General features: G+C 59.2%; 41 protein-coding genes (1 of these 41 running past the window's edge). 21 read left to right on the forward strand and 20 right to left on the reverse strand.

Features of this window, described 5'->3' with window-relative positions:
• The 6 genes from JK232_RS18825 to JK232_RS18850 all read left to right on the forward strand — a co-directional run.
• A protein-coding gene (locus JK232_RS18825) for a benzoate/H(+) symporter BenE family transporter (protein WP_072929741.1) crosses the window boundary here: on the forward strand, window positions 1-463 show its end. Its footprint begins 725 nt before the window's first position; the window shows 463 of its 1,188 coding nt (coding positions 726-1,188); the start codon falls outside the window, past its left edge; its stop codon occupies window positions 461-463.
• A 210-nt stretch (window positions 464-673) separates the two neighbouring features.
• Window positions 674-3,646: a formate dehydrogenase subunit alpha gene (fdhF, locus tag JK232_RS18830; protein ID WP_101857703.1), complete on the forward strand. Its 2,973-nt coding sequence runs from the start codon at window positions 674-676 to the stop codon at window positions 3,644-3,646.
• The gene (locus tag JK232_RS18835) at window positions 3,646-4,131 is read left to right on the forward strand and encodes a helical membrane plugin domain-containing protein (RefSeq protein ID WP_072929737.1); all 486 of its coding nucleotides are present in this window, start codon (window positions 3,646-3,648) and stop codon (window positions 4,129-4,131) included. The genes fdhF and JK232_RS18835 overlap by 1 nt, the downstream gene beginning before the upstream one ends.
• Window positions 4,132-4,808: 677 nt before the next feature.
• Window positions 4,809-5,462, forward strand: a complete 654-nt coding sequence (locus JK232_RS18840; RefSeq protein ID WP_212589573.1) for a hypothetical protein — start codon at window positions 4,809-4,811, stop codon at window positions 5,460-5,462.
• Window positions 5,463-5,675: 213 nt separating this feature from the next.
• Window positions 5,676-5,888, forward strand: coding sequence for a hypothetical protein (locus JK232_RS18845; protein ID WP_212589574.1), 213 nt, complete (start codon window positions 5,676-5,678; stop codon window positions 5,886-5,888).
• Between the two features lie 44 nt (window positions 5,889-5,932).
• Entirely contained in the window at window positions 5,933-6,412 is a 480-nt protein-coding gene (locus JK232_RS18850) for an Hcp family type VI secretion system effector (protein ID WP_212589575.1), read from the forward strand.
• Window positions 6,413-6,544: 132 nt separating this feature from the next.
• Here the strand turns inward: JK232_RS18850 and JK232_RS18855 are convergent, their stop codons facing one another.
• On the reverse strand, window positions 6,545-7,144 hold the full coding sequence (locus tag JK232_RS18855) for a hypothetical protein (RefSeq protein WP_212589576.1): 600 nt from the start codon (window positions 7,142-7,144) through the stop codon (window positions 6,545-6,547).
• A gap of 1,066 nt (window positions 7,145-8,210) precedes the next feature.
• Between JK232_RS18855 and mrdA the strand changes: the two genes are divergently transcribed.
• The 3 genes from mrdA (at window position 8,211) to JK232_RS18870 (ending at window position 12,676) form a co-directional block, all read left to right on the forward strand.
• A complete protein-coding gene (mrdA, locus tag JK232_RS18860) occupies window positions 8,211-10,124 on the forward strand; it encodes a penicillin-binding protein 2 (protein ID WP_212589577.1) in 1,914 nt (637 codons plus the stop codon).
• Between the two features lie 168 nt (window positions 10,125-10,292).
• On the forward strand, window positions 10,293-12,053 hold the full coding sequence (locus JK232_RS18865) for a penicillin-binding transpeptidase domain-containing protein (protein ID WP_079205268.1): 1,761 nt from the start codon (window positions 10,293-10,295) through the stop codon (window positions 12,051-12,053).
• Window positions 12,054-12,148: 95 nt separating this feature from the next.
• Complete coding sequence (locus JK232_RS18870; protein WP_206602317.1) at window positions 12,149-12,676, forward strand: O-acetyl-ADP-ribose deacetylase; 528 nt, start codon at window positions 12,149-12,151, stop codon at window positions 12,674-12,676.
• A 21-nt stretch (window positions 12,677-12,697) separates the two neighbouring features.
• Here the strand turns inward: JK232_RS18870 and JK232_RS18875 are convergent, their stop codons facing one another.
• Window positions 12,698-13,414: a GntR family transcriptional regulator gene (locus JK232_RS18875; protein ID WP_072929729.1), complete on the reverse strand. Its 717-nt coding sequence runs from the start codon at window positions 13,412-13,414 to the stop codon at window positions 12,698-12,700.
• Between the two features lie 254 nt (window positions 13,415-13,668).
• On the opposite strand from JK232_RS18875, the gene mngA reads away from it, so the two are divergent.
• The 3 genes from mngA (at window position 13,669) to idi (ending at window position 19,191) form a co-directional block, all read left to right on the forward strand.
• Complete coding sequence (gene mngA / locus JK232_RS18880) at window positions 13,669-15,621, forward strand: PTS 2-O-a-mannosyl-D-glycerate transporter subunit IIABC (protein ID WP_212589578.1); 1,953 nt, start codon at window positions 13,669-13,671, stop codon at window positions 15,619-15,621.
• Window positions 15,622-15,650: 29 nt separating this feature from the next.
• Window positions 15,651-18,329: a mannosylglycerate hydrolase gene (gene mngB, locus JK232_RS18885; RefSeq protein ID WP_212589579.1), complete on the forward strand. Its 2,679-nt coding sequence runs from the start codon at window positions 15,651-15,653 to the stop codon at window positions 18,327-18,329.
• A gap of 295 nt (window positions 18,330-18,624) precedes the next feature.
• On the forward strand, window positions 18,625-19,191 hold the full coding sequence (gene idi / locus JK232_RS18890) for an isopentenyl-diphosphate Delta-isomerase (RefSeq protein WP_101834093.1): 567 nt from the start codon (window positions 18,625-18,627) through the stop codon (window positions 19,189-19,191).
• 105 nt (window positions 19,192-19,296) lie between these two features.
• Here idi and JK232_RS18895 read toward each other — a convergent pair whose 3' ends face one another.
• The gene (locus JK232_RS18895) at window positions 19,297-19,443 is read right to left on the reverse strand and encodes a hypothetical protein (RefSeq protein WP_165698439.1); all 147 of its coding nucleotides are present in this window, start codon (window positions 19,441-19,443) and stop codon (window positions 19,297-19,299) included.
• Between the two features lie 754 nt (window positions 19,444-20,197).
• On the opposite strand from JK232_RS18895, the gene JK232_RS18900 reads away from it, so the two are divergent.
• Together JK232_RS18900 and JK232_RS18905 are read left to right on the forward strand one after the other, a co-directional pair.
• The gene (locus JK232_RS18900) at window positions 20,198-20,650 is read left to right on the forward strand and encodes a DUF2231 domain-containing protein (RefSeq protein ID WP_072929718.1); all 453 of its coding nucleotides are present in this window, start codon (window positions 20,198-20,200) and stop codon (window positions 20,648-20,650) included.
• Window positions 20,647-21,954, forward strand: a complete 1,308-nt coding sequence (locus tag JK232_RS18905) for a PQQ-dependent sugar dehydrogenase (RefSeq protein ID WP_072929716.1) — start codon at window positions 20,647-20,649, stop codon at window positions 21,952-21,954. The genes JK232_RS18900 and JK232_RS18905 overlap by 4 nt, the downstream gene beginning before the upstream one ends.
• A gap of 357 nt (window positions 21,955-22,311) precedes the next feature.
• On the opposite strand, the gene JK232_RS18910 is transcribed toward JK232_RS18905, so the two are convergent.
• The 7 genes from JK232_RS18910 to JK232_RS18940 form a co-directional block, all read right to left on the reverse strand.
• Window positions 22,312-23,322, reverse strand: a complete 1,011-nt coding sequence (locus JK232_RS18910; protein WP_212589580.1) for an SIS domain-containing protein — start codon at window positions 23,320-23,322, stop codon at window positions 22,312-22,314.
• Window positions 23,323-23,346: 24 nt separating this feature from the next.
• Window positions 23,347-24,429 carry an SIS domain-containing protein gene (locus JK232_RS18915; protein WP_241522941.1) on the reverse strand — a complete coding sequence of 361 codons (1,083 nt, stop codon included), beginning with the start codon at window positions 24,427-24,429 and terminating at the stop codon, window positions 23,347-23,349.
• 10 nt (window positions 24,430-24,439) lie between these two features.
• Entirely contained in the window at window positions 24,440-25,291 is an 852-nt protein-coding gene (locus tag JK232_RS18920; protein ID WP_072929710.1) for a PTS system mannose/fructose/sorbose family transporter subunit IID, read from the reverse strand.
• A complete protein-coding gene (locus tag JK232_RS18925) occupies window positions 25,269-26,045 on the reverse strand; it encodes a PTS mannose/fructose/sorbose/N-acetylgalactosamine transporter subunit IIC (RefSeq protein ID WP_101829242.1) in 777 nt (258 codons plus the stop codon). The genes JK232_RS18920 and JK232_RS18925 overlap by 23 nt, the downstream gene beginning before the upstream one ends.
• A 15-nt stretch (window positions 26,046-26,060) precedes the next feature.
• Window positions 26,061-26,531 (reverse strand): PTS sugar transporter subunit IIB, encoded by a 471-nt coding sequence (locus JK232_RS18930; protein ID WP_072929706.1) that lies wholly within the window; start codon window positions 26,529-26,531, stop codon window positions 26,061-26,063.
• 13 nt (window positions 26,532-26,544) lie between these two features.
• The gene (locus JK232_RS18935; RefSeq protein WP_072930050.1) at window positions 26,545-26,964 is read right to left on the reverse strand and encodes a PTS sugar transporter subunit IIA; all 420 of its coding nucleotides are present in this window, start codon (window positions 26,962-26,964) and stop codon (window positions 26,545-26,547) included.
• 91 nt (window positions 26,965-27,055) lie between these two features.
• Window positions 27,056-29,830 carry a sigma-54-dependent transcriptional regulator gene (locus tag JK232_RS18940; protein ID WP_212589581.1) on the reverse strand — a complete coding sequence of 925 codons (2,775 nt, stop codon included), beginning with the start codon at window positions 29,828-29,830 and terminating at the stop codon, window positions 27,056-27,058.
• A 1,165-nt stretch (window positions 29,831-30,995) separates the two neighbouring features.
• Between JK232_RS18940 and JK232_RS18945 the strand changes: the two genes are divergently transcribed.
• Complete coding sequence (locus JK232_RS18945; RefSeq protein ID WP_212589582.1) at window positions 30,996-31,379, forward strand: hypothetical protein; 384 nt, start codon at window positions 30,996-30,998, stop codon at window positions 31,377-31,379.
• Here the strand turns inward: JK232_RS18945 and JK232_RS18950 are convergent.
• From JK232_RS18950 to bcsR, 7 genes are all read right to left on the reverse strand, one after another.
• Window positions 31,376-32,323, reverse strand: a complete 948-nt coding sequence (locus JK232_RS18950; protein ID WP_212589583.1) for a DUF6402 family protein — start codon at window positions 32,321-32,323, stop codon at window positions 31,376-31,378. The two genes, JK232_RS18945 and JK232_RS18950, sit on opposite strands and share 4 nt — an antisense overlap.
• A 9-nt stretch (window positions 32,324-32,332) precedes the next feature.
• Complete coding sequence (locus JK232_RS18955) at window positions 32,333-32,881, reverse strand: PAAR domain-containing protein (RefSeq protein ID WP_212589584.1); 549 nt, start codon at window positions 32,879-32,881, stop codon at window positions 32,333-32,335.
• Between the two features lie 379 nt (window positions 32,882-33,260).
• Window positions 33,261-36,764 carry a cellulose synthase complex outer membrane protein BcsC gene (gene bcsC / locus JK232_RS18960; RefSeq protein ID WP_212589585.1) on the reverse strand — a complete coding sequence of 1,168 codons (3,504 nt, stop codon included), beginning with the start codon at window positions 36,762-36,764 and terminating at the stop codon, window positions 33,261-33,263.
• Between the two features lie 2 nt (window positions 36,765-36,766).
• Window positions 36,767-39,022, reverse strand: coding sequence for a cellulose biosynthesis cyclic di-GMP-binding regulatory protein BcsB (gene bcsB, locus JK232_RS18965; RefSeq protein ID WP_072929700.1), 2,256 nt, complete (start codon window positions 39,020-39,022; stop codon window positions 36,767-36,769).
• An 8-nt stretch (window positions 39,023-39,030) separates the two neighbouring features.
• On the reverse strand, window positions 39,031-41,655 hold the full coding sequence (gene bcsA / locus JK232_RS18970; RefSeq protein ID WP_072929698.1) for a UDP-forming cellulose synthase catalytic subunit: 2,625 nt from the start codon (window positions 41,653-41,655) through the stop codon (window positions 39,031-39,033).
• Window positions 41,652-42,374, reverse strand: a complete 723-nt coding sequence (gene bcsQ, locus JK232_RS18975) for a cellulose biosynthesis protein BcsQ (protein ID WP_101858336.1) — start codon at window positions 42,372-42,374, stop codon at window positions 41,652-41,654. Before bcsQ ends, bcsA begins: the two co-directional genes overlap by 4 nt.
• 1 nt (window position 42,375) lies before the next feature.
• A complete protein-coding gene (gene bcsR / locus JK232_RS18980) occupies window positions 42,376-42,597 on the reverse strand; it encodes a cellulose biosynthesis protein BcsR (RefSeq protein WP_072929694.1) in 222 nt (73 codons plus the stop codon).
• A gap of 186 nt (window positions 42,598-42,783) precedes the next feature.
• Here bcsR and bcsE point away from each other — a divergent pair, with 186 nt between their 5' ends.
• From bcsE to bcsG, 3 genes are read left to right on the forward strand one after another with little or no spacing between them, the layout of a single operon-like run.
• Window positions 42,784-44,346: a cellulose biosynthesis protein BcsE gene (gene bcsE / locus JK232_RS18985; protein WP_212589586.1), complete on the forward strand. Its 1,563-nt coding sequence runs from the start codon at window positions 42,784-42,786 to the stop codon at window positions 44,344-44,346.
• Complete coding sequence (bcsF, locus tag JK232_RS18990) at window positions 44,343-44,540, forward strand: cellulose biosynthesis protein BcsF (RefSeq protein ID WP_072929690.1); 198 nt, start codon at window positions 44,343-44,345, stop codon at window positions 44,538-44,540. Before bcsE ends, bcsF begins: the two co-directional genes overlap by 4 nt.
• Window positions 44,533-46,212, forward strand: a complete 1,680-nt coding sequence (gene bcsG, locus JK232_RS18995) for a cellulose biosynthesis protein BcsG (protein WP_101829237.1) — start codon at window positions 44,533-44,535, stop codon at window positions 46,210-46,212. Before bcsF ends, bcsG begins: the two co-directional genes overlap by 8 nt.
• A gap of 271 nt (window positions 46,213-46,483) precedes the next feature.
• Here bcsG and JK232_RS19000 read toward each other — a convergent pair whose 3' ends face one another.
• Entirely contained in the window at window positions 46,484-47,572 is a 1,089-nt protein-coding gene (locus JK232_RS19000; RefSeq protein ID WP_212589587.1) for an iron-containing alcohol dehydrogenase family protein, read from the reverse strand.
• A 235-nt stretch (window positions 47,573-47,807) separates the two neighbouring features.
• Between JK232_RS19000 and JK232_RS19005 the strand changes: the two genes are divergently transcribed.
• Window positions 47,808-48,164 carry a hypothetical protein gene (locus tag JK232_RS19005; protein ID WP_246538715.1) on the forward strand — a complete coding sequence of 119 codons (357 nt, stop codon included), beginning with the start codon at window positions 47,808-47,810 and terminating at the stop codon, window positions 48,162-48,164.
• Between the two features lie 50 nt (window positions 48,165-48,214).
• On the opposite strand, the gene JK232_RS19010 is transcribed toward JK232_RS19005, so the two are convergent.
• Window positions 48,215-48,814 carry a nitroreductase family protein gene (locus JK232_RS19010; RefSeq protein ID WP_101834068.1) on the reverse strand — a complete coding sequence of 200 codons (600 nt, stop codon included), beginning with the start codon at window positions 48,812-48,814 and terminating at the stop codon, window positions 48,215-48,217.
• Between the two features lie 367 nt (window positions 48,815-49,181).
• On the opposite strand from JK232_RS19010, the gene JK232_RS19015 reads away from it, so the two are divergent.
• Window positions 49,182-49,961 carry an NlpC/P60 family protein gene (locus tag JK232_RS19015; protein ID WP_072929681.1) on the forward strand — a complete coding sequence of 260 codons (780 nt, stop codon included), beginning with the start codon at window positions 49,182-49,184 and terminating at the stop codon, window positions 49,959-49,961.
• Between the two features lie 40 nt (window positions 49,962-50,001).
• Here JK232_RS19015 and JK232_RS19020 read toward each other — a convergent pair whose 3' ends face one another.
• Window positions 50,002-51,288, reverse strand: a complete 1,287-nt coding sequence (locus JK232_RS19020; RefSeq protein WP_425606940.1) for an MFS transporter — start codon at window positions 51,286-51,288, stop codon at window positions 50,002-50,004.
• Window positions 51,289-51,669: 381 nt separating this feature from the next.
• On the opposite strand from JK232_RS19020, the gene JK232_RS19025 reads away from it, so the two are divergent.
• A complete protein-coding gene (locus JK232_RS19025; RefSeq protein ID WP_206602418.1) occupies window positions 51,670-52,563 on the forward strand; it encodes a LysR family transcriptional regulator in 894 nt (297 codons plus the stop codon).
• Window positions 52,564-52,723 lie beyond the last annotated feature (160 nt).

The raw sequence follows: 52,723 nt of genomic DNA on the forward strand, positions 1-52,723 counted from the left end.
CACGCTCCAGGCGGCCGGCTACCGGGTGCCGGTGTCTGTGCTGATTAGCGTGACCGCATTGCTGGCGCTGCTGCTGTCACCGTTTGGCGGCTTTTCCGTCTGCATCGCGGCGATCACGGCCGCCATCTGCATGGGGCCGGACGTCCACCCCGACCCGGCGCGCCGCTATATGGCGGCCGTGGCAGCGGGCGGCTTTTACCTGCTGGCCGGGCTGTTCGGCGGGGCAATCGGCCAGCTGTTCAGCGCGCTGCCCCCGGCGCTGATCCACACCATCGCCGGGCTGGCACTGCTCGGCACGCTCTCCGGCAGTTTGTTCCGCGCCTTGCAGGAAGAGAAAGAACGCGATGCGGCGATCGTCACCTTTCTGATCACCGCCTCCGGGCTGACGCTGTTCGGCGTCGGCGCCGCGTTCTGGGGGCTGGTGGGCGGCGTGCTGGTCTGGCTGCTGCTCAGCCGCCGCTGATCCTGCCGGGCGGTGGCCGCCGCCCGGTTTCCCCTGAACCACGCCTGCCCTGAAACGTTCGGTAACGGTTCTCCGCGTCCTGCCCGTGGCAGATAGCCTGCCGTCCTCTACGCTTATAAACAAACCCGTTAATCAGGCAGTTAGCCTGAGCGTTTGTTTTTTTCAGCCCTTAGTTGGCATTCCCGATACCCGTGACAGGAGCAGTGTTGAATGAGCGAGGCACTCTGTACCATTACCTATGACGGCATGAAGCTCACCGGCAAAGCTGACCAGCCGCTGATCGATTTCCTGCAAGAGCAAGGCGTTACCTTGCCGCATGTCTGTTACCACCGGGCGCTGACCCCGCTGCAAACCTGTGACGTCTGCTGGGTGGAGGTGGATGATGAGCTGGTGCGCGGCTGCACCCTGCGCACCCGCGACGGCCTGGCCATCAAGGCGAAAACACCGGAGGCCCATGCGGCGCAGCATGAGGGGATGGACCGCATCCTCGCCAAGCATGAGCTCTATTGCACGGTGTGTGAGCACAACACCGGCGACTGCACACTGCATAACACCATGGTGGATATGCACATCCCGATCCAGCGCTACGAATACAAGCGCAAACCTTACGTCAAAGATCACTCCAACCCGTTCTACACCTACGACCCGGACCAGTGCATTTTGTGCGGTCGCTGCGTGGAGGCGTGCCAGAACGTTGAGGTCAACGAGACGCTGAGCATCGACTACAGCATGGCGCACCCGCGGGTATTGTGGGACGGCGGCACCACCATCGCCGGGTCGAGCTGTGTCAGTTGCGGCCACTGCGTTACCGTCTGCCCCTGTAATGCGTTGCTGGAAACCAGTATGCAGCCGGACGCCGGGCCGCTGACCAACATGGACCAGCCGCTGAAGCGCAACCTGATTGACGCGGTAAAAGCGATTGAGAACACCACCGGCGCGGAGATCATCAGCGGCATTTCAGTGATTGACGCACACTGGCGGCAGCCGGAGATCAAACGCACCAAAACCGTCTGCACCTATTGCGGCGTCGGGTGCAGCTTCGAGATGTGGACGCGCGATCGCGAAATTTTAAAAGTGCAGCCGGTGGCCGAAGCCCCGGCCAACGGCATCTCCACCTGCGTGAAGGGCAAATTCTCCTGGGATTTCGTCAACAGCAAAGAGCGCCTGACCATGCCGCTGATCCGTGAGAACGGCAAGTTCCGCGAGGCGAGCTGGGACGAGGCGCTGGACAAGGTGGCGCAGAAGCTGCTGGAGATCCGCAATATCCACGGGCCGGACAGCATCGGCTTTATCGGCTCCAGCAAGGGCAGTAATGAGGAAGCCTACCTGACGCAGAAGATCGCCCGGCTGATCATCGGCACCAACAGCGTGGACAACTCATCGCGTTACTGCCAGAACCCGGCCACGGAAGGGCTGTTTCGCACCGTGGGCTACGGCGGTGACGCAGGCAGCATCAGCGATCTTGAGCAGGCGGAACTGATCGTGATCGTCGGCAGCAACACCGCCGAGAACCACCCGGTGATCGCCGCCAAAATCAAGGCGGCGCGCAAGCACCACGGCCATAAGCTGCTGGTGGTAGACCCGCGCAAACATGAGATGGCCGAGCGGGCCGATCTCTACCTGCGCCCTACGCCGGGCACCGATCTGGTGTGGGCCAGCGCGCTCAGCCGCTATATGTTTGACCACCAGCTGGCGGATGACGCCTTCCTGGCGCAGCAGGTCAATGGGGTGGAAGACTACCGCCGATCGCTGGCGCCGTTTACCCTGGACTACGCCGCAGAGATGACCGGCATTGCGCAGGCCGACCTGGTGGCCGCCGCCGAGATGATTGGCCGGGCGAAATCGGTGTGCATCCTGTGGGCGATGGGCATCACCCAGCACAGCCACGGCGCGGACACCAGCACCGCGCTCTCCAACCTGTTGCTGGTCACCGGCAACTATGGCCGCCCCGGCACCGGCGGCTACCCGATGCGCGGCCACAATAATGTGCAGGGCGCCAGTGATTTCGGCTGCCTTGCCAACCAGTACCCCGGCTATGAGAAAGTCACCGACCCCGAAGTGCGCGCCAAATGGGCGAAAGCGTGGGGCGTGGCCCCGGAGGCGCTCTCCGGCCAGGTGGGCGAGGACAATTTCAAAATGGTGCAGGCGGCCCATCAGGGCAAACTCCGGGCGATGTACATCACCGGCGAAGAGACGGCGTTTGCGGATGCGGACGCCGCCAACGTGCATGACGGTTTCAGCAAGCTCGATTTCATGGTGGTGCAGGACATCTTCTTCAGCCGCACCGCCCAGTTTGCCGACGTGGTGCTGCCGGGCTGCCCGAGCGTGGAGAAAGAGGGCACCTACGTCAACACCGAGCGGCGCATCCAGCGCTTTTATGAGGTGATGCCGCCGCTGGGCGACAGCCGCCCGGACTGGTGGATCTTCACCGAGCTGGCGAAACGCATGGGGCATGACTGGGGCTACACCCATCCGTCGCAGATTATGGACGAGGTGGCCTCGATTGCCGGGATCTTTGCCGGAGTGAACTACGCGCGGCTCGAGGGCTGGGCCTCGCTGCAATGGCCGGTGGCGGCGGACGGCACCGACACACCGCTGCTTTATACCCAGGGGTTCCACACCGATGACGGCAAAGCCAGGCTCTACCCACTCACCTTCAAGGCCCCGGCGGAACAGCCGGACGCCGACTATCCTTATACGCTGAATAACGGGCGGTTACTGGAGATGTTCCAGGGCAATAACCAGACCGGACGGGTCGCGGGCATCCGCTGGCTGGTGCCGCACTGGTTTGTCGAGGTCAGCCCGGAACTGGCTGCCCGGCTCGGCATCACGTCCGGCCAGTGGCTGAAAGTCACCTCGCGGCGGGATTCGCTTGAGGTGCCGGCGCTGGTCACAGACCGGGTGCAGGGCAACAGCCTGTTCCTGCCGATCCACCAGGGCAAAGACGGGGTGAACAAGCTCACCGGCGAGCACCATGACCCGGACGTCAACACCCCGGCGTATAAAGAGGTGGCGGTGCAGCTGGAGGTGCTGGCGCGCCCGGCTGCCTCGGTGCCGCTGCCCGACCACAATTTCCGTTATGGCCACCGCACGCCGCTCAGCCACGTGCCGGTGGAGCAGAAGTGGGCGCAGGACGACTACGTCGCGATCCCGCTGAAATCCCCCAACCCGGAGAGATTCTGATGGCCGAACCGATTGACCATGATGTCACCCCACCCAAAATCGGGCTGGATGCGTTTGAGGAGTTACACAAGCTGGTGCACACGCTGCATCACCACGGCGTGCTGCGGTTCGCCAATGATGTGGTGGCCGCCAATAACCAGATTGCCGGCGTGCTGGCGCAGGGGCTGAACAAGCCCGGCACACTGAACGCGGTGCAAAACCTGTCAGTGCTGATGATGGCGCTGTCGAGCATTCCGCCGGAAACCTTCTATAAAGTGGTGTTTGCCTTAAAAGACGGGCTGGAGGCGGTCGGGCGGCCGCAGCCGGAAGAGGGCAGTAAAAAAGAGGCGCCGGGGATCACGGGGGTTTACCACTTACTGAACGATGAGAGCCTGTGGCGGGCGGTAACGCCGCTGCTGAACGGCCTGCGGGCGTTTGCAGCGGGGATGGAGAGGGAGGTGGATAAGCCGATTTCGTCGTTCAGTGGGAAGGAGAGTGATGCTTGATGGTTAGCCGCCGCACTCACGGGCATTATGCCCGTTGTATTGGTTTTTAAAGGGTAGAGTGGCATGTTTCGGTTGCTCATGGGCACGCGCATAGTGTTACGTTTTGATGAGTGACGTGGCATGTTTCGGTTGTTCATGTGTCGTTATCTGCCTGGCTTTCTGAGCCTCAACCGAGCAGGGCCTGCCGGCGCGCCGGCCCTGCACCCGCGCACTTTCGGTGTTTTGGCTGAATCATTGCCCGCTACCGCGGGTGACCCTCATTTCACCTCCGGGCTGATCGGGCCGCCGCAGACACGCTCCCGGCGTGGCTGCGACTCTCGCACACATCCTTGTGTGCTCGCCCGGCCCTGCGGCTCCACTCGGCAATGATTTTTACGCCCCCACCAGACTGCAAATTTTTTAGTATGTAAGGAAAGAGTAGGGGGGCTTTTGGATTTTTATATTATTTGGCGGCTCTTAATTTTAATGTTATTAATTCAAAGGCTTTGCTTTATAAGAAATAATAAAGAAATTCTTTTTTTTTCGATTTTCAAATAATTGATCGCTATCAACATTTACTTATAAGGTGATTGCAAGTGATGCGCGTCAGGCATAGCATAAATTGCACCTCTGGTTTCAAATAAAAAAGAATCTTATAAGAATAATTTCTGAAGTGATGACGTGCAGAAGGAATGCCGATGAGTGATTACAGGGAAATAGCTGAACGCATTGTTAAGATAATTATCTCACCTGATACCGTTATCGGGTTTATGGATGGGGTGATGTCCGTGCCGATTGACCTCGGCTATATGGTGTATGGCTATTTTGATACGGAGTCACATTACGCTCATGATCGCGGAAGAATGAGAATTGCGCAGGCCATACATAAAGGAATTCTTAGTCATGATCGTATTTCTGACGCGATACAGATCATTTTTACCGAGTTTGATAAACAGGTCACAGAAAGTGACCAGAACAAAATATATAGCCGCGTAGTATCTTCAGTAGCTGGACGAATATTAACTAATTCTAAGATTTCAGCAAGAATTGCAGCGGTTATAGCCGGGGGAACATTTCTCCACACTAAAATAGGAGGGGGAGTTATTGGCAGTGTTTTCCTTCTGGGAGGAATGACTGAACGTTGTATCAGGGCATCAGAAAAACTCAGCATAGAAGAGCCGGAGGCCTACCAATTACTGCGACCGATGGATTATGACCTGCTCTACTTTTTACTTGAACCAGCACTTAAACCCTTTATTGATGCGCTATCGGTAAAACGGCATCAGGGTACCTATGCTTTTAATAAAATCCTGATGTTAGTTGAAGAAGAGTTGGTTAATTATCATGGGTAAAAAATGTATGGATTGCCTTACAGATGTAGTTGGAGGGCTTATCGGTACTGCAACCTTTGGTGTATCGATTTTCTTATTATGCTATATCGATTACTGGCCTCTAAAATTAATTGCATTTATCGCGACGTATTTCTGCGCCTATTTCATTGGCCTTTTTCTGGATAAAATCCTCAAAATTAAAAGCGATGGGCGATAACCAAAAAAAGGAGGGTGATGATGAGCAAACTCGCATGGGTTAAGAAAAAGTCAAAAGGATGTGCATGGGAAATCCTGGAAGCAATTACCCACACAATCTGGTTCTGTTTGACTATTTACTGGTTCTTCCACTTCGAAACCTGGTCAGAGAGGCTGATTGCTATTGTCGCCACCTTTGCCTGTTATTGTGTTATCGGTACGTTGATCGATAAATTTTCTTCAGAAGAGTAAACCCCGTATTACCCTCATTCACACTTCATTAATAAGGATCGACTATGTCAAACCCAGGCTATCTTTGGTTAACAGATGAAAATGGTTCCCCGATTATCGGCGGGTGTAGGGTATCGGGCCGGGAAGGGGCGATTGAATTACGGGAGGTGGCGCATGATATGTTTATCCCGTCTGACGGGCATACCGGCCGCCTGACGTCCACGCGGGTGCATACGCCGTTTATTTTTCAAAAAGAGTTCGACCGGACAACGCCTATTTTATGCCGGGCGCTGTGCTATAACCTTATCCTGAAATCGGCCACCCTGAAAATGTACCGCATTACCGAATCCGGGCTTGAGAAAGAATATTTCAATATCCTGCTGGAGAACGTCAAAATCACCCGGATTACGCCCACCCTCTATCCCAGTGCGCAGACCGGCACGCATATGGAAACCGTCTATCTCCATTATGAATCCATCACCTGGAAACATTGCGAGGGGAATATCATCTGCAAAGATAGCTGGAATAACCGGGCCATAGCGTAACCGTTATCCGGGTATCCTTGCCCGTTCGACCGGCCCTGCGGCTCCACTCGGCAATGATTTTTACGCCCCCACCAGACTGCAAATTTTTTAGTATGTAAGGAAAGAGTAGGGGGGATTCATTTTGAGCATAGGCTAGTTCGTGGTGACCTGGCTGAACATCATGCCGACGGCGTGGTCGTGCACAAACCGATAAGAGACGCTGTTTAGCACGGTGAACTGTCCTGCCTCACGGCTGTGAAAAAGGGAGGCACAGGTTGAGCCGGGCTTTATGGCTGCCTGGAAATGATGATTGATAACGGTGAGATTTGCGCCGGGTGCGGGGAGTGTAACGCCGGTGACATGCAGCGGTTTGCCCGGCTGTCCGCACATGTTGTGGTCAGCGAGTGGCGTGATCGCCAGCGATGAGACCCGGCCTTGTTGCATCGGTAAATAAGAGATAAACCAATAGGCCCGGTTCTCGTGCTTATCCTGATAACAAACCCAGCGGCGTTGGCCGCTCTCCTGAACGGTGCCGCCAAACAGGCGCTGAATATCGTCAAGGGTTGTCTCTTCCAGCACCACCTGGGTACCGCCTGCGGTAAAAATGCCGGGCAACGGCTGCCTGGTCTCCAGCTGGCCATTGTCCCCGGCACACTCCTCTTCAAGCCAGGCATTAGCACCGGTTAACGTTGCCGATTGCGCAAAACAGCACCCTAATGCAGTCAATCCAATAAATTTGAGCCTCTGTTTCATCACCTGACCACCAGCTCCCTGTCACCACTGTCCCAGATATCTTTGCGTACAGAAAAGACGGCAATGATACCTCCTTGCGAGGCCCCTCCAGGATTGCGGGCACTTTCGCCATGTATTTTGAATGCAAAACGTCCGCACATAGCGTTACTGCTGTGGGGCGTCAGATCTAACGTATATTTCCCTGTTTTTTCAGTGTAATAAGGTGCGCCGATAGGCGCGAGATGTAAAACCCTGCACATACAAAAAACGTGGTTAAGTCACAAATTACATTATTTGTTTATCAACACATAAAAGAGAAAGTAAGAGGCATAAAATCATTGCCGAATAGAGCCGCAGAATGCGGGTACATGCACATTCCGTGAAAAGACCCACCCCTACTTTTTCCTTACATACCTAATGATTTGCAGTCTGGTAGGGGCGTAAAAATCATTGCCGAGTTGAGACGCAGTGCGAAAAGATATATGCATTCTGCGAAGAAATCGCCGCCTACTTTTTCCTTACATACCTAATGATTTGCAGAAGTGATGGGGGCATTAAAATTATTGCCGACGAGGACGCAGGGCCGGGTGAGCACACAGGGACGTGTGCGAAAGGGCCAGCCACGCTGGGAGCGTGTCTGGCCCGGCCCGATCAGCCTGGAGGCCGAAGGAGGGGACCCGCAGCGCGGGCAATAATTCTGCCGTAACACTGAAAGCGCGCGGGTGCAGGGCCGGCGCGCCGGCAGGCCCTGCTCGGTTGAGGCTTAGAAAGCCGGGTAGGCAAATACACATAAGCAACCGAAACCATCCAACTAACCCTATGACGGCAGCGGAGCCGCAGAAAGACTTCACACGCAAGCCAACGCAACAAACCTCGATCCCAAGGGAAAAGAGAAAAAGGAACCCCGGCGTTTCCCCACGCCCCCCCATTTACATTTAAACACCCTGAAACACTCCCCCCATATAATTAGCAACCTTTTCATATCCATCGCGCGCCCCGCCCGTTATGCTTGCCCGCTTTTGAAAACATCCGCCCGCCGCGCCCGGCGGCAGATGCCGTCCCAAAGCAGACAGGTAATCACCCCGGCATGGCCCTATTTGAGCAACATCAGCACCCTTTCCGTGACTACTCCGCGGAAGCCCGCCTCTTTATCCGTCGTGCGCTGGTGGCCTTTGGGGTGGTGCTGTTGCTCTCCGGGGTGCTGGTGGCGAACCTTTACCGCCTTCAGGTCAAACAACACGCCTTCTACCAGACCCGCTCCAACCAGAACGACATCAAAATGCTGCCGATCGCCCCAAGCCGCGGGCTGATCTACGACCGGAACGGCATTCCGCTGGTGCATAACCTCACGCTGTACCAGATCCAGGTGATCCCCGGCAAAGTGGAGGATATGGAGGCAACGTTGAAGGCGCTGACGCCGATGGTGGACCTGACGCCGCAGGAGATCGCCGACTTCCGCGATGCCGTGCACCACACCAGCCGCTATAAGCCGGTAACGCTGAAAATGGAACTGAATGACAGTGAAGTGGCGCGCTTTGCGGTAAACCAGTTCAAATTCACCGGCGTCACCATCGACACCTACCAGCAGCGCGAATACCCCTACGGTGCCCAGCTGGCACACGTGGTGGGCTATGTCTCGAAAATCAACGACCGCGACGAACAACGGCTGGCGAAAGCGGGCATCGCCGAGAACTATGCCGCCGACCACAACATCGGCAAGCAGGGCATCGAGGGCTACTACGAAAATGTGCTGCACGGCAAAACCGGCTATCAGGAAGTGGAAGTGGATAACCACGGCCGGGTGGTGCGCCTGCTGAAAGAGCAGCCGCCGCAGGCCGGTAAAGATATCTACCTCTCGCTGAACCTGCCGCTGCAACAATATATTGAATCAGTGCTGAAGGGGCAGCGCGCCGCCGTGGTGGTGGAAGACCCGCGCGACGGCGGCATTCTGGCGATGGTCTCCAGCCCAAGTTACGACCCGAACCCCTTCGTGAAAGGCATCAGCTATACACAGTACAAAAGCCTGCTCAGCAACCCCGATTTGCCGCTGATTAACCGGGTGACGCAGGGGCTCTATCCGCCGGCGTCAACGGTGAAACCCTATATGTCGATCTCCGCGCTGTTCGCCGGGGTGATCACCCCCGGTACCACTTTCTTCGGCGCGCCGAGCTGGGTGCTGCCCGGCTCCAAACGCCACTACCGCGACTGGCTGAAAAGCGGCCACGGGATGCTGAACGTCACCAAGGCGATTGAGGAGTCTGCCGACACCTTCTTCTATCAGGTGGCGTATGAGATGGGCATTGACCGCATCCACGAGTGGATGAGCAAATTTGGTTACGGCAGGCCCACCGGCATTGACCTCAACGAAGAGTACCAGGGCGTGTTGCCGAGCCGGGCGTGGAAACAGCGCGTGCATAAAAAGCCCTGGTACCAGGGCGACACCATCCCGGTCGGCATCGGCCAGGGCTACTGGATCGCTACGCCGATCCAGATGGTCAAAGCGCTCACCACCCTTATCAACAACGGCAGCGTCAAACCGCCGCACCTGCTTTACTCGGTGAAAGGGGGGAACCATGTGGAACGCTATACGCCGCCGCCGGAGAGCGCAGAGCAAATTGGCGATCCGCATTCGCCCTATTGGGGCATCGTCAAAGCGGCGATGTTCGGCATGGCCAACGCGCCGAACGGCACCGGCTATAAGCTGTTCCACACCGCGCCTTACGGCATTGCCGCCAAGTCCGGCACCTCGCAGGTGTTCAGCCTGAAAGAGAACCAGACCTACAACGCCAGGATGGTGCCGGTGCGGCTGCGCGACCACATCTTCTACACGCTGTTTGCGCCCTATAAAAACCCGAAAGTGGCGATGGCGCTGATCCTGGAGAACGGCGGCGGTGACGGCGTGGTGGCCGGGCCGACGGCGCGCGCCATCCTCGACCACATTTTCGACCCGGCACACGCGGACGTGGCCGCCGGCCAGCAGATTGCCGACCCGGCCCGCTGAGGGCCGCCTGGCGATTATTCCCGCAGTAAAAACCTTTCTTGCCGCTTTCTTACATTCAGCAACGGATTAGCGCCTGCGGGCGCTGTAATCCGCTGTAATTAAATAATAATCTGTCACCCGCTGCGCGGTTGCGCGAGCAGGACGCCCCGATTGACTGCTGAGAACCCCATGAAAAAGAAACGCCCGGCGACGCCCGGTAAGAAAGCGGCGGCTTCGGCCAAAAGCCCGGCCTCCGCCAAGAACTATTCTTCCGCCCGCTTTGTCTGGATTTGCGCCGGGATCCTGGTCTGCTTCGTGCTGCTGGTGGCGCGTGTCGGGGATTTACAGCTGCTCAATGACAAACAACTGACCGACCAGGCTGACCAGCGGTCGATCCGCACCCAGGTGGTGCCGACCAACCGCGGCATGATCACCGACCGCAACGGCGAGGCGCTGGCGGTGAGCGTCGCCTCGCGTGACATCATCCTCGACCCGAAACATATCCTGGAGGCGGACACCCAGCTGAATAATGAACGCTGGCAGAGTTTCGCCAGCGTGCTGAAGATGCCGCTCAGCGAGTTGCAGCAGATGATCCTGTCCAACCCGCATAAACGCTTCCTGTTCGCCGCCCATAAAGTCGATACCGAGGTGGCGGAGTATGTCACCAAGCTGCACCTGACCGGCGTCAGCACCCAACAGGATTTCAGCCGCTTCTACCCGATGGGGCAGGACGCCGCCGCGCTGGTCGGCATCGTCGGCATGGATAACCAGGGGCTGGAGGGGATTGAGCTAGGCTTCAACCACCTGTTGCAGGGCAAGCCCGGCCTGCGCGTCTACCAGAAAGATGGGCACGGCGCGGTGATCGGCCTGCTGAAAAACATCGACCCGGTGGCACCGCCCAACGTCACGCTGAGCATCGATAAATTCCTGCAATATGTGCTTTATTCCCACATCCGCGACGGGGTGCTGCTGAACCAGGCGGATTCCGGCTGTGCGGTGCTGGTGGATGTCAATACCGGCGAAATCCTCGGCATGGCGAGCTACCCGTCGTTTAACCCGAATAACCTGGCTGACACGCCGCCCGGCAACATCCGCAACGTCGCCAGCAGCGACAGTTTCGAACCCGGCTCCACGGTGAAACCGCTGGTGGTGATGACCGGGCTGGCGCGCCACCTGATCCGTCCGGACTCAGTGCTCGACACCCACCCGTACCGGGTGAACGGGCATCTGATCCGTGACGTCGGCAACTGGCCGGAGCTGACGGTGACCGGCATCCTGCAAAAATCGAGTGACATCGCCGTTTCCCATATCGCGCTGGCGATGCCGGCCAACGTGCTGGTGGATGTCTACCACAGTTTCGGCCTCGGCCAGCCGACCGATCTGGGTATGGGCAATGAGAGCAGCGGCTATTTCCCGCTGCACCGCCAGATGTGGTCGAACATTGACCGCGCCACCTTCTCCTTCGGTTATGGCCTGCGGGTGACGCCGTTACAGATGGCGCGCGAGTATGCGGCGATCGGCGCGTTTGGCGTCTACCGCCCGCTGTCGATCACCAAAGTGACGCCGCCGGTGATGGGCAAGCAGGTGATGGACCCGGAGATTGTGAAAACCGTGGTGCATATGATGGAGAGCGATGCCTTGCCGGGCGGCAGCGGCCTGAGTGCCGCCGTGCCGGGCTACCGGCTGGCGATCAAAACCGGGACGGCCGAAAAAATGGGCAAGAGCGGCAAATATGACGGCGGTTACATCAACTACACCGCCGGGGTGGCCCCGGCGAGCAATCCGCGGGTGGCACTGGTGGTGATGGTCAACAACCCCAAAGCGGGCAAGCACTTCGGCGGCTCGGTGGCCGGGCCGATTTTCGGCCAGATCATGGGGCAGGTGATGGAGCACATGAACATCCTGCCGGATGCGCAGCAGCTGAATGTGGTGTCAACCATCAAAGGCTGACGGTAAGAACGTCTACACTGTAAGGGCTTGCCCGTCACCGGGCAGGCCCTTTTTGTGAAAAAAGGCGGACTATTAACCACAAGGGGAGCGTTATGCTGAATGATCGTATCGGCGTGTTGTCAGGTGACATCACGCGGCTGGAAGTGGATGCCATTGTGAATGCCGCGAACACCTCGCTGCTGGGCGGCGGTGGCGTCGATGGGGCTATCCATCGCGCCGGTGGGCCGGAGATCCTCGAGGCCTGCAAACGGGTCGGCGGCTGCAAAACCGGTGACGCCGTCATTACCCCCGGCGGTGACTTGCCGGCCAAATGGGTGATCCACGCGGTCGGGCCGCGCTGGGAAGGTGGGGACCAGGGCGAGGCGGATTTGCTGCGCAGCGCCTACCTGCGCAGTTTTGATCTGGTGGCACAGCATGGCCTGCGCCGGGTCGCGTTTCCCAATATCAGCACCGGCATTTATGGTTTCCCGAAATTGCAGGCGGCTGAGATTGCCATTGACGTCACCCGCACCGTGCTCAGCACCGACCAGGCCATTGAAGAGGTGCTGTTTGTCTGTTTCGACCCGGAAAACCTGATGATCTACCGCGAGCTGCTCGGCCAGCCGGGTGCCGTGCAGGGGTAGGCACGGGGCAGGGCAGGGCCGTCAGGCCCGGCGGCGGTGCGCCACCAGCGTAAAGCGGTAATCGCTGCTTTTAAACAGGTTGCGGCTGTACTCAAACACCGTGCCGTCCTGCAAAAAGCCAATCGAGACTTTCTCCAGTGCCGGCTGGTGCCGGTCAATGCCCAGCGCCTGGGCCTGGGTCTCGGTTGGCATCACCGCCAGGATCTCCTGCTCACTGCGGTCAATCACCCACTTTTTCACCTGTTCGATGTAGTGGTATTTCGATGACTGCATCACCTCGTAACTCAGGTCAGGAAACAGCGCCAGCGGCATCCAGGTCTCTTCCAGCGCCGCCGGTTTCTGCTGGATAAAACGCAGCCGCCGCACATGGTAAACCCGCTCGCCTTCACTCAGCCTGAGCGCGGTGCGCACCCGCTCGTCCGGCAACACGATGGCAAAATCCAGCACTTCGCTGTAGGAGGCCTGCCGGTCGGCCAGCTTTTCATCCAGGCTGGTGAGCTGGTAGATGTCATAGTCCAGCCGTTCCTCACGTACATAACGGCCGCTGCCCTGAATGCTCTCGATCACCTGCTGCTCGGTCAGCAGTTTCAGTGCCTGCCGCACCGTCACCCGGCTTACGCCAAACTCCTCAACCAGTTGCGCTTCCGTCGGCAGGGCATCGCCCGCTTTCAGGCGGCCGGACGCCACCTGTTCACGCAAGGTATCGGCAATTTCACGGTAGAGCGGTTTTTTCGTCATGATTCAAAAACTCCATCACAGAGAAGGGCTGCCGAAGAATAACCTGACTGCCCGGCACGGAGCCAAACAAATTTCAGCAGCACGGATAATACCTTTTAATACCGATTAAATTTGTATTAATACAATATAAATACTGTGTTTAGATTTGTTTGATACCCTTCACGAACCCATCTCGCTGAGGTTGCTACGCTACCGGCGCTTTACAGGCTACCGGCACCCTTCGCCGGTCTCGGGTTAACGGGGGAGACTTTCCTATGGCATCAGACAACACAAGATTAAGACAACTTACCCACCATGATTTAATTTGTTTGCAGACAAATTTTAGCGACAGCGACAGCGCCATCCGGTACTTAACCGACAAACTGGCCGCCGCAGGCAAGCTGTATGACGCGCCCGCGTTTCTGGCCGCGGTGCGCGCGCGGGAGGCACAAGGGGCCACGGCGCTCGGCGAAGAGCTGGCAGTACCGCACGGCAAATGTGATGCCGTACGTGAGGCGGCGTTTGCGGCGGCAACGTTACGTGAACCCGTCATGTGGGCGGGCATCGACGGCGAGGAGCCGGTGCGCCTGATTTTCCTGCTGGCGATCCCCGGCAACCAGGCCGGTTCTACCCATATGCAGCTGCTGACCCAGCTCACCACTGCCCTGGTGGATGAGGAGGTGCGCGCCGCGGCGTTGCAGGCCGTCACCCCGGCCGCCCTGCTGGCGCTGCTTTCGCCCCCGGCCACCACGCCGGTTGCGCCGGAGGGTGGGCACGAGCGGCCGTGCGTGGTCTGCGTCACTGCCTGCCCGGCGGGCATTGCCCATACCTACATGGCCGCCGAATACCTGGAGCGCGCCGGGCGCACACTGGGCATTGAGGTCTGCGTGGAGAAGCAGGGGGCCAACGGCATCGAGGGGCGGATTACGCCCGCACAATTACAGCGGGCAGCGGCCTGTGTGTTTGCCGTGGATGTGGCCGTCAAAGAGCCGGAACGGTTTGACGGCCTGCCGCAGATTACGGTGCCGGTCACCGCGCCGTTTAAACAGGCGGAGCCATTGCTGCGGGAGGCGGTGGCGCGCGGCAGCCAGCCCGCAGGTGAAATGCCCGGCACTGCGTCAGGCCGTTCGCCCGCCACGCCGTCCCCCGGCGTGAAAACCGAACTGAAACAGGCGCTGCTGAGCGGTATTTCGTTTGCGGTACCGCTGATTGTCGCCGGGGGCACGGTGCTGGCGGTGGCAGTGCTGCTGGCGCAACTGTTCCAGTTGCAACACCTGTTTGAACAGGAGAATTCCTGGCTGTGGTTCTACCGCAAATTAGGGGGTGGGCTGCTCGGCACCCTGATGGTGCCGGTGCTGGCGGCCTACACCGCCTGGTCGCTGGCGGACAAACCGGCGCTGGCACCGGGCTTTGCCGCCGGCCTGGCGGCCAACATGATCGGTGCCGGGTTTCTGGGCGGTGTGGTGGGCGGGCTGCTGGCCGGTTACCTGATGCGCGGGGTCAAAACGCATCTGCGGCTCGGCGCCCGTTTCAACGGCTTCCTGACTTTTTACCTCTACCCGGTGATCGGCACGCTGGTTGCCGGCAGCCTGATGCTGTTTGTGATTGGCGAACCGGTGGCCTGGCTCAATAACGCCCTTACCGCCTGGCTGAACGGCCTCTCCGGCACCAATGCGCTGCTGTTGGGGGCGATTATCGGCTTTATGTGCTCGTTTGATTTGGGCGGCCCGGTGAACAAAGCCGCCTACGCTTTCTGCCTGGGCGCGATGGCCAACGGCGTGTTCGGGCCGTATGCGATTTTCGGCGCGGTGAAGATGGTATCTGCCTTTACCGTCACCGCCTCGACCCTGCTGGCACCGCGGCTGTTCCAGCCGTTTGAGATTGAAACCGGCAAATCGACCTGGCTGCTGGGGCTGGCCGGGATCACCGAAGGAGCGATCCCGATGGCGATTGACGATCCGGTGCGGGTGATCGGGTCATTCCTGCTCGGGTCAGTGGTGACCGGCGCGCTGGTCGGCGGTGCAGGCATCGGCCTCTCCACACCGGGGGCGGGCATTTTCTCGCTGTTCCTGCTGCATCCCAACGGGCTGGGGGCGCTGTTGGCCGGTGCCGTCTGGCTCGGGGCCGCGCTGCTCGGCACGGCCATCGCCACGCTGGCGCTGATCCTCTGGCGTACCCATGCCGTGAAACGCGGGCGCTATCAGGTTCATGCCGGCTCCGCCTCTTAAGCCTTTTACTTTTCTGTTAAGGACACCCGATGAAGGGATTATCACAGGTCTATATCACGCCCCATATGCACTGGGACCGCGAATGGTACTTCACCGCCGAAGCCTCGCGCATCCTGCTGGTCAACAATATGGCGGAAATCCTCGACCGGCTGGAACAGGACGCCGCCTACCCCTGCTATGTATTGGATGGGCAGACCGCCATCCTCGAGGATTATTTTGCCGTCTGCCCGGAGAACCGCGAACGGGTCAGGGCGCTGGTGGCGGCCGGGCGGCTGGTGATCGGCCCCTGGTATACCCAGACCGACACCATGATCGTCTCCGGCGAATCCATTCTGCGCAACCTGCTGTATGGGCTGCGTGACTGCCGGGCGTTCGGCGCGCCGATGAGGATTGGCTACCTGCCGGACTCGTTTGGTATGTCGTCACAACTGCCGCACCTCTATAACGGTTTCGGCATCCGCCGGGCGATGTTCTGGCGCGGCTGTTCGGAACGCCACGGCACCCGCCATACGGAATTCCTCTGGCAAAGCCGGGACGGCAGCGAAGTGGCAGTGCAGGTGCTGCCGCTGGGCTACGCCATCGGCAAATACCTGCCCGCTGATGAAGAGGGCCTGCGCAAACGGCTGGACGACTATTTCACCGTGCTGGAGAACGCCTCGCTCACGCAGGTCATCCTGCTGCCGAACGGCCATGACCAGATGCCGCTCCAGCAGAATATTCACGACGTGCTGGCGACCCTGCGCCGCCTCTACCCACAGCGCACTTTTGTGATGGGGCGCTTTGAGCCGGTCTTTGAGCGCATCGAGGCGCTGCGGCCACAACTGCCGGTGCTGCGCGGCGAATTCAATGACGGCAAATATATGCGCGTCCACCGGACGATCTCCTCCACGCGCATGGACATCAAACTGGCCCATGCAGCGATAGAGAACAAAATCGTTAACCAGCTTGAGCCGCTGGCAACGATCGCCTGGTCACTGGGGTTCGGCTACCCGCACGGCCTGCTGGAGAAGCTATGGAAAGGCATCCTGAAAAACCATGCCCATGACAGCATCAGTTGCTGTTGCAGTGATCAGGTACACCGGGACGTGATGGCGCGTTTCCAGCGGGCGGAAGACCAGGCAGAAAGCCTGATCCAGTTCACCCTGCGCAAGATTGCCGACAACATGCCCGCGCTGCCCGGCGCACCGGCTGATGCGCTCTGTATGGTCAACCTGATGCCCTTTGAACGCCATGAGGTGATCATGGCCCGTGTGCGCCTGCGCGCCGGCCGTTTTGCGATTACCGATGAGCAGGGCGATCCAGTGCCTTATTTTATCTGCGCCTGCCGGGAAACAGACCCAGGGCTGGTGGACCGGCAGATTGTGCATTACGGCAACTACCAGCCGTTTATGGAGTATGACATCCAGCTGGCGCAGACGCTGCCGCCGATGGGTTACCGCACGCTCTCCATCTACCCCGACGTTGCCGGGGCGGCGCTGCCTGCGCCTTCCCAGGCGGCCGCGCAGCTGGAGAATCCCTATTACCGCATCCGGGTAAACGCCAACGGCACCCTGACGATTCGTGACCGGCTCACCGGTTGCTGTTATGAGCAGGTGCTGGAACTGGAAGAAGGCTCGGATGACGGCGACGAGTATGACTATTCGCCCTCACGGCAGGAGTGGCTGCGTTACTCCACTGAAAGCGCGGTGACCACCGCCATTGAGCACCAGCCGTGGCAGAGCATCGCCCATATCCGGTTGCGGATGGCGGTGCCGGCCACGCTGGCGCAGCGCGCCGAACGCCGGGCTGACGGCTATATTGATGTGCAGTGCCGCGTGACGCTGGCGCACCACAGCCGCCGCATCGACATCGCCATGACGCTGGACAACCAGGCCGATGACCACCGGCTGCGGGTGCTGATCCCGGTGCCGTTCACCAGCCAGACCCTGCTGGCGGACAACCAGTTTGGCTGCATCACCCGGCCGGTCAACGACAGCGCGATGGCTGACTGGGAAGCCGAAGGGTGGAAAGAGGCCCCGGTGCCGGTGTGGCAACTGATGAACTTCGCCGCGCTCACGGACGGCAAGCAGGGGCTGGCCCTGTTCACCGAAGGGCTGCGCGAGGTGGAAGTCATCAGCGATCGCCATAACAATTCCGATCACAGTACTCTGGCGCTGACACTGTTCCGCTCGGTCGGTATGTTGGGCAAGGCATCGTTGCTGTTACGGCCGGGGCGGCCCTCCGGTATCAGCCTGCCGACGCCGGATTCCCAGATGCGCGGCCGGTTGCAGTGTGCGTTCAGTTTGTTCAGCTTCAGTGGTGATCCGCTCGCCGCGGGGGTGATGCAACAGGCGCGCGCCGCCATGACGCCGATCCGCTGTTATAACAAAATCCCCTATGATGCGATGAAACTCAACCCGGCCCCGTTTTGCACCCCACGCCACTACAGCCTGCTGGCGATGGCGGAGAGCGGCCCGGTGCTGAGTGCGCTGAAAAAAGCGGAAGACCGGGAAGAGCTGGTGATCCGGGTCTACAACCCCGATGAGCAGCAGCCGCTCAGCGGGCACCTGACGAGCGCGCACCCGATCACGTACTGGCAGGAAACCGCGATGGACGAGCAGCCGCTGGCAACCCCACCGCAAGCCCCCGGTGACGTCGGCCGGCTGGCGCCTTGCCAGTCGAAAACGTTCAGTTTCCGGTTATCGTCCCCCCGGCATACCTCTGAGTAATCCCTTCTTCAGCCCGCAGTGCGGGCTTTTTCTCTTTGCTTACAGGGGGGGAGCGCGTTTTCCCGCTGACAGCCCGGCTGGTTGGCCCGTGCACCGGCGTTAAAAATCGCTTGTCGTAAAGAGCGGCCGGGGCAGACGTATTTTCTTACGTTTGCTGGTGTTTCGTTTCGGGAAATCGTTTTTGGTTTCGGGAAAAGGTTCGCGCCGGGGATCCCTTTCTCCTATACTTTCTATAGCATTAATCCTAAATTGACCGCGCGTGCTGCCCGTCAGCCGGATGCCAGAAAGGTGAGTAATGAATAATCGTGCAACGGAACATGTGGTTTTGCTGGATGCCAACCATCAACACATTGGGATCATGGATAAATCGCAGGTTCACACCGCGCATACCCCACTGCATCTGGCGTTTTCCTGCTACATCTTCAACGCCGAAGGCAAGCTGCTGATCACCCGCCGGGCCATCAATAAAGTGGCGTGGCCGGGGGTCTGGACCAATTCCGTCTGCGGCCACCCACAATTAGGGGAGAACATGGAAGCGGCGGTAAACCGGCGCTGCCTGTATGAGATAGGGTTGCAGGTGGAGGAGGTGACGTTAATCACTGATAACTTCCAGTACTGCGCCACTGACGCCTCCGGCATTGTGGAGAACGAGTATTGCCCGATTTTCCGTGCCTATACCGATAGCACCCCCACGCCGCGCCACAGTGAAGTGATGGACTACCAGTGGGTGACGCTGGAGTCGCTCTATGAAGGGGCCGCCGCCGTCCCCTGGGCCTTCAGCCCCTGGATGGTGAAACAGCTGGCGGTGCTGCGCTCGCTGAATGCGTTTACCCTGCCGAGGCAACCGGCGCACAGTGTGTGAGGGGCGGGCGGCTGCTTAGCCGCGTGGCGGCCGCTTTCCAGAGTACGCAAAAGGCTTGTGTGCGCAAAAAGGTATCCCAACAAATCGCTTTTTGCGCCACCCGCATCACAAAGGTTTAATCACAACGTTGCCCTGGCGTTCAGCCTCCGCTTTCGCTGCCATAAAGCGTTTTACCATCGCGGCTTTCCCCGCGCGAATGGCCTGATAATCGATTTTTTCCTCAGGCTGGGCTGCCCGGCGTCCATATCGCATAAGATGCTCCTTTGATGAAACTGATAAGGTTGTGTCGTTCTGAAAATTTTCTAAGGTATCGCGTATAAATTGCGTTAAGTTGCTCATTTTCTGCGACAAAATACAGAAGATGGATTCTCTCATTTTTCGCTATCGTAAACATGATATCAATCAAGGTACTGTATAAATAATGAAGCTCACGCAAAGATAATGCAGGTGCATCCTCAGGCCTTTTAAATAGGTTGTGCGGGTTCTGTTTCTCCTGTTTGTGATCATAAAAACTGACCACCCGCACCGACTGAGTATACAAATCAGTGCCCAGCATATGATGCATTGAGCTTCCCCCTTCAAAAAGAACCAGCCTGTTATTTATTATCCTGTGTGCATACATAAAAACTTTCATCCTTAAGCCCAGCATCCTTAAGCCCGGTATCCTGCCCAGGTCAATCCTCCGGCAGGGCAGCCCGGAGTCTACGCCGCCGCCGCACAGCCTTAATGACAATCCTGTGACAGCGTCACGTTTTGCGTACTGTTTTCCATTGTGACGGGGCCTTTTTCACCGGTTTTCGGCGGCAGGGCTGTCTCTGGCCCCATCAATCACCTGATCTCCCTGGCATTTCTGGTTTTTCCTCTATAGTTAATGGCGGTGCCGGTGAATTCCCCCCGTGCGCCCGGCTTTTCTGCTTGTTGTGATCCACGGTGTCAGTATCACCTACTGAGTGTGAACGACTGGGATTGGCCAGACCGGCTATCCCCTTTGATAAGGAGTTTATGAATGGCCTCCACCGGCAGCACACCCCGCCGCTCTGCGCCCGCTGTGGCGCTGTATGAGTTGCTTAACCCGCTTCCATTCGGCTTTTTCACCGCCGCCTGGATTTTCGATATTATTTACGCCACCACCTATGACCTTTTCTGGACGCACGCGGCCAGCTGGCTGATTGTGCTGGGGCTGCTGCTCGCCATCATCCCACGGCTGATTAATCTGGTGCAGGTGTGGGTCGGCCATGCCTACCCGCAAAGCTCGCCGGTGAAAGTGCACTTCTGGGCCAATGCGCTGGCGGTGGTGCTGGCGATTGTGAACGCCTTTATCCATAGCCGCGACGCCTACGCCGTGGTGCCGGAAGGGGTGATCCTATCCACGCTGGTGGTGCTGCTGCTGGCGTTTGCCAACCTGCAACTGGCCCTGCGTACCCACGGAACCGCGAAGATTCAAGGAGTCACACGATGAGCAACCTGCGAACGCTTTCCCTTCTGGCGCTTTCGGTGATCCTGGCCGGCTGTGATGACGGCGGCACCCTTGACCCAAACAAACAGGTCGGCCCCGACCCGCAATTGCCGGAAGCGAAAAACTTCCTGCTGCCGCCGATGCAGGTGCCGAGCGGCGTGTCCTGGAAAGCGGGGGAAACCCCGAAAGTGCCCGCCGGGCTGAAGATTGAACGGGTGGCTGAGGGGCTGATGCACCCGCGCCAGCTCTATGTGCTGCCGAATAATGATGTGCTGGTGGTCGAGGCCAACGGCCCGTCGAAAACGCCGAACCGGCCGAAGCAGCTGATCATGGGGGTGGTGCAGCAGTCCTCCGGCAAGGGCGGGCCGGGCGGCAACCGCATCACGCTGCTGCGCAATAACAACGGGACCTGGGAGAAGCATATTTTCCTGGAGCATCTTTACTCACCGTTTGGCGTGCAGTTGATTGGTAACACGCTGTATGTCGCCAATGCTGACGCCATCAGGAAATACCCCTATACGCCCGGCGCGACCCAGATCACCGATCCGGGCGAAGAGCTGGCGGATCTGCCCGGCGGGCCGATTAACCACCACTGGACCAAAGCGCTGCTGGCCAGCCCCGACGGCACCAAGCTCTATGCCGGGATCGGCTCCAACAGTAACATCACCGAGAACGGCCTCGGCAATGAGTACCGCCGCGCCGCCGTGCTGGAGGTGGACGTCGCCAGCGGGGCGAGCCGCATCTACGCCAGCGGCCTGCGTAACCCCACCGGTTTGCAGTGGGAACCGCAGACCGGCAAGTTATGGGCGATTGTCAACGAGCGTGATGAGATCGGGGCCGATCTGGTGCCGGACTACATGACCTCGGTGCAGGAGGGCGGTTTCTACGGCTGGCCGTACAGCTATTTCGGCCAGCACATTGACCAGCGCGTCCGCCCGCAGCGGCCGGATCTGGTCGAGAAGGCGATTAAGCCGGATTACGCCCTCAGCTCCCACGTGGCACCGCTCGGCCTGCTGTTCTATACCGGCACCAACCTGCCGGCGGAGTACCGCGGCGGGGCGTTTGTCAGTGAGCACGGCAGCTGGAACCGCAAACCGCTGAACGGTTACCGCGTCTCGTGGGTGGCATTCCGTGACGGCAAACCGGTAGGTGAACCAAAACCCGTGGTCACCGGCTTCCTGACGGATGACCAGAAAGAAGTGCGCGGCCTGCCGGTCGGGCTGGCGCAAGACCAGCAGGGCGGTCTGCTGATCGCCGATGATGCCGGTAACATCGTCTGGCGCGTCTCAGCGGCAGGGACGCCGTAACCTGAACAGCACCGGCTTACTCGGCCGGTGCTGTCTCTTCCTGGCGGCGTGGTTGCCGCCATCACCCTGATCCGTTCTCACTGCCGGGCATTCCCGCTCTTAAATGCCCGCTTTTTCTGTGACAACGTCACGCAATGCTGGTTTTTATGTTCGCTTAGCGGGCTGCGAAAGCAGGGTTAAGTGACAGTGTCACCCATCACCCAGCGGCATAATGCTTTATAAGTGTCTGAATGTCAGGCAGAGAAGGGGATTTCCCTGGAGAGGCGGTGATCTCCAAGGGGTAACCGACGGGATACGACGGGATAAGGTGCGCAGGGCAAAGAAAAACCAGGGGCACCAGCGCCCCCGGTAAAAGGATTAATACTCAAACTGGCGGTAATAACGGCGGATATCCAGGCTGTGGCCGGTCTGGTGCTCAAAGTGGGCTGCCAGCCGGTCTACCAGCAGCGTCGACACCAGGCAGGGCGCCATCAACCGGCGGAACGCATGATCGATGCCTTCCAGCGCATAATCGCGCGGGTCGATCACCACCGGCTGTACGCCAATTTTCTCTGCGAAGCGTTCAACCCGGTCATCCAGCGCCCGGCATGGCCCTTCGCCCTTCACCAGAAACAGCGGCGTCTCCTTTTCCAGCAACTCCAGCGTACCGTGGAAGAACTCCGCTGAACTCACCGCCTTGGTACGCTTCCACTGCATCTCCTCAAGAATACACATGGAGAACAGATAGACTTCCCCCCACATTTCCCCGCCGCCGACCCACATCATGTAGTCCGCCTGATGGTAACGACGGGCGATTTCTGCTGCCCGGCCATCAAATTGGCGTTTGGCCCGCAACAGGTTATCCGGCAGCACCTCCAGCTGGTCGGCAAACTGCGCGTACGCGTCAAAATCGCCGTGCCGGGAAAGCAGGCGGAAGAAAAGCCAGAACAGCAGCATATACTCAAATTCCACGCCGTTTTTATGGCGCATCGGGATATGCCAGGTCGCGGCCTGTGCCAGCGGGGAATTCGCCTCACGGGTAATCGCCACCACCCGGATGCCCTGTTCACGGCACCAGCGGGCTATCTCCACCGACTCCTGGGTATCGCCCGATTTTGACAGCGTAATCACCACCGAATCAGGGGTGAGCTTTTTATTGCCTTTCGCAATCAGCTCCGCCGCCTGTTCGGTAAACACCGGCAGGCTGGTCATCTCCTTGGCAAACTCCTGAATCGCCATCATCGGGGCCAGCGAGCCGCCCACAGAGGCAAAAAAGAGGTTGCTGAACCCGGCAGTGTGGATCGCGTCAGCGACCTGTTCCGCCGTCCGGCGCGCAGCAATGATCTCACGGGCACTGGTCAGGTACTCGTCTTGGTTAAACCCTAACATGATGTATCTCTCCTGAAGGTGGACTTAGATTTTGCTCTTTAACACCCGGTCAAAGTCATCAAAAATACGGAGGCTGAGATCCACCCCGCGCAGGGCGGCGAGATGGAAAGAGAGTAACTGGAACGGCACAACCAACAGCAGCGGGGAAAGCGGGTGGCTGAGCGGCACCCCCAGCGACAATACGGTGTCAGACGCGTCATCATCATCCAGCGTTATCGTGAACACCTGGCTGACATGGGGCTGCATGTAATCGCGCAGCGCCCGTAACCGGCTATTGTGCGTATCCTCAATAAAGAACAGCAGGTGCGAGGGGTTCGCCTCCAGGTAGGGGCCATGCATATAGGCTTCCAGCTCAACCCCGCTGGCGGGCAGCCGCACGGTTTCGGTGAATTTGGTTTCCGCCTCCCGCGCAACGCCGACCAGCGCGCCATAGCCAATCGCCACATAGCGCGACGCGGCCTGCCAGGCACGGTGGTGACGCCGGATAAAGGCTTCACTTTTTTCAATCACCCCCGGCAGCGCCTGAGCCAGATCCTGCAGCACCCGGCGCTCAGCCTGCGCCGCCGTGGGGCTGATTACCCCCTGATGTCCGGCAATCAGCAGGGCGATCAACAGCAGGTTCAGCACGGTGGCGCTAAACCCCCTGGTCACAAACCCGACGCGCTCAATGCCGGTATTAAGGTCAAGCACCCCGTCAGCGGCCTGCGCGGCCGGGCTGGTGGGATCTGACGTCAGGCAGAACACCGGGATGCCCGCCGCCTGAACCTTTTGCATCGCGGCCAGCGTCGAGGCGCTTTTGCCGCTCTGGGATATCGCCAGCACCAGCGAGGTGGACGGGTTAACCCGTTCATAGTGGGTGAAGTGGTACGGCTCTTTAATCTCAACCAGAATGCCGAAGGTATCCTCAAAATAGCAGCGGGCGCACAGTGCGGCGTTATAGGAGGAGCCGGTGGCCAGCATCATGACGGTGTTTATCTGCCGCCCGCGCAGGTGCTCAGTTAACGGCAGCAGGGTATGCGCGTATTCCCGGACGATTTTCGCCAGCGCGTTGGGTTCGTCATAGATATAGGTCAGCATGGTCGGGGTGTTCAGCAAAGATGTGCTCATGATATTTCCCTCAAAGAATGCCCAGCCAGGAACCGGCGATACCCACGACGGCCATGCCGCCCAAAATCGCTAAAGGTTTCACCTTCTTCCCCAAAAGCCAGTAAACCAGGCCAAAACTCAGCAACGGCAGCAGGCAGGGCATCACCTCATTGATGATCGACTGCACCTGGGTTTTGGCGTCACCACTGCCGAAGGCCAGCGGGATGGTAATGTCGATCATCGAGGCCGTCATGCCGCCGACCACCATCAGCCCGATGATGGCGGCCCCGAACGTCAGGCTCTCCATCATCCCGCTCTGTTGCACCCGTTGCAGTACCCCGGTGCCCAGCACATAGCCCCAGCGCGTAAAGAGGTAACGCAGCGCAATATGCGGCACGTTAAATACCAGCAGGAACAGCAACGGCCCCAGGAGACTGCCTTTCAGCGCCAGGCTGGTGCCTATCCCGGTGGCAATCAGGCGCAGGGTGCCCCAGAAAAACGAATCCCCCAGCCCGGCCAGCGGCCCCATCAGCGACGCTTTGACGCTGTCGACCGAGGCGGCATCCATGTCCCGCTGGTGGCTGTTCTTCTCTTCCATCGCCGCGGTGATGCCGAGGATCAGGGTGACGATGTGCGGTGTGGTATTAAAGAACACCAGGTGCCGCTTCAGCGCCCCGGCCAGATCCTCTTTGCGCGGGTAGAGCTTTTTCAGCACCGGGATCAGCGCATAGACAAACGCCAGGTTCATCTGCCGTTCATAGTTCCAGGAAAACTCCATCTGGAACGAGCGCCAGAATACGCGGCGCAGCTCTTTCGCCGACAGCGCCTGGTGCGGCTCAACGGTTTCAACCGCCTGCTCCTCAGAAATCATCTTCATTGTCATGCCCGGCTCCTTGTACCGTTGCGGTGCGTGGGTTCAGACGGGTCATGTTCACCATGATCACGGCGATAATCGCGCCGAGGATGGCAATGCCCGTCACGGGGATTTTCAGGTAGGCCATCAGGACAAAGCCCAGGAAGAAGTAGGGCGCAACCTGTTTCGTGATAAGCAGCCGCGCCAGCATGGCGAAGCCCAGTGCCGGGATAATGCCGGTAGCGACACTCAGCCCATGTTTGATGAACGCCGGGATCGCCTCCAGCAGCGATTTCACCGCATCACTGCCCACCATGAAGGAGAAGGTGACCACCGCCGCCAGCATCAGCGACATGCCGAACCCGGCCACCAGGTGCATCCGTTCAATGCCGCGCGTATCCGCTTGTGCGGCATAGGCATCCGCCCGTTGGTTCAGCAGCGGGATAAACAGCCCGAGATAGATATTTTTCAGCACCAGCGTCAGCGTGGCGATCGGCAACCCCAGCAGCAGGGCCGTTTCAGTGCCGGCGCCGGAGGTAATGGCAAACGCCACCCCCAGAATGCCGCCGGTCACCACGTCCGGCGGGATCGACGCCCCGACAGAGAATGACCCGATAAACGCCAGCTCCAGCGTCGCCCCCATGATGATCCCGGTCTGTACATCGCCGAGCACCAGCCCTGTCAGCAGCCCGGTAACCACAGGGCGCGAAATCAGGGAGGTGCCAAGCGCATATTCTGACTGCGCAATAAATGCGACCAGCCCAAGCAACAGTGCCTCTACCATTGTTTCCCCCTGGAATCAGACACACTCGTTAAATAACATTTTCCGGTCATTGGGCACCTGCCGGATTTCCACTTCCGTGCCCGCCTGGATTAATTCATTCAGTTGGGCAATCTCTTCCGGCAATAAATTAATCGCCTTTGAAATTGTCCGGCTTCCTTCCCTGGCTTTTACGCCGCCCAGGTTAATGCTGGTAATATCAGGGAACGCTTTCGCCAGCCGCCAGGCATCCCTGACGGATTCAACCACAATAAACAGGCGGTATTTATCCGTGACGCCGCTTTTTAATGCCTCTGCCGCGTCAGCAATCGTTTTGATCACCAGTTTTACCGACGGGGGTTTGGCCAGCTTAATGGTGGTCTTGCGTAATTCATCATTGGGCACGCTGTCATTGGCAATCAGGATGCAGTCGGCCCCGATATACTGGGTCCATGAAAAAGCGACCTGACCATGTAATAAACGGTGATCGACCCGCAGCAGTGTGATCATGTGGCTCTCCTGGTTAAAAATCCCGGTCAGTTAACTCAACAGAATGAAGGGTTTGGTTGCAGTACTGGATGCTTTCCCGCGCATTGTTCAACGATTCCTCAATTAACGCTGCGGTGTCCCCGCCGGGGGGCGCAATCAACATCTCAATAATCAGGGGTAAATTCATTCCGGCCACTAAATGAACCTGGGGGCGGTGAATAAAGCGGATAAATTCATTATTAATACTGCCGGCGAAAATATCGGTCAGAATGATGACCTCATCCTCCTGGCTAAACGCGTTCATTAACGCATCAATACGCGCGGTGACATCCTCTTCTTCCAGATAGGCGCACAGCGTATGGATATTTGCCTGTTTACCTAAAATAAGTTCGACAGAATGCAATATTCCCTCAGCAAAGCGGCCGTGGCTGGCAAATACATAGTGACGTTTCATCCTGACCTCAACATAGACATGGCTTAACAGCATTATTGCAACCCCCATGCCAGATAAAGTGTCGGCGTGCGGGGCAGGCGGGCACCAGCAGTTAAAACTCCTGATCGTATTGAATAAATTCCGTCGCACTATTGAGAATATCGTGCACGTAATAAAGCTCAGCGTCGGGAATATTGACACTGTAACTGCCCTCAATGACACTAAAGGCCTCCCGCAGCGGAATCAGGTAACGACGTTGACACTGTTCACGGTTCACCGGCCAGGACTGAATCGCCGCCTGGCGGATCAGCCGCTCGATCAGGCAACTGATATGGATATAGAGCGCGACTTTCTTATCATTCGCGATCTGCATCCCGGTCAGGTGCTCATAACGCATAAAGAACTGCTCCACCTGATTAATCACTTTCCCGGTATCCAGAATGGTGACGGACTCAATGACCCGCCGCAGTGAAAAATTCTTAATGATCAGGTTGTTAATCTCAGCGACGCCTTCCGGGTCAACCAAACCACGGAAAATCCCCATCACGATGTCGCCGCCCCGGCCGGCAATCAGCGTCTCCAGCGACAGGTAAGGGATAGCGGGGAGTTGCGGGTCCAGCGTGCCGACGATAGCCAGCACCTCAAAGCGGGAGAAGATCGCGGCCCGCCGGTCGGCATCCGTCAAAACGTCATGCTCATACGCCACGACATCAATCGCCAGCTCTGCCGGGATACTCGCTTTCAGCAGGGTACTCAGGTTGGTGGCGGCCCCGATGCCGGTGGCGCAGGTCGTGATAATCGCCCTGGGCTTATTGCGGCATGGCCAGATGATCTGTTGCTCAATGGGCAGATCGCCCGTGACCTGCGCGGCAATCTCCTCCAGAGGGTCGCCGTGCAGGATACGTTCGCCGACATACAGCGCCATCCGGGTTGAGACATTATTAATGATGGCCACCGGCGTCGTGAGGGCGTGGGTAAAGTAGCGGTGGATGTCGGTCAGCGAGCCCATATCCACCAGGATCATCAGGCTCGCAGCCAGGGGGTTACGTGCCAGATAGGCCATGACTTCCTGGGCGATCGCTTCCGGCGTCACATCCAGCGGCATATCAAATGACTCAAACACATTCTGCTTGAGTAACCGGTTGGCGACGTTGGCGATGCTGCTGGCGGTCGCGTAACCATGCGCCAGGATCACGGCTTTGGTTACCAGCGCATTGTTCTGTACACCGAGGTTGTTAAGCCACAGGATAAGCATAACCAGATCAACAGGTTGTGTCTGGATATCCAGCCTGCGTGCCACGGCGGCCAGCACCTCCTGCCCGAACAGCGTCAGCAACGGGTATTTCTGCCCCAGCCAGGCCGTGAACTGGCGGCACAATTCAACCTGCGCCGGGGGCGGGGCGCCATGGGGGCAGTGGGTCAGGTAGTGGGCGAGGGCGTAGATGCCATTGCCGTTGAAGTGGATATGGTAACTTTTCTCCAGCCGGTAGAACTCATCACGCACCTGGCTGGTGGTCAGCAACAGCATCTGGGAGTGGCTGCGGTCACGGTTATCAAATACCAGCCGGTCAAACAGCATGTCGATCTCATGGCCGATACGCTTTTCACACGCCTCCCACCCGGTGTGCCCGGCGCGGTACCCATCAAACTGTGTCAGGATGGTGCGCTGGGTATCGCCGATCAGCAGGGTCAGCGGGTCGTGGTGATGCAGGAGCCAGGGCTGGTGGGTCTCCTGATCCAGCACAATATCCCCGGCGTTGCCGGTAGGCATATCGTTGAGTGCCGGGATGTGCGCCATCAGCGTTTCCGGCAGGTCATGAATCGAGATCCGCAATGCATCCCGGCTGTTCTGTGTGGCGAAGGCGGAGGCCACCGCATATTTCACGCTGTTTTTTAATTCCCCCACATTGCCGCGATAGACATAGTGCGTCATTACTGACAGCAGGCGCGGGCTGAGGCTTAAGCGCCGGGCGACTTTTTTCGCCTCCAGCCAGAAAAATTGCAGGATCAGCCTCTCTTTTTCTTTCCGGCCCCGGCTCTCCAGCGCCGGCAGCACCACCTGGATAGGGATACGGCGTATAAACGTGGTTAAAAAGGTGCTGTGGATCTCTTCAGTGGTGGCAAAAATCAGCCTGACCGAGACCGGATGGCCGCGGGCGGTCTCCCCGACGCGATAGATTTCGCCCCGGTCGAGCCAGGTAAAGAGTTTCTCCTGGCCTTCGGCATGTAACCGGTGTACTTCATCCAAAAATAAGATCCCGCCGTGGGCGGCTTCAAACGCCCCCGGTTTGTCGGTGACTGCGCCGGTAAACGCACCTTTTATATACCCGAACAAGTTGCTGGCCAGCAGCTCCGGGTTGTGGGCATATTGTGCACAGTTAAAGGTAATAAAGGGCGCGTCCGGCTCAATCAGTGCCTGGCTGATGGCGTAATGGTGCATCAGCTGCGCGAGGTAACTTTTGCCGGTGCCGCTGTCACCGGTGATCAGCAACGGCAGGCCGCCATCCGGATAGAACAGGGCGGTTTTAAGCTGTTCGATTGGCTTTTTCAACGAGCCGTCATAGCCGATCAGCAGCGCAAAATGGTCATGTACTGCGGGCGGCTGTTGGTTGTCGGCCAGCAGTTCCTCCATACTTGCATACGCCGGTTTCGACAGCGGGTAAAACTGTTGCTCAAACGCCTGGCGGTGCAGGAAGTAAACCGGACGGGTGTTGACCTTAATCAGCAAGCCCTGAGCCACACATTGATTCAGGTAGTGGCTGGCGGTATTGCGTTGCAATCCAAAACGCCGGGCCAGGTAGGCCGCGGTAAACACCTCGCTGCGATCGGCGGGATTAAAGAAATCAGTCTGGTTCATCAGGAAGGTCAGCAGATCATCTTTGCGCATGGCAGTGTCCTTGAGTGAATACGTCACCGGACATCATGCCGTGAAAGCCGGGCCGTCCATGCACTGCGGCCATAAGATTTGGCTTTTTGCGGGCAGGCGCACAAAAGGGAAGGGATGAGACAGAGCCACCGGGCCAGAGAAAAGTTCAGAACCATGCAGGGGTATGGGGGGACAACAGGCAGCCAGGGAGTAATCAGGTATCCTGATCTAGCGGGAGGCAAATACCTTATTTAACATAATATACATTATGTGCACCTTAGTAACGCTACGGCAGTCCCGGCTGTTTGGCCTTTGCCATCATGGGCTTATCATGAATCCGACACGGGTTAACCTGGCTCAGAGGGCAATTTTCAGGATCACACTATGCAGCAATCTTTGCAGCAAACTCCTCAGTGACGTTGTCACGTATTCTGGCATTATTATTCTGATGGCCGGCGTTTCTGGCCACGTGCACTTACGGATCGATGCCCTCAGCGACACCCTGCATAGCCGAGACGTTCTATATGCTCTAGACCCACTGCGCTTGCGATGTTTCCATGCCGCAACGTAACAACACCATGCTTTAACGTCCGCCTGGTTCAGGTTCTCCAGGATAACCGGCACAGATAATCTCCGGCCTGTTCCCCTGAGGTTTTGCAATAACGCCCGCGACACGTTTTTTCTTCATTACCTGACGCCGTAACGCAGGCTGCTTTTATCTTGGACGTCGCCAGTCCATATGCCTGGTGATATCCCGTTAAGTAAAACACCCGGAATGCCGATCGCGCTACGTGAAATCTGCCAATAGGCGGCACCCAAAACCCCAGCAGAATTGGCGTAACGCACGCCGAAAAAGCCTGTTTTCAGGCGATGGATGGCGCTGGCCGATAAAAATATGCCGGTATTTCCATCAATCCGCCGCGTTTACGCGCACCCTGCCCGCTTCCTGCCCGCTTTTTGGGCTGTCAGGCTGTTATAGAGGATGATTTTCTTATCCCAGAGATTGGGCTAATCGGAGGCACTGTCAGATGTGGTAAGTGAATAGAATGTTGTAATTAATAATGGAATGTTAAAATCGATCTGACGTGTAGATTATGTGCAGTGGCTCACATGCCTATCAAGGAGAAAAAAGATTTACACCCTGCAAATAGGGTTAAATAGCGGCATCAGAAAAAGGAATTTAAGCATGTATTTTGCAAATATTATCGCACTAATCGTTGGCAGTCTTATTGCCTGGGTGGGATGTGAAGCTTTCACGAAGATAACGAGACTTCCCCGCTTTGGGAATTTCTATACGTTACTCTTTCCGCTGATTCTTCTTGTTTCACCTGCACTCGCCTATATTTACCTGTTCCCCTATCGAGGAGCGCTTTCTGGCGCACTTCCTCTGAATACTATACTGCCCTCCTGGGGAGGTATCATTCTCTATATGCTTTTTTTCTGTGCATTGGTGCTTAAGAAACAGGCGATAAAATCAAGGTTCCTTTATTGCCTGCTCTGCTTTTATATTTCAAGTTTCTATTTTTTATGGTATCTGGTTGATAATATTGTTCATCCCATTATTGGTTAATCCCAAGGGATAGGGTATATCCCCTCATGCTTGATCCACATGACATCGGAGAAGACGATAAAATCACCACCTTTATTAGTTTTCTCACGATACTTCAGAAAGTCAGAGTTATGAAACTCTGATACTTTTTTTAACTTATTACCCTTGTATATTGTATTGCCTCTTACTTTAGACATAAGAGATTCTGAGCGTACTAAAATCCCATCTTCAGTCCAAAATCCTAGACTTTGATCTAACCTATTATTATTGAAATCGTAATAATCTTTCACATAAACACCAACGTAATCAGATTGTAAATATATTTTATTATCTGTACCTCTGAATGCAGTACCAATGACTGTAGACTTTAAACTGTAGGTGCCTAATGCCCCATAAACATCATCAAGCGTATCAAATAAAACGTGAGTAAGTATATTATCTGCAACAGCAATATAGTTATTCTGGTAATATTGTTCTACTTCTCTTGCTGACATATCAGGTCGGCCAAAAATATTTCTTCTTCCAAAAGTATAAGAGCCTTTCCCTTGCCAACCAAGCATTTTAAGCCTTTTTGCTGTTTGACTCATTCCTGCCTGAGAGAAAGCCCGCTTGCTCAAAAGCTCTTCTCTGGCTTCTTTTGCATGGGAATATTGCATCAGCCATGACATAGTTATTGTTTCATCATCACAATGCTGATCAGGGATATAAAGTGATGGTGGTAATGCTGAGCCCTCTTTCCATGCATCTGGGCATTTCCAGGCGGGCGTTGTCAGCCATCTTTCCATAAATTTAGCAGCCCGTTTCCACCCCATTTTATGCATTGCATGCGATATGGCCGTTATTTCCATAGGCTGTAATGTAACATTAGATGATGAGTTAACATCATCCCGTCGTGTTTTATCAGATTGCATAAGAAAGTAGGTGTCTGATAACAGACTCCCGTAATAAGGAATTTTTATTGCCATATTCCCTCCTCATTTAAGCAAAGGCTTTGGTGCCTGTAATGCAATGTAAACCTTCTCACTCTCTCCGGTTTTTATTTTCGTTAATGTAGCACCACTATAAGGACTTAACACTGCACTGCCCATATCCAATAAAGATTGCTCACTGAATACCAGATAGTTAATAGGCTTTTCACTATGGTGATGAATACTAAAAGTATGAGAATACCCCCCCTCTTCCTGATTCTGTCTGGCAGACTGGCGGGATTCTGCGTCTTTAGTTCGTTCCCTGGCTTCCGCGCTTTCGCAATCACATTCACAGGTATGGTGAATTCCTTGTGTATGAATAGCCGTGGCACCGCATGTTGCACGATGTCCTTGCATGACACGCTTTGCCCCAAAAATATTTCCTTTTGAGCAACCTTCAATAAATTCAGACCAGCAGCAGCATTGTGGGCACCAGAACTTATGCCCGACCAATACCGCCCGGTTGCTGTTATTGTAAGTGTACTGGGCATGACCTTCATGTAAGGTTCCGCCATGAGAGGTGGTATCACCTGTCCATATTGCCTTTCTTTTCATATAACTTCCCTTCAATTTTTAATTCAGCTTTTCCATAAATCATGTTTCATTTTCCGCAGATCAGACATTAATTTTTCATATAACCATTTTTATCCTACCCGACAATATCGCCTTCTTCTTGATGCAGATCATTTCCTAAAGGACTTTATGAATAACATTTTTGTTATTAGTAGATAACGTTACGGGTTCTATTTACGGGTTTCCTTAATAAAGCCCGATTTCATTTGCGGGTCTTATCCCTCTGGTTATTGGCGCCCTTTTTTACCATCATAAGTAACAGGTGAGAGTTATAATGCATTGTTAGTATGCTGTAACTAAAAATAGAGATTATTACGGATTCCTTAGGATGTATAAGCAAGGCGCCTTTCAGCGCCTGTTGTTATTTAAAATCCGCATACGGTGTCAAAGGCTGTGGCGGAGTATCCAGATCCCCTTGCCAGCCGCCGACGGAATAACGGAGATAGATCTGGAAATGGCTCGGGGTGTAATCCTCGGCCTGCTGGATATCAACCCCGGCGCCCAGCGTCCAGTGGGAAGTGAGCCGCCGCTCAAGCTGCGCCTGCAACGTGTAACCGATGCCGGTACTGCTGCTGCCCTCGCTGACGTCATCCCGGTTGGTGTAGGCGGTGGGAATCAGCCCGCCCAGCGGGTAGCGGCGCTGGCTCTCGGTTTTCGAGCGTGACCACGATACCGACCCGCCCAGCTGCCATGACCAGTTCTCGGTGCGCTGGCGATAGTTCACCGGCACCGCCAGGGAGAAGTATTGCTGCGGGCTGTAGTAACCACCCTGTCCCAACGAGTAACCGCTGAGATCCTTCTGGTAATGCCATAACATGCTGTTGAGGCCAATGGTGGCGCGGCGGTTGTCCTCGTTAATCACCTTGTAGTAGTAACCGGCCATCAGGCGTTCACGCTGGTTGTCCTCGACGTTTTTGCCGGTGATCTGGTGGACGCTGAGATCGCTCCAGACGCCGTTCGCCTCGCCCTGATCGTAACTGCCGCTCAGGCTGATGCCGGTGGCGCGTACCCCGCCCCAGGTGGTGCCGGTGTTCGGGTCTTTGGCCCCGGCGAACGCCAGCAGCGAGCTGGAGATCGGCCGGCGGGAGGCGGTGGCCGTCCAGCCAATCTGCCGCCAGTCACCGCTGTAACTGATGCCGCCCACCCAGTCGACCACCTCGAAGCCCAGCGGCGTGGTGCCGATGTCGGCGTTCCAGCGGTCGTTACGCCAGCCCGCGGCAATGCTCGCGCCGCTGGCGGTCTGGCTTCTGTCGGTGGTACAGGCGACGCTGGAACAGGTCCCGAAATCTTCGCTGTAGCTGCCGTCGCTGGTCTCAAAGGTGCCGGCATCAATGTGCACATAGTCGCTGCGTAAAAACGCGTGGCCGCCATAGAGCGGCATATCGGCCTGCGCCATGGTGGTGTTGGCGCTGAAATCGGAATACCCCGGCGTGCCGCTGGAGGCGGAGTTGTCATGGTCGAGGGTAAAGGTGACGTCCTGCTGGCGGTATGCGTCTGCTGCATCGGCACGGATGCCGCGTTTCAGCCAGTCATCCGTGGCCTGGTTGCGCGTCAGCCGGGTGTAGCTGTCATTGTCTTGCGGCACCGCGGGCGTTATCCCGCTGGCGACCATTGCCAGCCCGTAATCCTCGCGCGCCAGTGCATACTGCCCCTGCTGCTGTTCAATACGGGCGCTGTCCCGGAAGATCAGCGCCGGGGTCAGCCCCGGCTCCGCCTGCCGGGCAGCCGGTTTGAGCGCCGTCAGCAGCCGGGCGGCACGTTGCGGCTCGCCCACGGCCTGCCAGGCAGTGGCGATGCGGCGCTGCTGGTTAAGGGTCAGGGTGTCTGCCGGGCGGCTCTCCAGCTGCTGTAGCTGGGTACGCGCCGTGACGTTGTCACCTTGCGCCACCGCCACATCCGTCAGCCCCAGTTGCGCATCCAGATTGGCAGGGTCAGCGGTAAGCACCGCCTGATAGCCCTGGCGGGCAGCCGCGTAGTCCCCATCTTCCAGCGCCCAGTCAGCCAGCGTGAGGTCAATGGCGGTCTGGCGCGGCTGGCTGCGTAACAGGGCTTCGGCCGCCGCCCGGTTGCCTGCGGCACGCAGTGCCAGGGCGCGATTTAGCGTCTGTTGCTGTTGCAGCCGCTGTTCAAGCTCCTTCATGTTCTGTGACCACTGGGCGCGCGGCAGGCGGTTGAGGGTCGCCAGCGCCTGTGCATCCTGATCCTGGCCGGAGAGATAGAGCGCGTACGCATAGTTTTGCTGTTCGCCGGGCGGATGGGCAGCCATGAAATCACGGAACAGCCGGTCCGCCTCCGCACCCTGCCCGATCTGCCGCAGCGCCCCGGCCTGCCGGTACGCCAGCCAGACGTCATCCGGCACATAACGCCGGGCTTCACCATAGGCGGCAGCCGCCTCACGCCACTGCTGTTGCTGACTGAACTGATCGGCCTTCGCGCTCAGTATATCGCCCTGCAACCGGTTGAGGGTGTCGGCCAGCGGTTTGCGCTGCGCCGCCGACAAGCCATTGATAAACGCCAGCGCCTTCTCCGGGGACTGTTGCAGGTAAACGTTGGTCAGCCCGCGCACCGCGCCTTCATTGGCCGGGTCAATGCGCCGCGCCTGCTGATAATAGCGCTCTGCGGCGGCCGGATCGTTGCGGGCCAGCGCGGCATCACCCAGCCCCAGCGTGGCATAAGGGTCCTCTTTCTCCAGCGGCACCGCCTGCTGGTAGGCGCGCTCCGCCCCGGCGATGTCTTTCGCCTGTAACGCCTTGTCGCCCTGCTCAATCAGCAACCAGTAACGGTTGGAATTAATCAGGCTGATCCATTTGTCGCCTTCGAACCCGTTGTTATCGACTTTTTGCGCCTGCTCAAACAGCGTGATCGCCCGCGCCCGGTCGCCGGATCGCGCATAGGCGATACCGAGCGCGCCCAGCACATCCGGGTCGTCCGGTGAGGCGCGTAACGCCTGTTGCAGCGCCGCAATCGCCTCTTTGCCGCTGCCGCCCTCCACCTGTGCCAGCCCGCGCAGCCGCGCCTGATAATTGGGGTCAGCCAGCATGGCCTGTTGCCGCGCCCGCTCCTGCTGCCCGGCAGTGGCCGGTGCGCCGCTGTCAAACACCGTGAGGTAGCGGTCCAGCGCGGCCAGGCTCTGGGGCGTCACGGTCTGCTGTTTTATACGGGCCAGCCAAAGTTCCCCGGCGGCGTCACGCCCGGTGGCATCCTGCGCCGCCTTCTGCAACATCGCATAGCCTTCGTCCTCCTGGTTCTGGCTGAACAGCATCTGCGCCAGCGCCAGCCGTAACTGGCTGTTGCCGGGGGTCTGTTGGTCCAGTGCCTGCAACGCCCGGATCGCCTCCGGGGCCTGTTGCGGCAGCCGGGCGACCAGCCGCCAGTACTCCACCGCCAGATCGGTGCCCGGCGGCGGCCCGTTAAAGGCGGCGTCATAGGCGGCGCGCGCCTCAACCAGCCTGCCCGCGGTCGCCAGCAACCGCGCCTGTTGCAGCTGCTGGCGGCCCGTTGGTTGGGTCAGCGCCACCAGTACCGCAGACTGCCGGGTGATCGCCGCATCCGGGGCGATCTGTTGTAATTTGGTGAGCTGCTGTTGCGCCTGCGGGACATTGCCCTGGCGCAGCGCCAGCCGCAGGTGCGCGGCGATCACCTGCGGGTTGTTGGGGCTCATCAGCTCCAGCCGGTGCAGGGACTGCTGCACCAGGGCGTCCTGGAAGGTCGCCTCGCCCAGCCGTACCTGCTCCAGCAGCCAGGTTTCGGGGGAAACGGCCCCGGCCGCCGGCGGCGCAACGGCCTGCTCCACCGCCTGGGCCAGCGGCATCAGCGTCAGGCTCAGGGCCAGCGGCAAAACCGGCCGCAGAAAAGAAGTCCGCATGGTTAATCCTCAGAGATCACGCGACGGCGGCTCAGCAGGCGCAGCGCACGCCACAGCAGCAATGCCACCAGCACCACCAGCACTGCGGCCATCACAGCCAGCCAGCCCGGATGGGTGGCCAGCATGTTCCAGGCCTGTTCCCACCACGGCAGGTGGCCGACGAAATAAACATCGCCGACCCGCAGGCTGTTGACCCCGGAGGCGCGCACCACGGCCACCGAGCCGCTTACCGCCGCGCGTTTGCCGCTGTCCTGCAGGGCGTCATTCATCAGGCTTTGCCCGGCGGTGGAATCTGCCAGGAGTGCCACAATGCTGCGTTGCTCATGGTAAGGCGACTGCACGCCCACCAGCGCGGCCACAGGGTCAGCGGCGCTGATGGTGGTACGGCTGTCGGGCTGGGCATCAGCATCCGGCCCGCTGTTATCCGGCAGCGGCGATTGCCGTTTCGGTTGCGTCACCGCGCCTTGTGTGGCGTCCATCAGCAGGCTCATCGACTTGTCGCTGCGCAGGTCGGCAGGCAGTGCGCCAATCATCAGGATATCGGCATCCGCCTGTTTCGCTTTCGCCCAGTCATCGCTGATGGTCACCCCCAGTGCCGGGTAACCAGTCTGTGAACCGATGCGCCCGAGGGTATCGAGCAGCGCCGTCAGCTGTGCCGGTTGCGGTTGCGGCGTCACCAGCACCAGCGTCTGCGAGAGGTCGGCCAGCCGGCTGAACGGGAAACCGGCATTGATAAAGGCGCGCAGATCCGGCATGGCCATAAAGTGGCGGTAGCCGGAGAAGTCGATGGTAGAGCTGTCGTCGACCACCACATGGTTATTGACGCTGGTAAAGGTCTCACAGCGGTCGGTACGGCTGCTGGAAATCAGCGAGGTGTATTCGAAGTCAAAGCGCATCTGGTTAAGCGCGCCGAGCTTCAGCGCCGGGATAGAGACTTTCTGCCCCGCTTCTGACAGGCCAAGCAGCGGCAGGCGCAGCAGTTGCGTACTGTCGCGGGTGCCGGTTTGCAGGGTGAAGGCGCGCACAAACTGGTTATTCAGGTGGACGCTCAACCGGGAGGTGTTCGCCAGCTCCGGCGGCGTATAGCGGTATTTCAGCTGCATGGTGATCCCGGAGCTGCGGATCAGGAACAGATCCGGCGGCAGGTTCAGGCTGAGCGCAATCGGGTAAGGCTGGATACCGTCGGCCTGGAGCTGTTCCGGATAGGTTTTCAGTTCGCCCAGGGTCATCGGCCGGTCGGTACGTACCCAGAACGGCGCGTCGTACGGCTGGCGCGGCGCGAGTTGCTCGACTTTATTCACCGCCACCTGTTGCCCGCGGAACAACACATTCCCCTGGGCGATGCCGGTCACGGCCTGCACCAGGTCCTGATCGTTACGCCCCATCACCACCAGCAGCTTCACATAGGGGTTATCGGGGTGCGACATCATCTGTACCGTTGGCCCGGTGACCGGCGGCAGTGCGCGCAGGAAATCGGGGCGTTGGTCATTGGTGGCGAACACCACCGCATGGCTCTCCGGCAGTTGGTTGTAGAGCACCGGGAAATGCTGTCCGCGCCATTGTGCGCGGGTACCGAACCAGGACGCGAGTTTCGCCGCGGCCTGTTGCATCCCGAGGCCGGGCTGGGCGGCAAACACCATCGGCAGGGTCAGCGGCTGGTTATCCCGCGCGTCGAAGAACGGCTCCGGGAAATGGGAGAGATCGTTATCCACCGGCAGTTTCTGGTAACGCAGATCCAGCGAGCTGCCTTTCCCGATGTCCACCCACAGGGTGCTGTTGGACGGGTTCTCACACATACGCTGATAATGGCCGATAAACACCAGCCGCAGCCGGTTGAAATCGGTGATATAGCGCGGGTCGATCGGCAACTGGGCCTGGTTGGGTTTACCCAGCTGATCGGCACCGATGGCGACCACCCCCATCAGCTGGTCATTCAGGTAGACCTTCAGCTGGGACTCCACCGGGATCAGGGACGGTGACGGCGTAAACTGGAGGTTCAGGGTCGCCTGGGTCACTACCTCGTCACTGCGTACCCCGAACTCAATCTGCCCTTCCGGGGCGATACCGCGCAGCACAAAGGCACCGGGCGGCGGCGCGAGTTGCGGGAAAGCGATCTGCCTGTCACGTACCGGGGCCGGGGCGCTGCCGGTCTCCGGGGTTACCGTCTCCGGGGAGGCGGCCAGGGGCGTTACCGGAAGCCGGGCCATCGCATTCAGGCTGAACAGGGCGGCAATAAAACAGGTCAATAGTCTCATCATAGGTGTCATCATCTTGGTGAGTTCGCTGCCCGTTGCGCCCCATGCGCCACGGGTAGAGCCGATACGCCGCGGGGAACCAGTGACAGCACCCCAGCGAAAAGAGAAGTAAAGAGTTGTACCACCGGGCGGATAAACGCCGGCAGGTGTTCCGCCATCCGCAGATAGCCACGGATGCCGAGCGCCATCACCTCCCGCAAACTGGCCAGCGGCCGGTCTTCCGGGAAGCTGTCGCCCTGGATAACCCAGGTATCGGCGCGGGCAAAGGTGCACTGCACAAAATCGATCTGTTGCTGCACGGTGAGGTTATCGGTGTGCATCCCCAGCCGGTTGCCGAACTGGCGGGTGATCACACAGGGGAAGATGAACTCCTGGTCGCCGCGCCGCAGCAGCAGGTGAATACTCTCCCCCCGGCGGAAGTGCTCGGCGGCATCGTCCACCTCCACCCCCACGCCGCCGTCGGAGTAATCACGCAGCGTACAGGGGAACATATGGCCGTCCGGGCGCATCAGCGCGGCCGGCAGCGTGATCTCGACGCGGTGTGCCTGCCGTACCTGTTTCGCCTCAAACGCCACTGCCGTGGCACCGCCGAGGATAATCATGTTGTAGATAACCCAGGCCACGCTCACCAGCACGGTGAAGCGCTCATCCGGCAGCCCCCAGACGAACCGCCAGACCGCAAAAATAAGCCCGGCGAGGTTGAGCAGCATCAGCACCCGGTAAGGCTGGGAGATTTTCCAGTCCACATAGGACTCTTCCACCAGCCCGCCCTTGGCCGTCACGTCAAACACCCCGCCATGCGGGCGGAACAGCGCCACGGTGGTGGGCCGGGCGATATACCAGGCCAGCACCGTCTCGTAGATCTCACTCCAGAACGAATGGCGGAACTTGCCCTGGATGCGTGAGTTGGTGAGGCTGGCATGTACCATATGCGGGAACACATAGAGCACAATCGCCAGCGCCGGGGCGTAGATGATGTAAGCGTGGAACAGCAGGAACGCCAGCGGGGCCAGCAGGAAGATAAGCCTCGGCACCCCGGCGAGGAAGTGCATCATGGCGTTGACATAGCAGAGCCGCTGCGAGAGCTTCAGCCCTTTGCCGAACAGCGGGTTATCGAGCCGGAAGATTTGCACCATGCCGCGCGCCCAGCGGATGCGCTGGCGGATATGTGACGACAGGCTCTCTGTTGCCAGCCCGGCCGCCTGCGGGATGCGGATATAGGCGGAGGTGTAACCGTGGCGGTGCATCCGCAGCGACGTGTGCGCATCCTCGGTGACCGTCTCCACTGCGATGCCGCCAATCTCATTCAGCACATTCCGGCGGATAACCGCACAGGAGCCGCAGAAGAAGGTGGCGTCCCACAGGTCATTCCCATCCTGTACCAGCCCATAGAACAGCGCCCCTTCATTGGGGGCCTGGCGGAAGCGGCCGAGGTTGCGCTCAAACGGGTCGGGCGAGAAGAAATGGTGCGGCGTCTGGACGATGCTGAGCTTCTTGTCCTTGAAGAACCAGCCCACGGTCATTTGCAGGAAGGAGCGTGTCGGCACGTGGTCACAGTCAAAGATCGCCACCAGGTCGCCGGTGGCCTGTTTCAGCGCGTTATTGATGTTCCCCGCCTTGGCGTGCTCATGGGTAGGCCGGGCGACATAACGCACGCCAATCTCTTCGGCAAAGGCGCGGAACGCCGGGCGGTTGCCGTCATCCAGCAGCCAGACCTCCAGCTTGTCTTTGGGCCAGTCCATCCCCAGCGCGGCATACAGGGTGGATCGCACCACGCTGAGGTCTTCGTTATAGGTCGGCACCATCACATCCACATGCGGCCAGGTGCTGATGTCCTCCGGCATCGGGGCCGGTTTGCGGTTCAGCGGCCAGATGGTCTGGAAGTAGCCGAGCACCAGCACCACCCAGGCGTAGGTTTCCGCCACCAGCAGCGTCAGGCCGAAGATCAGGCTCAGGGAATCATCCCAGTTCAGCGTCTGGGTATAGCGCCACCAGAGGTAACGGCAGGAGATGGTCAGCGACAGCACGATCAGCATCAAAGTCGGCAGGCGGCCGGGAATGTTGCGCACCAGCATCGCGATGCCCCACAGCAGCAGCACAAAGGTGAACTGGGCAAACAGGCCGAACGGCTGGGAGATACAGAACCACGCCAGCACCAGTGCCAGCGCACAGGTGATGCCATACAGCACCCGCCGCAGCAGGGGCGGCATCCGCCCGACCTGCCGCTGCGCCTTTCTGGCCAGTCGCCCGGCCCCGATCTGCGCCGGCAACTGGTTGAGCCGCTCAATCATCCGTTGCCGCCAGCGGGTGTAGATTGGCACCAGCCGCCGTTCACGCGGGGTGCGTACCTGCCGCCCCGGCAGCGTCAGCAACAGCCAGCCCGCCTGCAACAGATAGCGCAGGCCATCCAGCAGTTGCGGCTTATGCGGCGCAATATGCGGGAACCAGTGGCGCGGGTGGGCGCGTACCGGCTGCCACACCGGGGATTCCAGCTTCAGCACCAGCCAGGCCAGCGCCACCCAGAGCGTCATCAGCGCGCTGGCCGCGACCCCGGCCCGGTGGCGGCGGTAATCCTGGTAACGGGCGCGCAGCGCCGCCATCACCGGCGGCATCAGGAACAGCCGTAACGGGTTCATGCCGCGCCCCCTTTCAGGTTGATCAGGCACCAGTTGGCCAGTACCGTCATCTCTTTGGCGGCCAGGCTGTGTGAACGGTATTCCCCTACCGGCTGCTTGGCGGCCAGCGCCTCGTTGACCGCCTCATCGCGGTGTACCACAAACGGCAGCAGCCCCGGCAGGCTCTGCTGCCAGAGCAGCAAAATATCCTGCTGGAGCTGGCTGGCCGGGGTGAACTGGTTGACCAGCAGCGCGCTGTGGGCCGGGGTGGGCTGCTGGTGCAGGCGGGCATGGCAATTGCCCTCGGCGGTGACCACCCGCAACAGCCGGTCAGCCTGCGCCAGCGCCTGCAACGCAAGCGGGCTTTCCTGCCCGGCGGGCAGGTCGAGCAGCACCCACTGGTAGTGCCCGGCACGGCAGAGCGCAGCGACGTCCGGCACGTGCGCCGGCAATGGCCCCGGCGGCACCCGGCCAAACGGCAGCAGGTCGAGCGCTACAGTGCCCTGCTGGCCGCTGTAGCGCAGGGCGGCGTTCTGCCACGGCTGATTGTTGTGCAACGCCTGTGCCCAGCCACGTCCGTCGGTAAACGGCATATTGAAATGCAGGCGCAACAGGTTATCCGGCGAGAGGTCAACCACCAGCACCGACTCCGCCAGCTGATGCAGCGCCCAGGCCAGCCCGGCCGTCACGGCACTGCCGCCGGCACCGCCCCGTACCCCCTGAATGGCAATCACCGGCATCTCAGACAGGCTCCCCATCACCGGCAGGCGGCATGGCTGGGTCAGGTTGCACGCTCAATTCCCCCAACAGCGGCCAGCGGGCCAATAATGCCGGGATACGTGATGCACGGGAAATATCGACATAACGGAATGCGGGGATCTCAAATGTCTTTCGCAGCACATAAAAATCATCACTAATAGCCGGGGCGTCCGGCTGAAACGTAAGCTGATGTTTATTATCCATACCTGTTACCTTAAACGGGACAACACGCCAGACGGCGCTAAAAAACCGGAGAACCGCCGTGGGCCGCGGTTACCGGGTCATTATTTTTTAGGCGTAAAGTTGGTGATTACAAATGGCAATGTTAGACTCATTTATAAGTTTTTTCCGTTTTTACCTCCGCAAACTTTTCATAAAGCAGAAAATTTCATGGCGCTATCATTTCCCTTCGGTATTAAACAGCTTTGGGATGAATTATCGGTCATGCAGGTGCGCGGCCTTTACTGGGTAAACAGTGACACGCAGGAGAATGCGCGTGCGCTGTGCCGCCAGGTGGTGGCAAGCCAGGCGCAAGGCACTGATATTTCGCTGATTTGCAGTGGCGCCCCCCCCAGGGAGGTGCTCGGCACCCTGCCCGGCGCGGCGGTTGCGCGCCTGCCGTTATTTACCCTGCCGGCCCAGAAAGCCGCGTTATTACGCCTGCCGCTGGAAGCCGCGCGGTTAATCAGAAAACCCGGTGGGTTAATTATCTATTACGCCCCCGCCACCCTGATGCTGGAATTGGGCCAGGAGGCCATTGTGCAATGGCTTCAGGCAATGCGGCGCGTCGTCAATAAGCTCGGTAGCACACTTTTGATTATTTGCCACAGCGCCGGGGCAAATAAAATAAAAAGCGCGTTAATATCACAGCACCGGCTTTTATTTGGCTTTTCCTCGCTCAGCAGCGAGGTGGATAATAACTATTATCAGGTTGCCTGGTGGGCGGCGGATAAAGGCGTGGTGACCAACCAGCGCTTTAATTTGCGTACCTTGCCGGAAGGCGGGTTTGCGTTGCAGGATGACCAGCCCACCGGGGATTTCCGCGGCAGTGATGACAGCTGGTACCTGGCTGAACGCAGTGTGCTGGAGGGCGCACCGCCGCTCTCGAACAACTGGCAGCTGTTTGAGGACAACGCCCAGCTGGCACGCCGTGGGGAAACCCTGCACGCCGCGACCTTAATCTTTGCCCTGCACAGCAACCAGGCCATTCCGGCGCTGGCGCGTGAGATCCACCATGTGCGGCTGGTGGGCGGCAACGGCCTGAAGATTGCGGTACGTGAGATGACCGTGAGCCTGCGTTATACCGATGAGAAGCTGTTGCAGGCATGCGGTGCCAACCTGGTGGTGCCGCATGTCGCCTCGCTGTCGACCTTCCTGACGCTGCTGGACGGCATTCAGGGCAGCCGTTACAGCCGCCCCCTGCCGGATGACGTCGAGCGGCTGATTACCGGGATGCGCCCGTTGCAGGTACGCGGCGTGCTGGCGCGCCCGGCCTTTTGCGACACCGTGCGCTCGTTGCTCGACAGCAGCCTGCTGGCGGAGGACACCAAAGGCATTTTGCTGTCGATGCGGCCGGTGCCGGGGCTGTTGCCGCGCCAGGCGTTGTCGCTCTGCACCCTGCGGCGGGACGGCGATCTGGTGACGGTGGACGCCCATCACCTGCACCTGTTCCTCTCCAACTGCCGCCTGCCGGATCTGGAGATTGCGCTGGAGTCCGTGTTCCAGTTGCCGGTGACGGACGCCTTCACCAGCCGCCGCGAATGGCATGAGGACACCGCCATCCTCGAGCAGCTGAGCCGTATCGCGCAGGATGCGCCGGATACCCAGGAGGCGCCGCTGCCGGTCACGGCCGCCGCCCCGGTGCCACCGGCCGCGCCTGCCGCACCGCCGCGCCGGCAACCTCAGCCGCTGAGTTTGCCTGTCATCCACGGGCACACGGAGGGCGCGCCATGAATATGACCGATCTTCTCCAGGTTTCCCTGATTGCCGCGGTTGTCTTCTTCTTCCTGGGGTGGGCCGGCCGGGCCGCGCTGCCCCGGCTCTGGCAGGGCCTTCAGGCCCGGATCTTCCCTACCCGTTACCTGAAATCCGCCGGCGTCTGGGTGCGTGACGGCTCGACTAAAGAGAAAACCATCGATCATGAGTGAGAATACTGCCGCGCGGCACGCGCCTGCCGCCCAACCCGGCCTGTGGCGACACTGGCGGGGGCTGGGTGCCTGGAACTACTATTACCTGCTGAAGTTCGCCCTGCTGTGGAACGGCTACCTGAACTTCGATTTGGTGAGCAACCTGATCTTTGTGGCCTTCCTGCTGTTCCCGCTGCCGTCAGCCCGGCTGCACCGCTGGCGGCACATTATCGCCATCCCGGTCGGGCTGGGGTTGTTCTACCATGACACCTGGCTGCCGGGTTACCGTTCCATCCTGTCTGAGGGGACACAGGTGGCGGGCTTCAGCCCAGGGTACCTGCTGGATCTCGCTGACCGCTTTATCAACTGGCAGTGGGTGGGGATCGCGTTTGCGATGCTGGTGGCCTACCTGTTTATCTCCCAGTGGGTGCGCGTCACCACCTTTACCGTCGGTGTGCTGGCGTGGCTGGTGGCGGTGCAGGTACTGCCGGAACGCATGACCAGCGCTGCACCGGGGGCTGCCGTGGTCACCACCGCGCCGGCAGGCACACCGGCACCGGCTGCGGCACCGGGTGCCGCCACGGTGGCCGCCGGGGCCGGCCCGGCGCAGACCCTGCCGCCCACCAATGCCAACCTGACGGCCTACCTCAACCAGTTTTACGATCAGGAGCGCGCACGGGCCACCGCCTTCCCGGCGCAGTTACCGGCCGATGCCCAGCCGTTTGATATTCTGGTGATCAACATCTGTTCGCTGGCATGGGCGGATATGCAGGCGGTAGGCCAGGACAGCTCGCCGTTCTGGTCACGCTTTGACGTGAAATTTGACAACTTCAACTCCGCCACTGCCTACAGCGGCCCGGCCTCTATCCGCCTGCTGCGTGCCAGTTGCGGCCAGCCGTCACACGCTGACCTCTATAAACCGGCGGGCCAGCAGTGCTACCTGTTCGACAACCTCGCCAAACTCGGCTTCACCTCGCAGCTGATGATGGACCACTCCGGCGTCTTCGGCGGCTACATTGATGACCTGCGCAAAGAGGCCAACATGCAGTCCCCGCTGATGTCGCAACAGGGCATCGGCCATGAGATGACCTCGTTTGACGGCGAACCGATCTATAACGACCTGGAGATCCTGAACCGCTGGCTCGGTACCAAACAGGAAGGCCCGCGCAGCGCCACGTTCTTTAATCTGATTGCGCTGCACGACGGCAACCGCTTTATCGGCTCCACCAAATCGGCGGACTACAAAACCCGCGCCACCACGCTGCTCAGCCAGCTCAACACCTTCTTTGACCAGCTGGAGAAATCGGGCCGGAAAGTGATGGTGGTGTTTGTGCCGGAGCACGGCGCGGCGGTCACCGGCGACAAGATGCAGATGTCCGGGCTGCGCGACATCCCAAGCCCGAGCATTACCCACATCCCGGCTGGGATCCGCTTCTTCGGGATGCAGGCCCCGCACCAGAGCACGCCGCTGACCATCACCACCCCCAGCAGCTACCTGGCGGTGTCGGAGCTGGTGGCGCGCTCGGTGGACGGCAAAATCTTCACCGCGCCGAGCGTGGACTGGTCAACCCTGACGCAGAACCTGCCGCAAACGCCGGTGGTGTCTGAGAATGCCAACGCCATCGTGATGCAGTACCAGGGCAAACCCTATATCCGGCTGAACGGCGGTGACTGGGTGCCGTACCCGCAATAAGCGCCACCCGGCGTGTAAAGACAAAAAAGCCGGCAAATGCCGGCTTTTTTAATGGACGAGGTCATGGCAACGCTTTCAACCGGCGCTATTTTTACCCAAACATCAGGGCAATCTCTTCTGCACCCAGCTCGTTAAAATTCTCCGGTACGGAGATGACTCCAGCCATAAAACCCAGACGGGAGACGTTCTCTGTCGGCAGCTTTTTCATCTCTCCCTCCTTGGGGAATTTTTCCGGCGCCATTGTACGCCGGTTTTGGCGAGACGCAACGCCTCAGACCCCCTGCGCGGCCAGCCGGTGCACCCGGTCAATCGCGGCCTGCAACAGAGGCACATCCACCGGGAACGGCATATTGACCATGTCCGCTGAGCGCACGGCGCGCTGCAACACCGGCGCGATCTCCGGCGGCGTCAGGCCGGGGGCGATCTCCTCCAGGCTGGCCGGGATCCCGGCGGCGCGCGCCAGCCCGATGGCGGCAATCAGCTCGTGGTCATGGCGCTGCTCCAGCGCCAGCAAACAGAGGTTGCCGAACCCCACCAGCAGGCCGTGCGCCACATGGCGGGTACGTGGGCTGCCGGTAAACCCCTCGTACAGGGCGTGGGCCGCGCCGGTGTGGCCGCCGTTGCTCATCACCGAGGTCAGCCCGGCGTAGAGGAACACCGCATCCAGCACCTGTTCCAGCGCGGCATTGGCCTGCCCGGCCCGCACGGCGGCACAGGCATCGGCAGCGTGCGCGGCAATCAGCGTATGGCACAGCTCACTGTGGGCGCGCACCACCCCCGCCAGTGCCTGGTTCGCCTGCGTTGCGCTCACGGCGCGGTACTCGTACCATTTTGCCAGCGTATCCCCCAGCCCGGCGGCAAAGCCCGGCAGCGGCGTGCGCGCCAGGATGTCGGCATCAATCACCGCCGCGGCCGGGCCTTCCGGCAACGCCTGCATATCGCGGAACTGGCCGTCGTCATGGTAACGGAACACCAGCGGCGTCATTGCCGCACAGGTCGAGGCCACGGTAGGCAGCGTCATCACCGGGATATGGCACTGCACGGCCGCGGCTTTGGCGGTATCCAGCGCCCGCCCGCCCCCGGCAGCAATCACCACTTCCACCCCGTGCCGCTCCAGCAGATCGGACAGCCGCAGGATCTGCGTTTCGCTGCACTCGCCGCCATACCACTCACTGCCGAGGTAACTGACGCCGCTCTCTTCCAGCTGGCGCACCACCAGCGGCTCAGCAAACGCCAGCGCCCGTTTGCCGCCCACCAACAGTGCGCGCTGCCCCAGCCGCCCGCACATCCGCCCCAGATGGGCAATCGCCCCACGCCCGCGCAGCACGCTGCCGGGAAAAATCAGCCGGTGTGTATACATAGCATCCGCCCTGGTTATTCTGCCGGGTTAAGTATGGCTGAAAAACGCACTGACTGAAAAACAGACAGCATCGGAAAATCACTGGGGAGCGGGCAGTTAAGGGTTTTATGGTAGCCTCGTTAACAGGACATCACCGGAGAGGCGATGGATATCATTCTGATGCGGCATGGAAAACCCAGCCTTAACGCGACGCACAACATTACCGCCGGGGAAATGGCGCGGTGGACAGAAGAGTATGATCAGGCGGAGACCGGCTGTTGAGCACCTGTTTCGTGAGGCAGAGCTTCCGCAGCGCCACCTCGCCGGGCTGCGCCTGTCACCTTTTCATTGGGCACTGCTGTTGCGCCTGCTCTGGCTCTGCGGCTACAGCAGGCAGGCGGAATCCCGCCTCGCCGCCAACCAACGGGCGCAGGCAGCGGCCGCCCGGTTGATCAGCCTGGCAGAGCATGGGGATGGCCCGGTATTGCTGATGGGGCACAGCATAATGAACCGACTGATTGCCCGCACGTTACGGCAGCAAGGATGGGTGGAACGGAAAAATGCCGGACGGGGTTATTGGGAGGCTGCGATCTATTGCTCGCCCGGCAAGTAATTTATGAATGATATTGGATTTTTATAAATCCCTGATGAAACAAATTACCCTTATTTAAAAATACGGAAACGTTCTTCGTCCGCCATATAACTCTTTTCGCCCGGCGGCTGGAGGATACTGCCGAACGGCATCTGGGCGCGCAGCCGCCAGTGGGCGGGCAGATGCCACTGCTGATGTACCGCCTCGTCAATCAGCGGGTTGTAGTGTTGCAGTGAGGCACCGATTTTCACCTGCGCCAGCGCCGACCAGACCGAGAACTGCGCGATGCCGGTGGAGTGTTCCGACCAGACCGGGAAATTATCGGCGTACAGCGCATATTGCTTTTGCAAATCATCAATCACGCGGTCGTCTTCAAAGAACAGCACCGTGCCTGCCCCGGCAGCAAATGAGCTGATCTTGTTCTCCGTGGTGAAGAATGCATCGGGCGGCACAATCTTTTTCAGTTCCTGTTTCACGATCTCCCACAACTGGTGGTGCTGCTCATCAAACAGGATCACCACGCGGGAGCTTTGGGAGTTAAACGCAGAGGGGCTGAGCTTCACCGCCTGGGTGATCAGGCTTATCACTTCATATTCGGAACAGGGCAACTCACTGCCCAGTGAGTAGATACTGCGGCGGGCGGTAATCGATTCAAGAAACGCATTACTCATTATTGGCTCCTGGCTGATAACGGTAAAGGGAGGCGCGCCGTCGGGGGGGCGGCGCTTAACCAAGTATGGGGTGAATCGGGGTGATTGCAAAAAATCAGTGCGGTAACCGGGAGTTACCCCGCCCCGGCCGGGGTGGGAAAGCGCCTGGCGGGCGCATAAACCTAAGGAAATTCCGATTCATCAGGGTAATTTATCAATACAATCAATGTGCCTTCCGGCAACGGGGCTGCCCGCCTGTTTTTTATCAGGTATCCGGTTTACCTTACCCTCAAACGGTTAGTTTTTAATCAAATCTGGCCCGGTTTTTAACTTAACCCAGTGGCCCCCGGCCCGGCCGGGGCGTTTTCCCTACAGTGAGGTAAACACCATGTCTGATTACCCTTCTCTTGATGTTATCCAGGCGGAAACCCATTACCCCGGCCCGGTGGCGCAGGATACGCGCTCCGGGGCGGTGAAGCGTGTGCAGGAGTGGCTGACGTTCCACGGCCACGGGCTGGTGATTGACGGCGATTTCGGCGCCGCGACCCAACGGGCGCTGGCGGCGTTCCGGCAATCTGCCGGGTTACAGGATAACGGGCCGGTAAACAGCGAGGACTGGGCGCAGCTGGTGGCCCCAATGCTGCGGGTGCTGAAGCTGCCCGCCCGCTCGACCACGCTGCCGGAAACCCTGCTGAAGGTGGCGCGCCAGCATCTGGCCGTGCATCCGGTTGAACTGGGCGGTCAGAACCGCGGCCCGTGGGTGCGGCTCTATTGCAATGGGCAGGAGGGCGAAGGCGTCCCGTGGTGCGCCGGCTTTGTGAATGTGGTGCTGAGCCAGGCCTGTGCCGTGCAGGAGATCCCGCTGCCGCTGGCGTTATCGCTGAGTTGTGATGCGCTGGCGCGCAGCGCCAGAGAACAGGGGCGGTTTATTCCCGGTGTGCATATCGACAGCGGCAACACGCCGTGGAGCGATGTGGCGCAGGTTGGGTTGTTCCTGGTGAAACAGGGGCCGGACCACTGGCGGCATACCGGCCTCGCGTTTGACGGGGTGGACCACACCTTCCAGACGGTGGAAGGCAATGCGGACAATCAGGGGTCGGGCAATGGGTTTGACGTCTGTACCCGTACGCTGTCCGTACAGCACTGCGATTTTGTGATCCTCGCCTGATGTCCAGGTTGCCGCCTGCGTGGCGGCAACCTGCCCTGGTTCAGGCTTTCCCGGCCGGTGGCTTAATCACCAGCCGTTCAAATTTCCCGGCCACCACCAGATAGCCGAACATCCCCAGCAGGCCATGCGCCCCCACAAACCACAGCGCCGTCTCAAACGAGCCGGTGGTCGCCACCAGGTAGCCGATCACCACCGGGGTGATGATCCCGGCGATGTTGCCCAGGCAGTTAAACACCCCGCCGCTCAGGCCGATCATCTGTTCCGGCGCGGTGTCAGACATCACCGCCCAGCCGATGGCGGACAGCCCCTTGCCGAAGAATGCCACCGCCATCAGCGCAATCACCGCGCTGTCGGTGGAGACCACATTCGCCCACACCAGCATCGACGCCATAAACATGCCGAGCACAAAGGGGGTTTTACGCGCCGGTGACGGGTGCACCCCGCGGCGGATCAGGTAGTCGGAGAGCATCCCGCCCAGCACCCCGCCGCTGAAGCCGCAAATGGCCGGCAGCGCCGCGACCCAGCCCGCCTCCATGATCGACATGCCGCGCCCTTTGATCAGGTAAATCGGGAACCAGGTGATAAAGAAGTAGCTCAGCGCGGTAATGCAGTACTGGCCGATATAGATGCCCCACAAGGTGCGGTTGGTGAAGAGTTGCCGCACCTCCTGCCAGGTAAAGCGGCGGCGGTCACGGCGGCGGTTCTGCTCCAGATCCACCAGTGCGCCGTTGGCGCGGATATGCTCCAGCTCCGCCTTGCCGAGGTGCGGGCTGGTGTGCGGCTCTTTATAGAACACAAACCAGCCCACGCCGATCGCCAGCCCCAGCGACCCCATCCAGATAAACACATGTTCCCAGCCGAGCGCGTGCGTCAGCCAGGCCATCAGCGGGGTAAACACCACCACCGCCATATATTGCGCGGAGTTAAACAGCGAGGACGCGGTGCCGCGCTCATTGGTGGGGAACCAGCAGGCCACGATCCGGGAGTTGGCCGGGAACGCCGGGGCCTCCACCAGCCCGAGCATAAAGCGCATGGCAAACAGCACCATCGCGGCATACACCCCGGTGACGCCGAACCAGCCCACGGTGCCCTGCATCATGGTAAACACCGACCAGAGCAGCAGGCTGCAACCGTAGACGCGGCGCGCGCCGTAACGGTCGAGCAGCCAGCCTCCGGGGATCTGCCCCAGCGCGTACGCCCAGGCAAACGCGGAGAACACCAGTCCGAGCATCATCGGGTCGAGGCCCAGCACGCGTGAGACTTCCGTCCCGGCTATCGACATCGTTGCCCGGTCGGCATAGTTGATCACGGTGATCAGGAAAATCATCGCCAGCACCACATAACGGAAGTGGCCCGGCTGCGCCTGCTCAATCACAGCCGCCCGTGGGGGATTCTGTTGTGCCGGCGAAGTGGCAGAGGTAGGGGTCGTCATCGTCGTCTCCACATCATCATGGTTATTTTCATCCTTGATCGCGGCGTTATGCCTTGGATGCCGTCGCTGGCAGGGGGACTGTTCTATCAAAAAATAAAATAAAGCGTTGTTTTAGGGTGTTTTTTATTACGGCTTTTTAGGGTTGTTTCCCGGTATGGCGGCCTGTCAGACCCTCTACCGGTTAAAACATCTTTCTATCATTCACTTAACATCATAGAAACATCATCGATATCGGTCTAAGTTAGAAACACTATCAACCGATACAAGAATTGAATCATGGAGCTTAGCCAGTTGCGTTGTTTTGTGGCGGTGGCGGAAGAGCTGCACTTCGGCCGTGCCGCCCGGCGGCTGTTTATGACCCAGCCGCCGCTGAGCCGCCAGATCCAGCTGCTGGAACATACGCTGGGCGTCACGCTGCTGACCCGCAGCCACCGGCAGGTGCGCCTGACGGCCTCCGGCGAGAGTTTTTTGCGTGATGCGCGGCAGATCCTGGCGTTTACCCAACAGGCGGAGATCTCGGCGCGGCGGGTGGCGGCCGGGGTGGCCGGGCGGCTGACGCTGGGGTTTACCGCCGTGTGTGCCTACAGCCAGATCCCGGCGCTGATCGCCCAGGCCAGCCGGGTGCTGCCGGACGTGGAGATGATCTTAAAAGAGATGGTGTCGGCAGCGCAGGTGCAGGCGCTGGTGGCGCGCACGCTGGATGTGGCGTTTGTGCGCCAGCCGCAACCGCTGTTCCCGCTGGAGTACCTGCGGGTATTGCGTGAACCGCTGGTGATCGCCCTGCCCGCCGCGGACCCGCTGGCGGCCGCCCCCACCCTCAGCCTGTCGGCGCTGCACCGGCAGCCGTTTATTATGTACTCGCCGAATGAGGGGAAATATTTCTATGACTGCATTGTGTCGCTGTTCAGCCAGGCCAATGTGCTGCCGCGTTATGTGCAGTTCCTGAGCCAGACCCACACTATCCTGGCGCTGGTGAAAGCCGGGTTGGGGATGGCGATTGTCCCGGCGTCGGCGCAGTCCCTGCGGATGGAGGGCGTCACCTTCCGGCCGCTGCCGCAGGCGGGCGCGGTGGCGGACGTCTACATGGCGTGGCGGCAGGATTGTGACAACCCGGCGCTCGCCGCCTTCCGCAACCTGGTCACCGCCGGGCTGGAAAAACAGCAGACGTAAAAAAGGGCGCCGGGGCGCCCTTTGTAATCACCTATAGTCAACATCCTCAATGTAATTTATACAGCGGCCCCGTACACCTTATTCATCACCCCCATCAATACCTTCCCCTAAACCAATAATATCTTTGTATTTCATAAGCTTATTTTTCTATGCTATGTTC

It is taken from the genome of Nissabacter archeti (assembly GCF_018257325.1).
Classification (GTDB): Bacteria; Pseudomonadota; Gammaproteobacteria; order Enterobacterales; family Enterobacteriaceae; genus Chimaeribacter; species Chimaeribacter arupi.

Bases quoted from the DNA above. Each gene is read 5' to 3' on its own strand.
- fdhF (WP_101857703.1), top strand. From the start codon at position 674: ATGAGCGAGGCACTCTGTACCATTACCTATGACGGCATGAAGCTCACC.
- JK232_RS18835 (WP_072929737.1), top strand. From the start codon at position 3,646: ATGGCCGAACCGATTGACCATGATGTCACCCCACCCAAAATCGGGCTG.
- JK232_RS18840 (WP_212589573.1), top strand. From the start codon at position 4,809: ATGAGTGATTACAGGGAAATAGCTGAACGCATTGTTAAGATAATTATC.
- JK232_RS18845 (WP_212589574.1), top strand. From the start codon at position 5,676: ATGATGAGCAAACTCGCATGGGTTAAGAAAAAGTCAAAAGGATGTGCA.
- JK232_RS18850 (WP_212589575.1), top strand. From the start codon at position 5,933: ATGTCAAACCCAGGCTATCTTTGGTTAACAGATGAAAATGGTTCCCCG.
- JK232_RS18855 (WP_212589576.1), bottom strand. From the start codon at position 7,144: ATGAAACAGAGGCTCAAATTTATTGGATTGACTGCATTAGGGTGCTGT.
- mrdA (WP_212589577.1), top strand. From the start codon at position 8,211: ATGGCCCTATTTGAGCAACATCAGCACCCTTTCCGTGACTACTCCGCG.
- JK232_RS18865 (WP_079205268.1), top strand. From the start codon at position 10,293: ATGAAAAAGAAACGCCCGGCGACGCCCGGTAAGAAAGCGGCGGCTTCG.
- JK232_RS18875 (WP_072929729.1), bottom strand. From the start codon at position 13,414: ATGACGAAAAAACCGCTCTACCGTGAAATTGCCGATACCTTGCGTGAA.
- mngA (WP_212589578.1), top strand. From the start codon at position 13,669: ATGGCATCAGACAACACAAGATTAAGACAACTTACCCACCATGATTTA.
- mngB (WP_212589579.1), top strand. From the start codon at position 15,651: ATGAAGGGATTATCACAGGTCTATATCACGCCCCATATGCACTGGGAC.
- idi (WP_101834093.1), top strand. From the start codon at position 18,625: ATGAATAATCGTGCAACGGAACATGTGGTTTTGCTGGATGCCAACCAT.
- JK232_RS18895 (WP_165698439.1), bottom strand. From the start codon at position 19,443: ATGCGATATGGACGCCGGGCAGCCCAGCCTGAGGAAAAAATCGATTAT.
- JK232_RS18900 (WP_072929718.1), top strand. From the start codon at position 20,198: ATGGCCTCCACCGGCAGCACACCCCGCCGCTCTGCGCCCGCTGTGGCG.
- JK232_RS18905 (WP_072929716.1), top strand. From the start codon at position 20,647: ATGAGCAACCTGCGAACGCTTTCCCTTCTGGCGCTTTCGGTGATCCTG.
- JK232_RS18910 (WP_212589580.1), bottom strand. From the start codon at position 23,322: ATGTTAGGGTTTAACCAAGACGAGTACCTGACCAGTGCCCGTGAGATC.
- JK232_RS18915 (WP_241522941.1), bottom strand. From the start codon at position 24,429: ATGAGCACATCTTTGCTGAACACCCCGACCATGCTGACCTATATCTAT.
- JK232_RS18920 (WP_072929710.1), bottom strand. From the start codon at position 25,291: ATGACAATGAAGATGATTTCTGAGGAGCAGGCGGTTGAAACCGTTGAG.
- JK232_RS18925 (WP_101829242.1), bottom strand. From the start codon at position 26,045: ATGGTAGAGGCACTGTTGCTTGGGCTGGTCGCATTTATTGCGCAGTCA.
- JK232_RS18930 (WP_072929706.1), bottom strand. From the start codon at position 26,531: ATGATCACACTGCTGCGGGTCGATCACCGTTTATTACATGGTCAGGTC.
- JK232_RS18935 (WP_072930050.1), bottom strand. From the start codon at position 26,964: ATGAAACGTCACTATGTATTTGCCAGCCACGGCCGCTTTGCTGAGGGA.
- JK232_RS18940 (WP_212589581.1), bottom strand. From the start codon at position 29,830: ATGCGCAAAGATGATCTGCTGACCTTCCTGATGAACCAGACTGATTTC.
- JK232_RS18945 (WP_212589582.1), top strand. From the start codon at position 30,996: ATGTATTTTGCAAATATTATCGCACTAATCGTTGGCAGTCTTATTGCC.
- JK232_RS18950 (WP_212589583.1), bottom strand. From the start codon at position 32,323: ATGGCAATAAAAATTCCTTATTACGGGAGTCTGTTATCAGACACCTAC.
- JK232_RS18955 (WP_212589584.1), bottom strand. From the start codon at position 32,881: ATGAAAAGAAAGGCAATATGGACAGGTGATACCACCTCTCATGGCGGA.
- bcsC (WP_212589585.1), bottom strand. From the start codon at position 36,764: ATGCGGACTTCTTTTCTGCGGCCGGTTTTGCCGCTGGCCCTGAGCCTG.
- bcsB (WP_072929700.1), bottom strand. From the start codon at position 39,022: ATGATGAGACTATTGACCTGTTTTATTGCCGCCCTGTTCAGCCTGAAT.
- bcsA (WP_072929698.1), bottom strand. From the start codon at position 41,655: ATGAACCCGTTACGGCTGTTCCTGATGCCGCCGGTGATGGCGGCGCTG.
- bcsQ (WP_101858336.1), bottom strand. From the start codon at position 42,374: ATGCCGGTGATTGCCATTCAGGGGGTACGGGGCGGTGCCGGCGGCAGT.
- bcsR (WP_072929694.1), bottom strand. From the start codon at position 42,597: ATGGATAATAAACATCAGCTTACGTTTCAGCCGGACGCCCCGGCTATT.
- bcsE (WP_212589586.1), top strand. From the start codon at position 42,784: ATGGCGCTATCATTTCCCTTCGGTATTAAACAGCTTTGGGATGAATTA.
- bcsF (WP_072929690.1), top strand. From the start codon at position 44,343: ATGAATATGACCGATCTTCTCCAGGTTTCCCTGATTGCCGCGGTTGTC.
- bcsG (WP_101829237.1), top strand. From the start codon at position 44,533: ATGAGTGAGAATACTGCCGCGCGGCACGCGCCTGCCGCCCAACCCGGC.
- JK232_RS19000 (WP_212589587.1), bottom strand. From the start codon at position 47,572: ATGTATACACACCGGCTGATTTTTCCCGGCAGCGTGCTGCGCGGGCGT.
- JK232_RS19005 (WP_246538715.1), top strand. From the start codon at position 47,808: ATGATCAGGCGGAGACCGGCTGTTGAGCACCTGTTTCGTGAGGCAGAG.
- JK232_RS19010 (WP_101834068.1), bottom strand. From the start codon at position 48,814: ATGAGTAATGCGTTTCTTGAATCGATTACCGCCCGCCGCAGTATCTAC.
- JK232_RS19015 (WP_072929681.1), top strand. From the start codon at position 49,182: ATGTCTGATTACCCTTCTCTTGATGTTATCCAGGCGGAAACCCATTAC.
- JK232_RS19020 (WP_425606940.1), bottom strand. From the start codon at position 51,288: ATGATTTTCCTGATCACCGTGATCAACTATGCCGACCGGGCAACGATG.
- JK232_RS19025 (WP_206602418.1), top strand. From the start codon at position 51,670: ATGGAGCTTAGCCAGTTGCGTTGTTTTGTGGCGGTGGCGGAAGAGCTG.